The following is a 57,142-nucleotide window of genomic DNA, read 5'->3' as shown; positions in this document are numbered from 1 at the left end:
CTGCGACCGACGAAGCTGATGCTGCCGTCCGGGTTCCACTCCACGGTGTCGCCGCTCAGGTAGTAATCGCCGACGAAGGCCTTGGTCGGTACGCCTTCGTAACCGGCGAACCAGCACATCGGCGACTGTGTGCGGTCGATGGCGAGAATGCCGGGCTGGCCGACGCCGAGCTCGTTGTTCTGTTCGTCGAGCACCACGATGCGATGGCCCGGCGAGGCGAAACCGGCGGCGCCAACGTGGATCGGGTGTTCAAGGCCGTGGTGGTTGCACAGCACCATGCCCAGCTCGGTCTGGCCGTAGTGGTCGTGAATGACCACGCCGAGATTGTCGGCGAACCAGCGAATCACTTCCGGGTTCAGCGGCTCGCCGGCGCTGCTGACGATGCGCAGCTTGCCCTTGATCGACTTGGCGAACTCGTCGCCGCCGGCAATCAGCAGACGATACGCGGTGGGCGAACCGGTGAGGTTGGTGATGCCGTACTTGTTGATCACCCGGCAAGTGCTTTCGAGGGTGAACGGGCCATCGTAGAACGTGATCGGATGGCCCATCGACAACGGGCCGGTGACGCCGAAATAGATGCCGTAGGCCCAGCCCGGATCGGCGACGTTCCAGAACGCATCTTCCGGGCGCAAATCCACGGCATCGCGGGTGTAGCTCTGGAACGCGACGATCGCCTTGAGCGGCACCGACAGCGCTTTCGACGGGCCAGTGGTGCCCGAGGTGAACATCAGCAGGAACGGGTCTTCGCCGGTCAGCATGACCGGTTCGCAGATATTGGAATGGTTGGCCAGCTCGGCCCAGAAACTGAAATCGCCACGGACGATGCCCTGGCCTTTCGGACCGCCGACGGTGACCAGCGTCGGGCAGTCGGCGACTTCGGCGAGTTTCGGCCGGTTGACCGCATCGGTGACCACGACTTTGGCACCGGAACTGTTCAGGCGATGCTCAAGGGCTTTAGGGCCGAACGCAGTGAACAGCGGTTGATACACTGCGCCGATGCGCCAGGTGGCGAACACGGTGATCAGCAATTCGATATTGCGCGGCAGCAGGCCGGCGACCTTGTCGCCCTTCTGCACGCCTTGGGCGAGAAGGAAATTGGCGAAACGCGCGGCTTTGTCCTGCAGATCGTTGAAGGTGTACGTCGCACTGGCGCCGTCGCGGCCTTCCCAGAACAGCGCGATGCGCCCCGGCAGTGCGTGCCGGTCACAACATTCGACGCAGGCGTTGAGCGCCTCGAGCGTGCCGCTCAGTGCGGCGTCCACGGTGTGCTGATAATCAAACTGTGCGGTGGCAGACAAGTAATCGCGCATTGCCAGAATCCCTCTGTTCTTATTAGGTTGGGGAACCGTAAACAACAGAGGAATACTCGCGCCGCACGCCGGCGGCGGCAATGGTCAAAGCCCTCAAAGTGGATGACTGGTTTGGCCAAGAATCCGGTTGCAACTGATCGTTCCCACGCTCTGCGTGGGAATGCAGCCCAGGACGCTCCGCGTCCCCTCCAGAGCTGGAACGCGGAGCGTCCCTTGAGGCATTCCCACGCAGAGCGTGGGAACGAGAATCAACGGTGGGAGGTGTGGGTCAGACCGCTTCGTTGAGAATCAAGCTGCGATAGTGCCCAGGATTGGTCCCCGACCACTTGCGAAACGCCTTGTAGAATGAACTGGCATCGGCAAACCCCAACCGCGTGGCGATCTCGGCAAAACTGATCGAAGGCTCCGCCAGCCAGGTGATTGCCAGCTCCTTGCGCACGCTGTCCTTGAGGCCCTGATAGGTCTGCCCTTCTTCCGCCAATCGCCGGCGCAGGGTCGAGGCCGACATGCACAGTTGCTGGGCAAGCGCATCGGTTTCCGGCCAGTGTTCGGCTGCCAGCTGCCGCAGATCCTGCTTGATCCGGCTCGCAAGGCTTTCCGGGTCGCGGTACTTGACCAGAATATTGGCCGGGGCATGGGCCAGAAAACGCTTCAACTCCTCAGGACTGCGCTTGATCGGCAGATCCAGTACCTCGGCGGCGAAGATCATCCGCGTGCGTGGCCGGTCGAAGCGCAGGTTTTCCGAGAACATCACCCGATAGTCATCACAGAAATCCGGCGCCGGGCAGCGCAGTTCGATAGCCAGGATCGGAATCCGCCGCCCCGCCAGCCAGCACGCCACGCCGTGGACGATCATCCAGTAAGTGAAATAGGTGAAGGCGCGGCGCGGTTGCGGGTCGTCTTCCAGCAGCACGATTTCCGCCAGGCTTTGCTGGCGCACCAGTTGCGCCGGCATGCGTTCGAGCATCAGCGACAGAAAATTCAAACCCGCGCCAAGCCCTGCGGCCAGATTCGGCTGGGCCATGGCGCTGCGGCAAAGAAATTCAAGGCTGCCGGATTTCAGCTTGCGCGGGTCCATGCCAAAAAACTCATCATCGCCGCGCCGCGCCAACAGGCGCCATAACCGCGCGTACTGGCTGGCCGGCACACGCGCGTCGGTGGGCAGCAGCGCCGGATCGATCCCGACCTTGTTCAAGACTTCTTCCGTGGCCACGCCCGGGGCACAACTTTGCAGCAGTGCTTCGCGCACCAGTTGAATGGCGATGGTGTCTTTTTCCGACATGGAACGCGCGCAATCCTGGTTGTAGTTTGAGTGGCGGGCATCTTAACGCAGCTGGCCGGACGTCGTGGATGTTCAGACTCGTTCAGCTGAGGTTCAGGTAAATGTCAATGAATGCCATGTGAGAATGACTTTCATTATGTTACAACTTGTAACCTCATTTCGTTACACAGTGATCGTCGAATGCTCGTTCCCTTTTTGATCATGTTGCGCGAAGGCATCGAAGCCGCGCTGATCGTTGGCATCATCGCCAGCTACCTGCAACAAACCGGCCGTGGCCAGTGGATGCCGGCGGTGTGGATCGGGGTGTTTCTCGCTGCTGCACTGGCGTTGCTGGTCGGTGGCGGCCTGGAACTGGTCAGTGCCGAATTCCCGCAAAAACAGCAGGAACTGTTCGAAGGCGTGGTCGGGCTGGTGGCCGTGGGCATTCTCAGTTCGATGGTGTTCTGGATGCGCAAGGTGGCGCGTTCGATCAAGCATTCGCTGCAAGCCTCTCTCGATCACGCACTGACTGCTTCGAAACATCAGGTCATCGCCCTGATCGCCATGGTGTTCTTTGCCGTGGCCCGGGAAGGTCTGGAAACCGTGTTTTTCCTGCTGGCCGTGTTTCAGCAAAGCGAAGGCCCGGCCGCGCCGATCGGCGCCCTGCTCGGCCTGATCCTCGCAATCATTGTCGGCTTCCTGATCTACAGCGGCAGCATGCGCCTGAACCTCTCGGCATTCTTCCGCTGGACCGGGCTGTTCATCCTCGTGGTCGCCGCCGGGATTCTCGCCAACTCGGTGCAGGCGCTGCATGAAGCCGGGGTCTGGAATCACCTGCAAACCGTGCTTTTCGACTTCAGCGCGACGCTGCCGATGGACGGCCCGCTGGGCTCGGTGCTGGCCGGCATGTTCGGTTATCAGGATGCGCCGACCGTCAGCACCCTCGGCGCATACCTGATTTACCTGGTGGTGGCGCTGGTGATGTTTTTCATGCCGGCGCCCAAGCCTGCCGCTCAATCGTCTTCCGTTTCCAGCCAATAAGGGCCTTCATGTCAAAGCCTGATATTCCTCAGAACTCGCCTCCCCGCGCCTTGCGCTGGGCGGTGGCCGGTTCGGTGGTCGTGATGATCGCCGCCGGTGGCCTGTTCTACTACGCCTCGAAAATGGCCGCCGCCAAACGTCAGCACAACCGTGATGAAGTGGTGGTCAATATTCATCCCCACAGTTGCGAACCGAACGCCCTGACGGTGCCGGCCGGCCGCGCCAGTTTCCGCATCGTCAACCGCTCCGACCGGGCGGTGGAATGGGAGATTCTCGATGGCGTGCTGGTGATCGAAGAGCGCGAGAACATCGCGCCGGGCCTGAGCCAGGTGATCAACGCCAACCTGCAACCCGGCGACTACGCCATCACTTGCGGTCTGTTGAGCAACCCGCGCGGTACCCTGCACGTGACACCAACCGCCGCCTCGGATGCCGCCGCCAAGGCCAAGCCGTCGATGGTTGCCTTCGTCGGGCCGTTGTCGGAGTTCCGCGTGTACCTGGCCAGCCAGGGCAGCGCGTTGATCAAAGCGGTGACGGCGCTGAATCAAGCCATCGACAGCGGCGATCTGGCCCAGGCTCAGGCGCTGTATTTGCCGGCCCGCGCCGCCTATCAGCGTCTGGCCCCCGCCGCTCAACGCCTGGCCGAACTGGACAACAGCATCAACGCCCGCGCCGATTACTTCGAGAAACGCGAGCAGGATCCAGCCTTCGTCGGTTTCCATCGCCTTGAATACGCGCTGTTCCAGCAACGCAAACTCGACGGCCTGACGCCCATTGCCCAAGGCCTGCTCGACAACGTCACCACGTTGAAACAACAGCTGCTGGCCCAGTCGCTGCCGCCGGAGCAACTGGTGGAAATCGTCGTGCGCAACCTCAACACCCTCGCCGACGTGCGCGCCGCCAGCGGCGAAGAGGAACGCTACAGCCACAGCGATCTCAACGGCTTCACGGCCAATCAGGAAACCGCGCACAAAGTCGTCGAACTGTTGCGCCCGCTGCTGAGCAAATCCGCCGCGGACCTGCTGCCGAAAATCGACAGCGCGATGGCTGATTTCGATACCACGCTGAACGGTTTCAAGGTCAAGGACGGCTACGCCAGTTACGACACCGTCAACGGTGAGCAACGCAAGCAGATCGCCGACAAGGCCAAGGCCCTGGCCGACGCCCTCGACGCCATTGATCCCGCCCTCGGCCTCTCCGGCCTGTAAGCAGAAGACGAATACCGATGAACGACTCCGAACATTTCAACCTGCAACGTCGCCGCGTATTGATGGGGATGGGCGCCGCCGGTGTCGCACTGGCCGGCACGGCGTTGAGCTGCCCGGCAATGGCCGCCGCGCCTGCGCAAGTCACCGAGGCGCCGAGCAGCGACAAGACCCAGGATCACCACGACTTTCATGGCGTACACCAGAGCGGCATCGTCACCCCGCGCCCGGCGTCTGGCATGCTGGTGTCGTTCGATGTGCTGGCCAGCGACCGTGAAGACCTGGAGCGGCTGTTCCGTACCCTCAACGAGCGCATCGCGTTCCTGATGAAGGGCGGCCCGGTGGCGCAGATCGATCCGAAGTTGCCACCGCCGGATTCCGGCATCCTCGGCCCGGTGGTGACACCGGACAACCTGACCATCACCGTGTCTGTCGGCGAATCATTGTTCGATGAGCGCTTTGGTCTTGCGTCCGCCAAACCCAAGCGTCTGGTGCGCATGGTCGGCTTCCCCAACGATGCGCTGGAAGCCGATTGCTGCCACGGCGACCTGAGCCTGCAGTTCTGTTCCAACACCGCCGACACCAATATCCACGCCCTGCGCGACATCGTGAAGAACCTGCCGGATCTGCTGCTGGTGCGCTGGAAACAGGAAGGCAGCGTGCCGGCGCAAGCCCCGGCCAAGCCCGGTGTGCCGGCGCAATCAGCACGTAACTTCCTGGGTTTCCGCGACGGTTCGGCCAACCCGGATTCCAACGACGGCAAAGCCATGGATCGCATCGTCTGGGTGCAACCGGGCAGCGACGAACCGGCCTGGGCGGCCCACGGCAGTTATCAGGCGGTGCGGATCATCCGCAACTTCGTCGAACGCTGGGACCGCACGCCGTTGCAGGAACAGGAAAGCATCATCGGCCGAGTCAAAACCACAGGCGCGCCAATGGGCGCCAGCCATGAGGCCGAAGTCCCGGATTACAGCAAGGACCCGCAAGGCAAGCTGACCAAACTCGACGCGCACATTCGCCTGGCCAACCCGCGCACCGCCGCGAGCCAGGCCAACCTGATCCTGCGCCGACCGTTCAATTACTCCAACGGCGTAAACAAGAACGGCCAGCTCGACATGGGCCTGCTGTTCATCTGTTATCAGGCCGACCTGGAAAAAGGCTTCATCACCGTGCAGACCCGCCTCAACGGCGAGCCGCTGGAGGAATACCTCAAGCCAGTCGGCGGCGGTTACTTCTTCACCCTGCCGGGTGTCACGGGCGACAAGGACTTCATCGGTCGCTCGCTGCTCGACGCTACTCAACCAAAAACAACTGCATAGCATTCAACAGGAGCCGCCCCATGAAAAAGACGCCACTCGCGTTATTGCTGACCCTTGGTTTGCTCAACATCCCGCTGTCGGCGTTCGCCGCGACCGCGCCACTGGACCTGGTGGGGCCGGTGTCGGACTACAAAATCTATGTCACCGAACAACTGGATGAACTGGCCAGCCACACCCAGCAGTTCACCGACGCCGTGAAGAAAGGCGACCTGACCACCGCGCAAAAGCTCTACGCGCCGACCCGCGTTTTTTACGAGTCGATCGAGCCGATTGCCGAGCTGTTCAGTGACCTCGATGCCTCCATCGACTCTCGCGTCGACGACCACGAGCAAGGCGTGAAAGCCGAAGATTTCACCGGTTTCCACCGCATCGAATACTCGCTGTTCTCGGAAAAGAGCACCAATGATCTGGACGCTCTGGCCGATGGCCTGAACAAGGACGTGAAGGACCTGCAAACCCGCGTCGCCGGTCTGACCTTCCCGCCGGAAAAAGTCGTCGGTGGCGCCGCTGCGCTGCTCGAAGAAGTCGCTGCGACCAAGATTTCCGGTGAAGAAGACCGTTACAGCCACACCGACTTGTACGACTTCCAGGGCAACATCGACGGCGCGAAAAAAATCGTCGACCTGTTCCGTCCGCAGATCGAGAAGCAGGACAAGGCCTTCGTCGCCAAAGTCGACAAGAACTTCGCCACCGTGGACAAGATCCTGGCCAAGTACAGGACCAAGGACGGTGGTTTCGAGACCTATGACAAAGTGAAGGACAACGACCGCAAGGCGCTGGTGGGCCCGGTCAATACCCTGGCCGAAGACCTGTCGACCTTGCGTGGCAAGCTCGGTCTGAACTGAGACTTGTAGCGCCTGTTCCACCCCTTTCGCGAGCAAGCTCGCTCCCACACCAGGTCTTTGTTGAACACAGAAATTGTGCTCAGCGAAGATCCAATGTGGGAGCGAGCTTGCTCGCGAAGGCATTTCTAGCGGCGCTGAAAATTCTGTGCCTTACAGAATGCGATAGAGCAACCGCTCCACCCGCACCCGGCTCACGCGCTTGAGGAACTTGGCGACCCCGGCCGGGTAATCCGGCAAGGCTTCCAAGTCCTGAAAACGTGCGATCCGCGTGGTGTGTTCGAAGATGTTTTCCAGCTCCAGCCGGCGCGGTTCCAACCACTCGCCTTTCGGGTCATCGATCAGCAAGGCGTTTTCCAGATCGAGACGGAACGCCCGCGGGTTGAGGTTATTGCCGGTCAGCAATGTGTAGCGCTGGTCGATCCACATGCCCTTGAGGTGATAGCTGTTGTCGCCTTCACGCCACAGGTGCAGGTTCAACTGGCCGCTGTCGATGTTGCGCTGATGCCGCTTGGCGAAACGGCGCAGGCTGATCTCGTACAAATACGGCAGCGCGGCAATCACCTTGAACGGCTCGCTCGGCGGGATGTAGAAGTCGTTGGCGGTCTTGTCGCCGACCACAATGTCGATCTTCACGCCGCGCGCCAGCGCCCGGTTGATCTCGCGGATCACCCCCAGCGGCAGGTTGAAGTACGGCGTGCAGATGGTCAGTTGCTTCTGCGCGCTGGCGATCAGCTCCAGAATCACCCGGTTCAGCGGGTTGTTCTTGCCCACACCCAGCAACGGGCTGACCGACAGGCCGGTATGCGCCGTGCTGCCGGCACTGGTGTCGTACGCCGCATATTTGAGACGGCTGCGCAGATCGCCGATGTCGTTGCGCAGGCTGCGAGTGGTCGGCAGGTTCGGCAGGTCGAGGCGGTGCACCGCTTTCGATTCGATCAGGCCGTGCTTGACCAGATGGTGCATCGAGTCCGCCAGTTCGCGGCTTTGCAGCACGTGATAACGGTCGAACCGGTACTTGTCGAATTTGTGCAGGTAAACGTTGTTCAGACTCGCACCGCTGTAAACCACGCAATCGTCGATCACGAAGCCTTTGAGGTGCAGCACGCCGAACAGCTCGCGGGTCTGCACCGGCACGCCATAGATCGGCACCTCGCTCTGGTGGGTGCGGGTCATTTCCTGATACCACGCCGAGTTGCCCGGCTGTTTGCCGGCGCCGATCAAGCCGCGTTGGGCCCGCAGCCAGTCGACGACCACCGCGATCTCGAGCTCTGGGCGCTTGAGTTTGGCGGCGTGCAAGGCATCAAGGATTTCCTGGCCGGCTTCGTCGTTTTGCAGATAGAGCGCGACGAGGTAGATGCGCTGGGTCGCCTGGGCGATTTTCTCCAGCAGGCAACGGCGGAAATCGGCGGCGCCGGGCAGGATCGTCACGGCCTCGGCGGTCAGCGGAAAGCTGCGCAGTTTGGGCAGCAGAGAGCGTTTGAAAAGCAACGGCATAGGGCTCGCAATGGGTCGAATCCGAAGAACCCGAGAGCTTACACCATCAACTCCTTCGGGTCTTGTGAGTGTCTGTAATGACTTGACTGATCGTTGATCGTTCCCACGCTCTGCGTGGGAATGCCTCAAGGGACGCTCCGCGTTCCAGCTCTGGAAGGGACGCGGAGCGTCCCGGGCTGCATTCCCACGCGGAGCGTGGGAACGATCAAAGCAAGAACAATAGAAATAACTGCTTGACCAAGGAGAACAATCGTTCTACTGTCCACCACATGAACGAAATCACAAGCAATAACACGACCCGAGACATCATTCTGGATGTCACCGAAAAGTTGATCTACAAAAGTGGCATCGCCGCCACCGGCATGGATCTACTGGTGAAAACCGCCGGTGTTTCCAGAAAGAGTATCTACCGCTACTTCGCCAACAAGGAGGAGTTGACCGTCGCCGCCCTGCAGCGCCGCGATGTGCGCTGGATGCACTGGTACAGAAGCGCCGTCGATCAGGCTGAAACCCCGGCCGACCGCCTGCTCAACCTGTTTACCGTGCTCAAGGCCTGGTTCGCCTCGGAAGGCTTTCGGGGCTGTGCCTTCATCAACACCAGCGGCGAGACGGGCGATCCCGAGGATCCGGTCCGCCTGGTCGCCAAGGACCACAAACAAAAGCTGCTCGACTACCTGTGCGAGCTGTGTACCGAACATGGTGCCGAGGAACCGCAACTGTTGGCCAAGCAGTTGCTGATCCTGATTGATGGCGCCATTACCGTAGCGCTTGTGATGGGTGATCACAGTGCCGCCGATAATGCGCAATGCATGGCGCGAAAGTTATTGGAGCTGTAACGCCTTAATAAGCCTGACAAGTTGTTTAACTGTTAATAGATCCGGAGACAAACATGTCTACTGCAGCCGAAGTTCGTCCGCCATTGCCACCCTTCAACCGTGAATCGGCCATTGAAAAAGTTCGTCTGGCCGAGGATGGCTGGAACTCCCGCGACCCGCATCGCGTGTCGCTGGCCTATACCCTGGACACCAAATGGCGCAACCGCGCCGAATTCGCCAACAACCGCGAAGAAGCCAAGGCATTTCTGACCCGCAAATGGGCCAAGGAACTGGATTACCGCCTGATCAAGGAACTCTGGGCTTACTCCGACACCCGCATCGCCGTGCGCTACGCCTACGAGTGGCGCGACGACTCGGGCAACTGGTTCCGCTCCTATGGCAACGAAAACTGGGAATTCGACGAGCACGGCCTGATGTTCCAGCGTTACGCCTGCATCAACGACATGCCGATCAAGGAAAGCGAACGCAAGTTCCACTGGCCACTGGGCCGGCGTCCGGATGATCATCCGGGGTTGTCTGAACTGGGTCTGTAATCACGGAGCCCGCCACTCAAGATGGAAGCAAGGATGCTTCCATTTCGTGCTTTCCCCAAAACAACAAAAGCCCGTTGTTTTTATCGCAAAAGGTACTTGTGGACTGTCAGTAATGACAGTAGTGACAACTGTAAATTCATCAAATCATTGTCATGCAACGAACGTGGCCGGTTGGACGACCGCCCTCTCTTCTACCCATGACAATGAGCAACTGATATGACGCAAAATAATCTGATCCCAAACGGTGATTTCGGCACCGGTGACTTTAGTCACTGGATTCCACGAAATTACGACACGCCTATGTCTGTCGTACACCAAAACGGTAACTATGTCGCACGCTTGGTCGGCGGTAGAAACCAGGGGCAGAATCTGGCAACCGAGCCCTTCCCCATTCAGCCCGGTGCATTCGCTTTGACATTCAATGTTCAGGCGCCCGAGGCTGTCCCGCTGCAAAACACCAAGGATCGACGGTTTCACATCACCGATAGCGGCAAAGCTTCCAATCCACTGGTTCACGCATTTATCGTCTACACACTTTGGGCGACCAACCGCAGCACTGGTGAAGCAGAAATCTGGTCAGGGTCGGAGTATGTCGATCCAAAAACAAGAACGATTACGCTCAATGGCATGATTCGACCAGGCTTCGAATGGTTGGACATTGTCTTCGCCATTCCCAGCAATCCCTTTGGCAACAAAGGGCCGTTCTTCATCGGCAATGTCTGGCTCTCGGTGGTGTAACAACTCCCTTCAGGCGCCGCTGGATGATTGAGGATCCCATTCGCGATGAACCAGTGTTACAGCTATGATGACCGCCCGTCCCTGCCCTGCCGAATAAGCCGATTCCATGCCTTTCGAACTCAGCGTTGACCTCACCACTCTGGCCATTCTGGCCCTTGTCGCTTTCATTGCCGGATTCATCGATGCCATCGCTGGCGGCGGCGGTCTGTTGACCACGCCCGCGTTGCTTACCGCCGGTTTGCCGCCGCATCTGGTGCTGGGTACCAACAAGCTGAGTTCGACCTTCGGTTCGGCCACCGCCAGTTTCACCTTCTACCGCCGCAAGCTGTTCCACCCCAAACAATGGATGCACGCGATTGTCGGCACGCTGGTCGGTGCGCTGACCGGCGCCATCGTCGCCCATTACCTGCCCGCCGAATGGTTGAACAAGATGCTGCCGGTGATCGTCTTCGCCTGCGGCCTGTACCTGTTGTTTGGCGGTACGCCGAAAGCGCCGCTGGACAGCGACGCACCGATCAAGAAGAAATGGCAATCGACGCAAGGCTTCAGCCTCGGTTTCTACGACGGCGTGGCCGGCCCCGGCACGGGCGCGTTCTGGACCGTCAGCAGTCTGCTGCTGTACCCGATCGATCTGGTCAAGGCCAGCGGCGTGGCGCGCAGCATGAACTTCGTCAGCAACATTGCGGCGCTGTCGGTGTTCATGTTTTCCGGGCAGGTGGACTGGATCATCGGCCTGAGCATGGGCCTGTCGGTGATGGTCGGCGCATTCTTCGGGGCGCGCACCGCGATCAGCGGCGGCGCCAAGTTCATTCGTCCGGTGTTCATCACCGTGGTGCTGGGGTTGACCGTGCGTCTAGCCTGGCAGCACTGGTTCAGCGTGGCCTAAGCGCCGCGCCACATAGACGTCGATCAGGTAACGTGCAATCGATTTGGACGCCGGCAACGGCGGCAGATCGTGCACGTTGAACCACTGGGCGTCCTCGATCTCGTCTTCCTGGCAGACAATCTCGCCACCGGCGTATTCGGCATGGAAGCCGAGCATCATCGAATGCGGAAACGGCCAGCACTGGCTGCCCATGTACTGGATGTTCTTCACTTCGATGCTGACTTCTTCGCGCACCTCGCGGATCAGGCAATCCTCAGCCGATTCCCCAGGCTCGGCAAACCCCGCCAGCGTGCTGTAGACCCCGGTGACGAAACGCGGTGAACGCGCCAGCAGCACTTCATCGCCACGGGTCACCAGCACGATCATGCTTGGCGATATCCGCGGATAACTGCGCAGGTCGCAGGGCTGGCAGTACATCGCCCGCTCCCGTGGCACCTGGATCATGGCCTGACCGCAATTGCCGCAGAAACGGTGTTCACGCGCCCATGTCCCGATTTGCGCGGCGTAGCCCAGCACCTTGTAGATCGTATGATCGCCGTCGAGCATGAACGCCCGCAGGCCTTTCCAGTTGCAACCCGGCACCTCGCTGGTGCTGCGCAGTTCCAGCAGATACACCGGTTCGCCATCGAGATGACCGATACCGTGCTCGGCAAGGATCGACAATTCCTGACGCTTGAGCCATTCCCGAGGGAACAGCGCGCCGTTGTCATCGAACAGGAAACCCTCGGGGCTGCGCGCCACGGCCCAGCCGCCGGGTTGATCGGTGTCCAGTACTGCAGTGGTCCAGCGAGATGTCATGGTTTCTCAATCCAGAAATTCGGGTTTCTGTTTGCTCATATGGGCGGCCATGGCCACGCGCAAATCGTTGGATTGCAGCATGGCAGCGTTCCAGGTGGCAACGTACTCGAGACCGTCGTCGATGCGATGGTCGCGCATGTAGCTGATCATTTCCTTGGTGCCGGTGACCGCGATCGGCGACTTGCCGGCGATGTCCCGGGCAATGTCCATCACGCCTTCGATCAGACCGTCCTTGTCGCTGTAGACGCTATTGACCAGACCGATGCTGCGCGCTTCTTCGGCGCCAAAGGTGCGACCGGTGTAAGCCAGCTCACGCAGCATGCCGTCACCAATGATCCGTGGCAACCGTTGCAGGGTGCCGACGTCCGCGGCCATGCCGATGTCGATTTCCTTGATCGAGAATTGCGCGTCCTCGGCGGCGTAGCGCATGTCGCAGGCGGCGATCAGGTCGATGGCGCCGCCCAGGCAGTAACCCTGGATCGCCGCGAGTACCGGTTTGCGGCAACTGTCGACCGCATTGAAGGATGCCTGCAGGGTCAGGATCTTCTTGCGCAACAGGCGTGCATTGCGCCCGACATCCTTGCCCAGCTCATTGGCCACGCCGGCCAGCATCATCAGGTCGATGCCCGAGGAAAAGTGTTTGCCGGCGCCACTGAGCACCACCACCCGCACTTCGTCGGTGTCGTCGATCCACTGGAACACTTCGACAATTTCGCTCCAGAACGCGGCGTTCATCGAGTTGATCTTTTCCGGACGATTGATCTGCACATGGGCGATGTTGTCGGCCAGTTCGACGCTGAAGGCGGTGTATTGAGTCATGGCAGAAATCCTTTACCGGGCTGGAAATGAGGCCCGAACTATAACAAGGCATCAGCACGGCGGTTCGGCCAAATGCGGGACTCTAGCCGTTCTTCACTGCGACGAAGGCCGCCGTCTCATAGGGCACTGTTACCACGTCCCTGCCCCGCAGCAGCGGCTCGCCGGCAATCAGCTCTGCTATCTGCTCGTCAATCCTCGCGCGCTGCTGGTCGCTCAGTGCAGCAATGAAACTGGTGGAACGCACCCGGTTGAAAATCACATCTTCCGGCGAGCCGGTATGGCCATGCTGAAAGTGCTGGGCTTGCAAGGGCCCGAACGCCGTATGGGGAAAGGCCTTGCGCCATTCGCCGGTGTAAAAGCGCGGCGTGTCGCCCTCCAGCGCATTGACGATGGCGTCCAGCTTGGGCACCCAGTCGACCCGGATGTCGCGCAGGTTCCAGATCAAACCCAGTTTGCCGCCCGGTTTGAGGACCCGGGCGATTTCATCCAGCGCCTCGGTACTGGCAAACCAGTGAAAGGCCTGCGCGCAGACCACCGCATCCACCGAGGCATCGGGCAGCGGCAAATCCGTTGCCGTACCGCTGACAGCCAGCACCTGCGGCCACGCCAGTGACAGTTTTTCCAGCATCTGCGCCACCGGTTCGACGGCGATTACCTGGGCACCGGTCGCCACCAGCCGTCCGGTGAATTTGCCGGTGCCGGCGCCGAGGTCGATAACGGTCTTGTGGCCATCAAGGCCCAGTGTGCCCATCAGCCATTCACTGACGGCCGGCGGATAGTCGGGCCGGCCTTTGACGTAGGTGTCGGCGGCGGTTTTGTAGCCGCTGGCGGCCGAGTGGTGAACCTGATCTTTCATGGCCAAACTCCCATGGTAGAACTGCAGATCGACAACGAATGCTGACGAGCATAACGCCGGAAAAAGGGCTTTCCTTTAACAAAGCCTGACAAAGCAATGAATAAATTTTCACCTTGCGGTGTTCAAAGTAAAACATGCCTCTCTGTGGAGCCTTGCCCATGACTATCCGTTCCGTTATGTTCGCCGCCCCGTTGCTGGTGGCCGCCGTTTTCGCGAGCCCCCTCGCCTTCGCCAATGGCGATGAAGAGGCGCCGGTGCAGAAACCCAACTGCCCCAAAGGCCAGGTGTTCGATACCAAAACCCAGAAGTGCGTGATGCAGACCAGCCGTCTGGTGCCCGACGCCGACCGGACCGATTACGCCTACCGTCTGGCCAAGGCCGGACGTTATGAAGAAGCCCTGGCCCTGCTCGACACGCTGGAACAACCGAATACCGCCAAGGCCCTCAACTATCGAGGTTATGCCACGCGAAAACTGGGGCGCACCGACGAAGGCATCGGTTATTACCTGCAATCGGTCAAGCTTGATCCGCAGTACGCGCAAGTCCGCGAATACCTGGGCGAAGCCTATGTGATCAAGGGCCGCGTCGATCTGGCGCAGGAGCAGTTGCAGCACATCCGGAAGATTTGCGGCACGACCTGCGAGGAATACCGGGACCTGGCCGAAGCCATCAACGACTCATCGAAAACCTGACACGACACGCGGAGGCGAACATTTTCAGCGATCAGGCCTACAGAGCCGAACTCGGGCAACACTTGGCACGCCTGTGGCGTTACGGCTTGCTGCTGTCGCGCAACCGGCACGTGGCCGAGGATCTAGTGCAAGCCACCTGCGTGCGGGCGCTCGAGCGTTCGGGCCAGTACGTAGCCGGCACGCGCATGGACCGCTGGCTGCTGAGCATTCTGCATTCGATCTGGCTTAACGAAGTGCGCGCCCGCCGGGTGCGCCAGGGTCAGGGCGTGGTGGACGCCGACAGCCAACTGGCATTCGACGGCGAATACGCCGCGCAGACCCACGTCATGGCAGCGCAGATAATCCGCCGGGTCGATGCGCTGCCGGAAACCCAGCGCGAAACGGTATATCTGGCCTACGTTGAAGGCCTGTCCTACCGCGAAGTCGCCGAGATCCTGCAAGTACCGATGGGCACGGTCATGAGTCGCCTGGCCACCGCGCGCCTGAAACTGGCCGAATACCCGCCGTTGCAAGCGGTACCGAACAGCCCCGCAGGAGACCGGCAATGAATACGCCTTCCGACGAGCAACTGGTGGCGTATCTGGACGATGAACTGGACCGGGAACAGCGCAGCCACCTCGACAGCCTCATTGCCGACGATCCGTTGCTGAGTTTGCGGGTGCAATGGCTGAGCCGCAGCAGCCTGCCATTCAAGGCTGCCTACGACGAACTGGCGCAACAGGCGCCGCTTGATCGCTTGCAGGCCCGACTCGACGCCGCGCCGTCACCGCAAAAAACCGGTTTCAGCCGCCGCTGGTTCATCGGCGCAGCGGCAGCGGGCGTGGCGCTCGCAGGTGTCGCGGCGGACCGTTTGTTTCTGGCTTGGCAAATGCAGCAATCGCACAACTGGCGCGAGCTGGTGGGTGATTACATGGCGCTGTATGTGCCGCAGACCCTCGAACATCTGCCCACTGATGAAGCCTCGCAACTGGCACAGTTGCGAACCGTCGATGCGCGGCTGGGCGTAAGCCTGTCTCCGGCGAAACTGAAACTGCCCGGCGCGCAGTTCAAACGCGCACAGCTCCTTGAATACGACGGCGTGCCCATCGCCCAGATGACCTGGCTCGACGCCACCCACGGCCCGCTGGCGCTGTGCGTCACGCGCACCAACAGCGGCAGCCAGCCGCTGGCCCATGAACGTCGGCACGCAATGAACGTGGTGTACTGGACCGAACGCGAACACGCCTGGATGCTGATCGGCCATCACCCGGCTTCCGAACTGGAAGACATGGCGAAAATGTTTAAGACCCGGCTCAACGGTTAAAGAATTTTTTCACTATGCTGCCCGGGTGAGTTTCCAAGAAGGATGGATTTATGCCGATTTCGCCACGCACAGCCCTGCTGGTCATCGACGTGCAGAACGACTTCATTCCCGGTGGCCAGTTGGCCGTGCCCGAAGGTGATTTGATCGTGCCGCTGATCAACCGGCTCGCCGGGCAGTTCAAGCAAGTGGTCATTTCCCAGGACTGGCACCCGGCCGGACATGCTTCGTTTGCCTCCAGTCATCCCGGCCGCCAGCCCTACGACCTGATTCAACTGCCGTATGGCGAGCAGACGCTGTGGCCGGATCACTGCATTCAGTGCTCACGCGGTGCCGAGTTTCATTCGGGACTCGACCTGCCCCACGCGCAGTTGATCATCCGCAAGGGTTGCAACCCGGACATCGACAGCTATTCGGCGTTTCTGGAAGCGGATCGCGTAACGACCACGGGTCTGGCCGGTTATCTGAAGGAGCGCGGCATCGACACGGTGTACATGGTCGGCCTGGCGCTGGATTTCTGCGTGATGTTCTCTGCGCTGGATGCACGGGCGGCGGGGTTTAACACCTTTGTAGTGCTGGATGCGTGCCGGGCCATTGATTTGAATGGCTCGCGGGCGACGGCGATCGAGCGGATGCAGGTAGCCGGGGTCGGATTGATCCAGTCGACTGAACTGCTTTGACCGACTTGCTGATCGTTCCCACGCTCCGCGTGGGAATGCATACGGTGACGCTCTGCGTCACAAAGGACGCGGAGCGTCCTAGGCGGCATTCCCACGCAGAGCGTGGGAACGATCAGCGCTCTGGGTGGGAACTCAGCGATCATCAGGTCGGGGTTGGCAGCCAGAGCCTGAACCGTGCCCCGCCCAACGGCGAGCCTTCCACCGTCAGTGTCCCGCCCTGCGCCTCGAGCGCCCGACGGCTGATCGCCAGCCCCAGGCCAAAGCCGCCGGTCGCCCGATCGCGGCTGCGATCCAGGCGATAGAACGGCTCGAAAATCCGCTCCCGCTCGTCTTCCGGAATGCCGATCCCGTCGTCATCCACCCAGATCTCGCACCCCTTCGGGCACACCTGCACGCCAATCTGAATGCGTTTTTCGCAGTAGCGCATGGCGTTGCGCAGCAGGTTCTGAATCGCCCGGGCCGTCAGGCGCGGGTCGAGAGAGAAGCGTTCCAGCTGATTGTGCAGCAGCACATCAATGACGATTTCCGGGGATTCCAGTTCTTCGTCGACGCTGCCCAGAATGCTGTCGATGAATTCGTCCAGCGACACTTCGACCTGCTCCGGCAGCTTCGCCGGATTCTGCAGGCGGCTGTAGGACAGCAGCTCCAGCACCAATTCATCCAGTTCACGAATGTGCGCGACCAACCCTTGCAGGCGTTCGCGGCTGGCTTGCGGCAAGTCATCGGACAGCGCCAGCGCCAGGCCGAAGTCCAGGCGGGTGAGCGGCGTGCGCAGTTCGTGGGACACCGCGTTGAGCAGATCCCGCTGCTGGTTGAGCAGGTTTTCGATGTCGCCGGCCATGGTGTCGAACACGTGGGCCAGACTGCCGATGTTCGAATTCGGGCCAATCTGCGTACGTTCGCTCAAATGGCCCTTGCCGAAGCGTTCGGCCGTGCCCTTGAGACGTTCCAGATCGCGCCAGTGCGGGCGAAACCAGAGCAACAGGCACGCCAGCAGACTCGCGCCGATCAGTACGTTGATGCTCCAGTACAACAGGTTCACGTCCATCGGATCCGGCGGCACCACCATCTGCACCGCCATTTCGTCGTTCAGCGGCGTGACCGCCAGCGTCCGCCAGCCCCAGTCACCGATACGCACCACGTTTTCGCCGCGACGCAGGCGCTCTTGTTCAATCGGGGTGAAGTCGGCGTTATCGATACGGGCGAGGACGATGTGCAGCGGCTGGAAATCCTTGTCCATCGACGCCGCAACCGCGGGCCACTGATCCTGCGGCGCAGCGCGAAACTGCTTGGTGATCAGCGACTGCAGGCCCCGGGAATAGTCGAGGTTGTAAGTCACGAAGCGGTCCCTGAACGCCATCACTACCAGATCCGGCACCAGATAGATCGCCGCGCTGTAGGAAACGATCGTTACCAGGTAGAGGCGAAACAGGATTCTGAACATCGAATCAGCATTCCCACTCGGAACGGCTGAACAGATAACCCTTGCCCCACACGGTCTTGATCTTGCGCGCCTCGCCGGCATGGTCGTCGAACTTGCGTCGCAGCTTGGAAATCGCCACGTCCACCGAACGATCGGTGCCGTTGAACTCGATGCCGCGCAGGCGTTGCAGGATCTGGTCACGACTCAGCACTTCGCCGGCATGACGGGCCAGCACCACCAGCAGGTTGTATTCGCCGCTGGACAGTTCGACCGGTTGCTCGCGCCAGGTCACGGTGCGCTCCGACAGGTCGATGCACAGATTGCCCATCAGAATCCGGTCGTTGGCGGTCATCGGTTCGCCGAGGCTGCTTCGACGCAACAAAGTACGGACCCGCGCCAGCAAGACGCGCGGCTCGCAGGGTTTGGTCACGTAATCGTCGGCGCCCATTTCCAGGCCCAGCACCTGATCGTGGCTGTCGTCACGAGCGGTGAGCATCAGGATCGGCAGCGTTGCCGAGTCGGCGCGCAACAAGCGACAGACCTGCAAGCCATCCAGGCCCGGCAGCATCAGGTCGAGGATCACCAGGTCCGGAGGATTGAGCCGCGCCCGTTCGCGCACATGGTCGCCACGGCCGATCACGCTGACGGAATAGCCGTTGCGCTCGAGATAGCTGGAGATCAGTTCGGCGAGGGCGTTGTCGTCTTCGACCAGGAGGATGTTGGGCATTGATGATCCAGATATTGCAGTGGTGTTTGTCAGGACCTCTTCGCGAAAAAGCTCGCTCCCACATTGAATTTGTGTCGTTCACAAAACCTGTGGGAGCGAGCTTGCTCGCGAAAGCGGCTTAACAGTCACGAAATAATTCAAGGCGTAAAGGATATACGCCCTCACTCGTCCCTGAGCAAAACCCTTACACAATTTCACACAGCACCTACAAAGCTTCACCGCTACCCTCGGCGACTGTCCGTAGGATGCGCAGATCAATATTGGGGGTTGTACATGTCGAAGAATCTGCTGGCCGGGCTCGGCCTGATCGCATTGGCGCTGACGCTGAGTGCCTGTGATAAATCCTCGAACGCCGAGGAACAGGCACCGCCGGCCACCGTGCGGATCGAAACCCTTGAGGCGCGCCCCCTGTCGATCAGCAGCGAACTCAGCGGGCGGATTGCCGCACCACGCATCGCCGAAGTTCGTGCCCGGGTGGCTGGCGTCGTGCTGCAACGCACCTTCCGCGAAGGCAGCGACGTTAAAAAGGGTGACGTGTTGTTCCGCATTGATCCGGCACCGTTCAAGGCTGACCTCGATAGCGCCGAAGCGGCCCTGCGCAAGGCCGAGGCCAACGCGTTCCAGGCAAAACTGCAGGAACAGCGCTACGCCCGGTTGATCGACGATAAAGCCATCAGCGCTCAGGATTACGACAACGCCCGCGCCAACGCCCGGCAAACCGCCGCCGACGTCGCCGCCAACAAGGCTGCCGTCGAGCGTGCGAAGCTGAATCTGGGCTATGCCACCGTCACCGCGCCGATTTCCGGGCGCGTCGGTCGTGCCTTGGTGACCGAAGGCGCGCTGGTCGGCCAGAACGAAACCACGCCCATGGCGCTGATCCAGCAACTGAACCCGATCCACGCCGACCTCACCCAGTCGACCCGCGAACTGAATGAGCTACGCCGGGCCTTCCGTTCCGGCCAGTTGCAGCAGGTCGGCCAGGATCAGGTCAAGGCCACGTTGATTCAGGACGACGGCAGCCTCTATCCGCTGCCGGGCAAGTTGCTGTTCAGCGACATCACCGTCGATCCGGGCACCGGGCAGATTATTCTGCGCAGCGAGTTTCCCAACCCCGACCTGGACCTGTTGCCCGGCAGCTATGTTCGCGTGCGTCTGGAACAAGGCGTGATTGAACACGGACTGACCGTGCCGCAACGTGCGGTGCAACGCGACAGCGCCGGTGTGGCGCAGGTGCTGACCGTTGACGATCAGATGCGCGTCGCTCTGCAACCGGTGCAACTGGGCGCCGTACAGAACGACCGCTGGATCGTCACCGGTGGCCTGAAGGCCGGCGACCGCGTGGTCATCGAAGGCCTGCAACACGCCCGCCCGGGCGAAGTGGTGCAGATCGACGACACCCCTCTTCCACTTGCCCAGACCTCTGGTCAGTAAGCAGGACGCTCTTCTATGCCGCAGTTCTTTATCGACCGCCCGGTGTTCGCCTGGGTCGTCGCGTTGTTCATCCTGTTGGCCGGTGCGCTGGCCATCCCGCAATTGCCGGTGGCGCAATACCCCGACGTCGCGCCGCCGCAGATCGAAATCTATGCCGTGTACCCGGGCGCCTCGGCGCAGACGGTCGACGAAAGCGTGGTCAGCCTGATCGAGGAAGAGCTTAACGGCGCCGATCACCTGCTGTATTTCGAATCGCAGAGCAGCCTCGGCAGCGCCACCATCAAGGCCACGTTCCAGCCGGGCACCAACCCGGAACTGGCGCAGGTCGATGTGCAGAACCGCCTGAAAGTGGTCGAGTCGCGCCTGCCGCAAGCGGTCAATCAGCAAGGTTTGCAGGTGGAGAAAGTCTCCGCCGGTTTTCTGCTGCTGATCACCCTGACTTCCAGCGACGGTAAGCTCGATGACGTAGCGCTCAGCGATTATCTGGCGCGCAACGTGATGAACGAGATCAAGCGCATCGACGGCGTCGGCAAGGCCCAGCTGTATGGCGCCGAGCGGGCGATGCGGATCTGGGTCGATCCGCAGAAGCTGATCGGTTTCAACCTGACGCCGGCGGACGTCAACGCCGCCATCGTCGCGCAAAACGCCCAGGTTTCGGCGGGCAGCATCGGCGATCTGCCGAACCCGGGCACCCAGGAAATCACCGCGACGATTCTGGTCAAGGGCCAACTGTCGACGCCGGAAGAGTTCGCCGACATCGTGCTCAAGGCCAATCCGGATGGTTCCACCGTACGCATCAAGGATGTGGCGCGGGTCGAGATCGGCAGCCAGGAATACCAGTTCGGCACCCGCCTGAACGGCAAGCCGTCCACCGCCGTCGGCGTGCAACTGTCGCCGGGCGCCAACGCCCTCAGCACCGCCACTTTGATCCGGGCGAAGATGGATGAACTGTCGCGCTACTTCCCGACTGGCGTGGAATACAAGATCCCCTACGACACTTCGCCATTCGTGAAGGTCTCGATCACCAAAGTGGTCTACACCCTCGGCGAGGCGATGTTGCTGGTGTTTGCGGTGATGTTCCTGTTCCTGCAGAACATCCGCTACACCCTGATCCCGACGCTGGTGGTGCCGGTGGCGCTGATGGGCACCTTCGCGACCATGCTCGCGCTGGGCTTCTCGATCAACGTGCTGACCATGTTCGGCATGGTGCTGGCCATCGGCATTCTGGTGGACGACGCCATCGTCGTGGTGGAGAACGTCGAACGGATCATGGCCACCGAAGGCCTGTCGCCCAAAGAGGCGACGCGCAAGGCGATGCGGCAGATTACCGGCGCGATCATCGGTATCACGCTGGTGCTGGTGGCGGTGTTCATTCCGATGGCGTTCATGCAGGGTTCGGTGGGCGTGATTTACCGGCAGTTCTCGCTGTCGATGGCCACTTCGATTCTGTTCTCGGCGTTCCTTGCCCTGACCTTGACCCCGGCACTGTGCGCAACGCTGCTCAAGCCGATCGCCAAGGGTGAACATCACGAGAAGACCGGGTTCTTCGGCTGGTTCAATTGCCGCTTCGAGCAACTGACCGATCGCTATCAGGGCTGGGTCGGCTACGCGCTGAAACGCACCGGGCGTTACCTGCTGATTTACGTTGTGCTGCTGGTGGGGCTGGGCCTGTGCTTTGCGCGTCTGCCCTCCTCGTTCCTGCCGGTCGAGGATCAGGGTTACACCATCACCGACATTCAGCTGCCGCCGGGCGCGACCAAGAATCGTACCGTGCAGGTCGCCGAGCAGCTCGAAGCGCACAACAATGGCGAACCGGGCATCAGTGACAGCGTGGTGATCCTGGGTTTCAGCTTCTCCGGTAGCGGGCAGAACGCCGCACTGGCGTTCACCACGCTCAAGGACTGGGCACAGCGTGGCAGCGATGATTCGGCCAGTTCGATTGCCGACCGCGCCAACATCGCCCTGAGTCAGATCAAGGATGCGATGGCGTTTTCGGTGCTGCCGCCGCCGGTGGACGGCCTCGGCACTTCCAGCGGCTTCGAATTTCGCCTGCAGGATCGCGGCGGCCTCGGCCACGCAACCTTGATGGAGGCACGCACCCAACTGCTGGAAGCCGCCGAGAAAAGCCCGATCCTGATGAACGTGCGTGAAAGCGCCCTGGCCGAAGCGCCGCAAGTGCAACTGGAAGTGGACCGCAAACAGGCCAACGCGCTGGGCATTTCGTTCGCCGACGTCGGCAACGTGCTGTCCACTGCCATCGGTTCTTCGTACGTCAATGACTTCCCCAATCAGGGGCGGATGCAACGCGTTGTCGTACAGGCTGAAGGCGATCGCCGCAGTCAGGTCGATGATCTGCTGAAAATGCACGTGCGCAACGACGCCGGGAAAATGGTGCCGCTGTCGGCATTTGTCCGAGCAACATGGACCCAAGGCCCGGCGCAGCTGACCCGCTACAACGGCTACCCGGCAATCTCGATTTCCGGTGAGCCGAAACCCGGCCACAGTACCGGCGAGGCCATGGCGGAGATCGAACGACTGGTAGCGCAAGGGCCGAAAGGTATGGGTCAGGAATGGACCGGTCTGTCGCTGCAGGAACGTTTGTCCGGCAGTCAGGCGCCGATTCTGCTCGGGTTGTCGCTGCTGATCGTGTTCCTGTGCCTGGCGGCGTTGTACGAGAGCTGGTCGATTCCGACTTCCGTGCTGCTGGTGGTGCCGCTCGGTGTGCTCGGCGCAGTGCTGGCGGTGACCTTGCGCGGGATGCCCAACGATGTGTTCTTCAAGGTCGGGCTGATCACCATCATCGGTCTGTCGGCGAAGAACGCGATCCTGATCATCGAGTTCGCCAAAAGCCTGTATGACGAAGGTCATGACCTGATTGACGCCACGCTGCAAGCGGCACGTCTGCGGTTGCGGCCGATTGTCATGACCTCGCTGGCGTTCATTCTCGGCGTGGTGCCGTTGGCGATTGCCACGGGCGCGAGTTCGGCGAGTCAGCAGGCGATTGGTACCGGGGTGATTGGCGGGATGATTACCGCAACATTGGCGGTGATCTTTGTACCGGTGTTCTTCGTTGTCGTGATCAAGCTTGTGCGCCGGTTCACCAAGCCTGAGTAATCGAGCGCTCCCGGCGCGGTGGCCACAGGTCGCCGCGCTGGGCTAAGGTGTCTGAACCACCCTGGCCCATCGAGTCCCCATGCGCTTCCTCGCCCGCACCCACCCTCGCCTCTCCGCTGCCGCCTTGCTCGGCCTTGCCGCAGGCCTGCTGGCCCCGGCCGACTCCGTTATCAGCAAAATCCTCATCGGCTGGAACGCCGGAGTCTGGACGTACCTGATCCTGATGCTTTGGCTGACCATCCGCGCCAAAGCGCCGGACGTCAGACGCATCGCCGAAGTCGAGGATGAAAATGCCGGGTTGGTGCTGTTCGTCGTCTGCATTGCCGCTTTGACCAGCCTGGCGGCCATTACCGTCGAGCTTGCAGGCAGCAAGGATCTGGAAACCACCCGCAAACTTCTGCATTACGGTTTTACCGCATTGACGGTCATCGGCTCATGGCTGCTGATCGGGGTGATTTTCTGCGTTCACTATGCCCGGCTGTTTTACACCTGGGACGGCAAGGAGCCGGCGCTGCGCTTTGCCGAGGGCCTGACGACGCCCAACTATTGGGACTTTCTGTACTTCTCGTTCACCATCGGCGTGGCGGTGCAGACGGCGGATGTCGGTGTGGCTACGCGGGAGATCCGCAAGATCGTGCTGGCGCAGTCATTGATCGGGTTTGTGTTCAATACGGCGATTCTGGGGTTCTCGATCAACATCGCCGCCGGCTTGTTTGGCTGACGTCAGCGGCTCCCTGCGAAACGCCATTTGTCGGCGACTTACGAATTTCTCCCGATCATTCACTTGACGATCGATTCTCTTCTGGTGTTTCCTGAAACCGGTTTCAGATCCAGATACAGTGATCTGACCTGACAAATCCAATAACAAGGTTTCAGACCGTGAACGACTTCTCCGCCGCCCAGCGCAGCCGCGTGACCATGCTTGACGTCGCCGAACACGCTGGCGTGTCCAAGGCCAGCGTCTCGCGCTTCATCGGCGATGACCGCGCCCTGCTCTCCGATGCCATCGCCCAACGCATCGAGCAGGCGATTGCCGAACTCGGCTACCGTCCCAATCAAATGGCCCGTGGTTTGAAGCGCGGCCGCACCCGCCTGATCGGCATGCTGGTGGCCGATATCCGCAACCCTTATTCGATTGCCGTGATGCACGGGGTGGAAACTGCCTGCCGCCGACACGGTTACAGCCTAGTGGTGTGCAACACCGATCGCGATGACGAGCAGGAACGCCAGCACCTGGCATTGCTGCGCTCGTACAACATCGAAGGGTTGATCGTGAACACCCTGGGCCATCACCGGGATGAACTGGATGAGCTGAAGCGGGAAATGCCGCTGGTGCTAGTGGATCGCAAGGTCGACGGGCTCGACAGCGACATGGTCGGGTTGAACAACCCGCAAGCCATCGAAATGGCGCTGGAGCATCTTCAACAACGAGGCTACCGCGATGTGCTGCTGGTGACCGAACCCTATGACGGCACCAGTTCGCGGATCGAGCGGGTCAGCGGTTTTCAGCAGCAGATTGGCCAACGCAAAGACATGAATGGCGCGGTGCTGGAAACCGGCCCAAGCCTTGCGAGCGATCTTCAAACCTTTTTGAACACACCTGATTCGGGTCCGAAAGCCCTTTTCTGCGCCAATGGCGTGGCGGCGCTGGCTTGCACCCTGGCCTTGCGTGAGATTGGCTGCCGGCTGTTCGAGGATGTCGGGTTGATCGCGCTGGATGACCTGGATTGGTATCCGTTGGTGGGCAGCGGGATTACCGCACTCGCCCAGCCTACAGAGGACATTGGTGCGCGGGCGTTTGAGTGTTTGCTCAAGCGGTTGCGTGGGGATATCGAGGCGGCGCGGACACTGGATTTTGCGCCGGTGCTCATTGAGCGCGGTTCCACCCAAAGGAAGTCGGTTGACTGATCAGGCCCTGTCGCTGGCAAGCCAGTTCCCACAGGTGTTCGGGTGTACTTGAGAACTGTGAAAGACGCGATATCTGTGGGAGCGGCGGTGCGACGACTCGACTAGCCCGCGAAGGGGCCCGAAAGAGCACTGCACCATTTGATGATTTTTTTTGAACAAAAATGAAACCGGTTTCAGAGGTAGATAACAATGAATAAACCTGCCGTTTCCATCAGTTTGTCCAGCTACGGCGCCGACCTTGTTCGCCAGCGTGGTCAGGCTTCATTCATCGAAGTGCTAGCCAGCGCCGGCGCCAATCGCATCGAATGGCGCGAAGAGCTGCTGACCAACGAAGTCCCCGGGCAACTCGCCGCCGCCACGCAAGCTCATGGCCTGCAAAGCATCTACTCCTCGCCCACCGAACTGTGGCTCGCCGGTCAGTCGCGGCCCAATCCCGAACTCATCACCGCGTTGCACAACGCCGAAGCGTTCGGTTCGAAGTGGCTGAAGGTTTCCCTTGGCTTTTTCACCGACAACAACGATCTGCAGACCCTCGCGCAAATCCTCTCGCAAAGCCCGGTGAAACTGCTGGTGGAGAACGATCAGACCCTGCACGGTGGTCGCATCGAGCCGTTCCAGCGTTTCTTCGCCGCCGTCGAACAACACAGCCTGCCCATCAAAATGACTTTCGATATCGGCAACTGGCAGTGGCAAGACCAGTCCGCCAACAGCGCTGCACGACTGCTGGGCCGCCACGTCGGTTATGTGCATTGCAAAGCCGTGGCCCGCCGTGCCGACGGCAAACTGGTTGCGGTTCCGCCGGCCGCCACCGACCTGCATCTGTGGGAACAACTGCTGCGGCACATGGCCCAAGGGGTCATGCGCGCCGCCGAATACCCGTTGCAGGGCGAGGACCTGGTGCAACTCACCACCGAACACATCGCTGCCCTTGCCCGCCTCGGCCAATCCCGCCTGGAGCCTGCTCATGTCTGAGATCGATATTCTGTCGTTCGGCGAAACCATGGCCATGTTTGTCGCCGAACAGAGCGGTGATCTGGCATTCGTCGATCAGTTCCACAGGCGGATTGCCGGGGCCGACAGCAACGTGGCCATCGGGTTGTCCCGGCTGGGTTTCAACGTTGCCTGGCTGAGCCGGGTCGGTGCCGATTCGCTGGGACGATTTGTCGTCGAGACCCTGGTTCGCGAAGGACTGGATTGCAGCCATGTGGAAGTCGACAACGCGCACCCGACCGGTTTCCAGCTCAAGTCGCGCAACGATGACGGCAGCGATCCGACGGTCGAGTACTTCCGTCGGGGCTCGGCGGCCAGTCATCTGTCGCCGCTGTCGATCACTCCGACGCTGCTCGCCGCCCGGCATCTGCACGCTACCGGCATTCCGCCGGCGCTTTCGGCATCGGCCCGGGAAATGTCCCGTGAATTGATGACCCACATGCGCAACGCCGGGCGCAGTGTGTCGTTCGATCCGAACCTGCGCCCGAGCCTGTGGGCCAGCGAGCGGGAGATGATCACCGAGATCAACCGCCTCGCCGCCCTCGCCCACTGGGTGTTGCCGGGGTTGAGTGAAGGTCGCTTGCTGACCGGGTTTGAAGACCCGGCGGATATTGCTGCGTTTTACCTCGATCAGGGTGCCGAAGCCGTGGCCATCAAACTCGGGCCGCAGGGCGCCTACTACCGCACGCATCTGGATCAGGGGTTTGTCGCCGGTGTGCCGGTGGCGCAGGTCGTGGACACGGTCGGTGCCGGCGATGGATTTGCGGTGGGGATGATCAGCGCCCTGCTGGAGCATCAGAGCTTTCCCGAAGCGGTCAGACGTGCCAACTGGATTGGCAGCCGTGCGGTGCAGAGCCGTGGCGACATGGAGGGTTTGCCGACCCGATCCGAACTCCCTGCTGATCGTTCCCACGCTCCTGCGTGGGAATGCAGTCCGTGACGCTCTGCGTCACATGGGACGCGGAGCGTCCCCGTAGGCATTCCCACGCAGAGCGTGGGAACGAGCATGCAATAAACCATTGAACCTGCTGCGACAAAAACAACAAGCTCAGGAGCAAGACCATGAAAACCGCAACCCTCGCCACCCGCCGCTGGTGGTACATCATGCCGATCGTGTTCATCACCTACAGCCTGGCGTACCTGGATCGGGCCAACTACGGTTTCGCCGCCGCCTCCGGAATGGCCGCAGACCTGATGATCACCCCGGGCCTGTCCTCACTGCTCGGCGCGCTGTTCTTCCTCGGGTACTTTTTCTTCCAGGTGCCCGGCGCGATCTACGCGCAAAAGCACAGCGTGAAGAAGCTGATTTTCGTCAGCCTGATTCTCTGGGGCGGGCTCGCCACGCTGACCGGTGTGGTCTCCAACGCGTATTGGCTGATCGTCATCCGCTTCATGCTCGGCGTGGTCGAAGCGGCAGTGATGCCGGCGATGCTGGTCTATCTCTGCCACTGGTTCACCCGTGCCGAACGTTCGCGGGCCAACACCTTCCTGATCCTCGGCAACCCGGTGACGATGCTCTGGATGTCGGTGGTTTCGGGCTATCTGGTGCAGCACTTCAGCTGGCGCTGGATGTTCATCATCGAAGGCTTGCCGGCGGTGCTCTGGGCGTTCATCTGGTGGAAACTCGCCGACGATCGCCCGGCCCAGGCCAAGTGGCTCAACGACCAGGAAAAGCACGATCTGGAAAGCGCTCTCGCCGCCGAACAAGTCGGAATCAAAGCGGTGAAGAACTACGCCGAAGCCTTCCGCTCGCCGAAGGTGATCATTCTGGCGCTGCAGTTTTTCTGCTGGAGCATCGGCGTCTACGGCTTCGTGCTGTGGCTGCCATCGATCCTCAAGGCCGGCGCGCAGATGGACATGATCGAGGCCGGCTGGCTGTCGGCGTTGCCTTATCTGGCGGCAGTGATCGGCATGCTGCTGGTGTCGTGGGGCTCGGACAAACTGCAAAAGCGTAAACGCTTCGTCTGGCCGCCATTACTGATTGCCTCGGTGGCGTTCTACGGCTCCTACGCTTTGGGCGCCGAGCATTTCTGGTGGTCGTACACGCTGCTGGTGATTGCCGGCGCCTGCATGTACGCGCCTTACGGGCCGTTCTTCGCCATCGTCCCGGAGATCCTTCCGGCCAACGTGGCCGGTGGCGCCATGGCGCTGATCAACAGCATGGGCGCCCTCGGTTCGTTCGGCGGCTCGTATCTGGTCGGTTACCTGAACAGCTCCACTGGTTCGCCCGGCGCTTCGTATCTGCTGATGAGCGGCGCGCTGATGCTCTCGGTAGTGCTGACGATTTTTCTCAAGCCCGGCGCCAGCGACCGGGTGACGGCCAAGCGCGGCGCACCGCGTCCGCTGCCGGCCCATTCCTGAATTGATAGAGAGATGACTGCGATGAAAAAGCAGGTTGTGTTGTACAAGAAACTGTCGCCGGCGCTGATGGCGCGTCTGCAAGAGCAGGTTGATGTAACGCTGATTGACAGCCTCGACGCCACTGGCCTGATGAAACTGCGCGATGCCCTGCCGGGCGCCCACGGCTTGCTCGGCGCCAGCCTGAAACTGGACGCGGCGCTGCTCGATCTGGCGCCGAAGCTCGAAGCGGTTTCCAGCGTGTCGGTGGGCGTCGACAACTACGACATCGACTACCTGACCCGGCGCAAAATCCTGCTGACCAACACCCCGGACGTGCTCACCGAAACCACCGCCGACACCGGATTCGCCCTGATATTGGCCACGGCCCGGCGCGTGGTTGAACTGGCGAACATGGTGCGCGGCGGGCACTGGCATCGCAGCATCGGCCCGGCGCATTTCGGCACCGACGTGCATGGCAAGACGTTGGGCATCATCGGCATGGGGCGGATCGGCGAAGCGCTGGCGCAGCGTGGGCATTTCGGGTTCGGGATGCCGGTGATCTATCACAGTCAGTCGCGCAAACCGGCGGTCGAAGAACGTTTCGATGCGCAGTACCGCAGTCTGGAGGAGTTGCTGCGACAAGCGGATTTCATTTGTCTGACGTTGCCGTTGACCGCGCAGACTGAAGGTTTGATCGGCGCCGAACAGTTTGCGCTGATGCGCCCCGAAAGCATTTTCATCAATATCTCGCGGGGCAAGGTGGTGGACGAAGCCGCGATGATCGACACCTTGCGGCATAACCGGATTCGCGCGGCGGGGCTCGATGTGTTCGAACGCGAGCCGTTGAATCATGACTCGCCGTTGTTGCAGTTGAACAACGTGGTAGCGACGCCGCACATGGGCTCGGCAACCCATGAGACGCGCGAGGCAATGGCGCGGTGTGCGGTGGAGAACCTGTTGGCGGCGTTGGCGGGTGAAAGGCCCGCCAATCTGGTCAATCCCCCACGTTGATCGTTCCCACGCTCTGCGTGGGAATGCAGCCCGGGACGCTCCGCGTCCTTCCAGAGCTGGAACGCGGAGCGTCCCTTGAGGCATCCCCACGCGGAGCATGGGAACGATCGGTGTAGTTGCTTGCGCGTGGGAACGATCGAGGTCAGGCACTTCGCAGTTGCAAAAGCTGCGCAGCGCACAAGGCGATCCGCGAACACGCATCCGCCAGCTTCACCCGATCCACCACCAACCCGATGCGAATATGCCCCGCCGCACTCGGCCCGAACGCCTCCCCCGCCAGCACCGAAACGCCATACCCTTCCAGCAGCCGCTCGGCAAAACCCTGCGCGCCGAGCCCGGTCTGGCGCACGTCGACCATCACGAACATCCCGCCATCCGGTTTGATCGGGTACAACCCCGGACAGTCGTGCAAGCGTTCGCACACCAGATCCCGGCGCAACCGGTATTCCTCGCGCATCTGCGTCACTTCCGGCAGATCCTTCTCCAGCGCGATCTGCGCTGCTTTCTGCACAAAATCCGGCAGACCGAACAACATGCTCAATGACAGATTCACCAGATGCTCGGCCAACGGTTTCGGGCCGATCATCCAGCCGATCCGCCAACCGGTCATGGCATGGGATTTCGACAGGCTGTTAATGGTGGCGGTGCGCTCGGCCATGCCCGGCAGGCTCGCCGGGCTGACGTGCTGGCCGTCGTATAACAATTCGCTGTAGACCTCATCGCTGATCAGCCACAGGTCATGACGGATGCACAACGCTGCCAGCTCCTGCCAGATCAGCAACGACAGACTGGCGCCGGAAGGATTGTTGGGGCTGTTGAGCAACATGGCCCGAGTCTTCGGGGTGATCCGCGCTGCGACATCTGCCGGGTCGACACGAAAACCGTTTTCCGGACGAACCGGCACCGGCACCACGATTGCGCCGCAAGCACCGAATACCCCTTCATAAGTCACGTACATCGGCTCGGCGACGATGACTTCATCGCCCGGATCCAGCAGACATTGCGCCACCGAATACACGGCGCATTGCGCGCCGGGCAGCACAATCACATGATCAGCGTCCACATCCTGGCCACTTTTTCGCCGATGGCGTTCGGCAATCCGTTTGCGCAGCGCCAGCCGGCCGCGCACTTCGGAATAATGGGTATCGCCCGCCAGCAGGCTGTCGATGGCGCCGTGGATGATCGGCAAGGGTGTATCGAAATCCGGATCACCCACCGACAGCAGCAACACATCGACCCCTTCGGCGCGCAGCTCTAGCGCTCGGTCGTGAATCCGCCAGGCCGCTGCTCCCTCCCCGGCGATTCGTTGGGTCAAGGCTGAATAGCGCATGTACGTCTCCTGATTGCGCGGTCTCCAGCCTACACCCTAGGTCAAATCACAAACCGCGCCACCATCGCATTCAAATCCACCGCCAGACGTGACAGTTCGTGGGTCGCGGCGCTGGTCTGGTTAGCGCCGGCGGCTGATTGCGTAGCCAGATCGCGGATATTCACCAGGTTGCGGTCAACCTCGCGGGACACCTGTGCCTGCTCTTCCGAAGCGCTGGCGATCACCAGATTGCGCTCGTTGATCTGGTGAATCGATTGCGTGATCTGTTCCAGCGCAACGCCGGCGGCACGGGCCATTTCCAGCGTCGTCTGGGTGCGCTGGTTGCTTTGCTGCATCGACTCGACCGCTTCGCCCGTGCCGTTCTGGATGCCGGCGACCATTTTTTCGATTTCCTGAGTCGATTGCGCGGTGCGATGAGCCAGGGCACGAACCTCGTCCGCGACCACGGCGAAACCGCGCCCGGCTTCACCGGCACGGGCCGCTTCAATGGCGGCGTTGAGTGCCAGCAGGTTGGTCTGTTCAGCGATAGCGCGGATCACGTCCAGCACCTTGCCGATGTCGCGGCCCTGAGCCGCCAGGCCTTCGATCATCTGTGCGGTGTTCTGCACGTCGTGGGTCATGGTCTGGATCGCGTCGACGGTCTTCACCACCTGATCACGACCTTCGCGGGCGGCGTGAGTCGACTGGTTCGACGCTTCGGAGGTCGACACCGCGTTGCGCGCCACCTCTTCCACCGCAGCGGTCATTTCGTTGACGGCAGTGGCAGCCTGTTCGATTTCGTCGTTCTGCTGTTGCAGGCCACGGGACGCTTCTTCGGTCACGGCGCTGAGCTCTTCGGCAGCGGCGCCGAGTTGCGTGGCGGAGCCGGCAATCTGTTCGATGGTCTTGCGCAAGTTGGTCTGCATCGCGGCCAGGGCTTCAAGCAGGCGCGCCGGCTCGTCCTTGCCGTCGACTTCGATGGGTTTGGTCAGGTTGCCGTCGGCGATGGTTTGGGCGGCAGCGACGGCGCGGTTCAGCGGGGTGACGATGCTGCGGGTCAGCAGCCAGGCCAGCACTACGGTCAGCAACGCGGCAATCACGGCCACCACAATGATCCCGGTGATCGCGCCGCTGTACTGGTCACCGGCCTGGGACGACGCGGTTTTCGCGTCGGCCGAGTTGATTGCAATCAGTTGGTTGAGCTGTTCGCCCATTTTGTCGGTGCCGTCCTTGATCTTCGTGTTGATCAGGGTACGCATCTCATCGACCTTGTCCTGGCGCGACAAGTCGATCATCTGGTTTTGGGCTTGCAGGTAATTGTCGAGGGTCGTCGCGAATGTCTGATACAGCGCGCGTTCTTCCGAACCGGCCGGCAGTGCCGCATAACTCGCCTGGGCGGTACGTACCTTGTCCACCAGCACGCCGATGCGGGTCTGGGCTTCCTGCAAGCCGGCAGGGTCGCGGTTGACCAGAATGCGGAACGAGAGAATGCGCAGTCGCAGGACGTTTTCCGTCACTACGGCGAGTTGAGTGACGCTGGGCAACTGTGTCGACTCCATCTCCAGGGACGCCTGACGGATGATCGACATGCGATTGACGGCGAACACGCCGAGCACGATCACAAGCAGAGCAATAAAGGCAAAACCGAGGAAGGCACGGGGCGCGATATTCAGATTACGCAAGGACATAGGAGGACTCTCGGATGATTGAAACTACGAGCGTCCATGCCGTGATCACTGGCCCATGGGGGCGGGCTTCAGTCCGGCGTCACTGTTTTTGGAAGTGTTGTGCGCCTGATTTCTTTATCGGCCAGGCTTGAGGAAGTTTGCGGGTAAAGATGAAATATTTTTCAAAGTGTTGCAGGTGTTTCAGCGGTGAAACACCCGTCGTTTTAGATGATGAGTGACACGTCAGTCCGGGGTTGCCATGCTCCAGACGCGCGCAATGTCTGTCGCGCGTTCGCGCAACAGGCGCGGCGCTTCGGCGCAGGCTTGTTCGAGTGTCATCGGGCCGCTGGTGACGGCGAAAGCTGCGTCGATGCCGTGCTCGTAGAGTGCCTGATAGCCCTCACCCAACGTGCCTGCGATGACAATGACCGGCACGCCGTGTTGCTTGGCGACCCGTGCAACGCCAAACGGGGTTTTGCCGCGCAGGGTCTGGGCATCGAAGCGCCCTTCTCCGGTGATCACCAGATCGGCGCCTTTCACGGCTTGCGCCAGACCGACCAGTTCCGCGACCACTTCAACCCCGGCCTGAAACCGTGCGCCGAGGAATGCCTTGGCGGCAAAACCCAGCCCACCCGCCGCACCGCTACCCGGCTCGTCCCGAACATCCTTGCCCAGCGCTTGCGCGCAGAGTCCGGCGAAATGACCGAGGGCCTGATCGAGTTGCTGCACTTGCGCCGGTGACGCGCCTTTCTGCGGACCGAAAATCGCCGAGGCGCCATGGGGGCCACACAGCGGATTGTTGACGTCGGCGGCGATGTCGAAGCGCACCTGTGCCAGACGCGGGTCAAGTTCGCTGAGATCCAGTCGTGCGAGTTGCGCCAGCGCCAGACCACCCGGCACCAGCGATTGCCCTTGAGCATCCAGCAGTTTCACGCCCAGCGCCTGCATCGCACCGGCGCCGCCGTCATTGGTGGCACTGCCGCCGATGGCCAGAATCACCCGTTGTGCGCCCGCATCCAGCGCGGCTCGGATCAGCTCGCCGGTGCCGAACGTGCTGCTGATGCACGCATCGCGTTGACCCGGCGGCACCAGTTGCAGGCCGCTGGCTTCGGCCATTTCGATGATTGCGGTGTGGTTGTGCGGCAGCCAGCCCCATGCGGCTTCGACCGCCGCGCCCAATGGGCCGCGTACACGGGCGCGGCGCAACTCGCCCTCGCAGGCGTCGAGAATCGACTCCACCGTCCCTTCGCCACCGTCGGCCATCGGGCATTTGACCAGCGTCGCCTGCGGCCAGACCTGCGCCAGGCCCAGCGCGATGGCTTCTGCAACGCCTTGGGCACTCAGGCTGTCCTTGAACGAATCGGGGGCGATGACGATTTTCATGCGAATTCTCCAGTTCCAGTGCCCCTCATGCTGCCAGTCGCTTGGAACGTTGACGCCTGTCCGCTGCACAAGTTGGATTGGCGTTTATTGTTCATTTTCACAAAGGCAGGGATTTCGGTGCTGAATGGTCCGGCCCTATCGCTGGCAAGCCAGCTCCCACAAGTATCCGAGCGTGCACAAAATATGTGAACGACGCAAAACCCTGTGGGAGCTGGCTTGCCAGCGATAGGACCCTCAAGAACACCTCATGCACTCGATTCAGTCTGCGGCAGCAATTGAACCCCGAGATACAGCGCCAACATGCCATCGAGCTTCAATGGATCGACCCCGCTCAACTCGGCAATCCGCTCCATCCGGTAACGCAGGCTGTTGCGGTGAATCCCCAGCGCATCGGCGCAGGCCTGACTCTGGCCGTCGTGATCGCACCAGCTGCGCAGGGTCGCGAGCAACTGGCCGTTGCTGTCCTTGGCGATGACTTTGCGTAACGGTTTGAGCAATTCATCCAGCGCGTCATCGTTGCGATGGCGCCAGAGCATCACCGGCAAGCGGTAGCGATTGAGGGTCAGCAGTCTTGAGTGCGGCAATACTTCTCGGCCATAGGCGAGCAAATCGCCGACCCGCCGATAGCAACGGCGCAACCCGGCCAACCCATCGGCCTGCCCGCCGACGGCGATGCGCAGGATGTTCCAGCCCAGGCCATCGAGTTTTTCCAGCAGGCGATCATGCTCGACGTTCTGACTCGCCGGCCGGCACCACAGCAGCGACGACTTGGCCGAACTTACGCACCAACTGTCGGGATAGCGCGACATCAGCCAGGCACTCAGTGCCTCGACGGTTTGTCCCGGCCCGTGTTCAAGTCCCAGCTCAAACAGATACGGCACCCGCGTCAGTTGCGGTTTGAGCCCGAGTTGCTGGGCCTCGTCAACCAACCTTGGCGAATCCCCTGCCTCACTCAACAGCAACGCCAGCAAGTCATCGCAACGTTGCCGTCGCCATTGCTGTTCGGATTGCTGGTTGCGCTGGCCGACCAGCATTTCGGCGGTCATGCGCACGAGCTCGGCGTAAGTGCGCAGTTGCTCCGGCTCGCCGGTAATGCCGAGCACACCGATCAACCGCTGATCGAGCAGCAACGGCAGATTGATCCCCGGCTGCACGCCTTTCAGATGCACGGCGGTCTGCGCGTCGATCTCCACCACCCGCCCGTTGGCCAGCACCAGTTGCGCGCCTTCGTGGCGGGTGTTGATCCGCTCCGGCTCGCCGCTGCCGAGGATCAGGCCCTGACTGTCCATGACGTTGACGTTGTACGGCAAAATGGCCATGGCCCGGTCGACGATGTCCTGGGCGAGGTCGTGGTCGAGTTCGAACATAAGGGGAAAATCCTTGAAAACAGGCGCGGACGGTTGTTCACCCGCACAGGGTCTGCCGGCAAACCCTGTGCTCAGGCACAAAGACAATCCGGCCAAAGGTGGCCGAGACTCTCAGGGCGATCAACGTTACCCTTTGCATCGCAAAAAATCATAATAAAGAGAGAGCCGCCATGTCGCAGAGCGCCGCTGCCGCCCAGACCATCGCTGACGATAAAAATGCCGTCTACAAACGCATCACCCTGCGTTTGATCCCCTTCATCTTCATCTGCTACCTGTTCAACTACCTCGACCGGGTCAACGTTGGATTCGCCAAACTGCAGATGCTCGACGCGCTGAAATTCAGCGAAACCGTGTACGGCCTCGGGGCCGGTATCTTCTTCATCGGTTACGTGCTGTGCGGCGTACCGAGCAACCTGGCGCTGACCAAATTCGGTCCACGGCGCTGGATCGCGCTGATGATGATCACCTGGGGCACGCTGTCGACCTGCCTGCTGTTCGTCACCACACCGACCCAGTTCTACACCTTGCGCCTGTTCACTGGCGCGGCCGAAGCCGGGTTCTTCCCGGGTGTTGTGCTGTATCTCTCGCAGTGGTTCCCGACCTTCCGCCGTGGCCGGATCATGGCGCTGTTCATGTCGGCAATCCCGGTGTCCGGCCTGCTCGGCAGCCCGTTTTCCGGCTGGATCCTCAATCACTTCGCCGCAGGTCAGGGCGGTCTGGCCGGTTGGCAGTGGATGTTCCTGCTGCAAGGCATTCCGACCGTGGTGCTGGGCGCACTCGCCTACTTCCTGCTCAGCGACAACTTCGCCGCTGCCAAATGGCTGACCCCGCACGAGCGTGCGGTGCTGGAAGCCGATCAGGCGGAAGACCTGGCGAACAAACCGAAAACCACCTCCGATTCGCTGATCGCGGTGTTCAAGAACCCGGCGATCTGGGCCTTCGGCCTGATCTACTTCTGCATCCAGAGCGGCGTTTACGCGATCAACTTCTGGCTGCCGTCGATCATCAAGAACCTCGGCTTCAGCGACAACCTGGTGATTGGCTGGTTGAGTGCGATTCCTTATCTGCTGGCCGCCGTGTTCATGCTGGTGGTCGGGCGTTCGGCGGACTTGCGCAAAGAACGTCGCTGGCACTTGGTGGTGCCGATGCTGATGGGTGCGATCGGCCTGCTGATCGCGGTGAACTTCGCGGCCAACCCGCCGATTGCGATCCTTGGTCTGACCATTGCGACCATGGGCGCGCTGACCGGTCTGCCGATGTTCTGGCCGGTGCCGACTGCCATGTTGAGCGCGGGTGCTGCGGCGGGTGGATTGGCGTTGATCAACTCGATGGGGCAGATGGCTGGATTCCTCAGTCCTTATCTGGTGGGTTGGGTCAAGGACAGCACCGGGTCGACCGATGCGGCGCTGTATCTGCTGGCGGGTGTGATTGTTGGCGGGAGTTTGCTGGCGTTGCGGATGACGCGGACGTTGCGGGCTTAAGCCTTAGTCGAAATACAGAAACGGCCCATTACGGGCCGTTTTCATTTAGATCGTTCCCACGCTCCGCGTGGGAACGCCTCAAGGGACGCTCCGCGTTCCAGCTCTGGAAGGGACGCGGAGCGTCCCGGGCTGCATTCCCACGCGGACGGTTCGACGCCTCGACGTGGGAACGATCAGGCTAAGGATCTGGCTACAGCGGCGCTTCAGCCTTCAGTTCCAGATTATCCAGCGCCCGATTCACCGCCAGTTCCCCCAGCATGATCAGTTGCGCGATCCCCAGCAGCACATGCCGATGCGAGCCGTCCACCAGGCCGGCGAAGTCGGTTGCCATGATTTTGGCCGAGGTCAGGGTTTCGCAGGCATCGGCCAACAGTTCTTCGCTCGGGATACCGGGGGCGATGAGGTAGCGGGTGTTGGGTTTGAGCAGCGGTTTTCTGGGGAGCAGCGGATTGAGATAGTGATCGAGGGCGCGTTCGGCGGCTTCGTGGAATTTCTTGGAATCGAGGGTTTCGTAGGGCGAGGTGGTGTCGGCTTCGGGTGGGTTGGGTGTTGGTTTGATCACGTTTGAATCTCCAAATCAGAAAAATGGAGCCATCAAACTTCGCTACCAAACGAAGAGGTGGTGGCCATGCACGGGTTGGTAGACCGGTGACTTGGAGAACCGGCGCGCTCGAAAGCGCCCCGCGCATGGCCACCATAAAAGCACGGACGGATAAGCGTCCGAATACGGTGAGTTGCGCAACAAGTCAGAACCGGGCTACCAAACCCCATCGCTGTTTTTCAGCGACGAGATAACGATAAAACCCGGCCTATAAGCGCACAAGCCGGCGGATTCTGGCGCAGTTGTAGGCAACGGCGCAAGGTTGTGTAGCCTGAGGTGCGTGTCTGAACGTGTCCTTTAAACGCCACGATTAAACGCTCACAAGATCCCCGTTTTTGCATCCAGTTCCAGCACCAATCCCCCCGGCATCTGCACAAAAATCTGCCAGATCCCGTCCTCCGGCACCTGCGCCACCTGATACGGCAACCCACTCCCCTGCACCCGCCTCAAAACCACCGCCGCGTCTTCATCCGTACGAAACGCAATATGACTCAAACCAGCGTCCTCAAACGAAGGCTGCTCAATCACATGCACCAACGCCTCCCCATCCTGATACAACCACCGCCCGGGAAACGGAAACGGCGGTCGCCGCCCCGGCGTCAATCCCAGCAATACATTGAAGGCGTCCTGAATCGGTTGCCCGTCCGGCGCATTGAACGCCAGGTGATCGAAGTGCCAGGTCATAACAATCCACCTCCGTCGACATCGATGATGCTGCCGCTGATAAAGCCGTTTTCCATGACCAGCATAAACGCGGCTGCCAGATCCTGCGGCGTGCCGATCCGGCCTACCGGCAGCGCCGCCGAGTTGCGGGCGAACATAGCATTGCGCTGGCTTTCGTCCATGCCGGCGTAGGCTTCGGTGTCAGTCACGCCGGGGCTGATCACGTTGACCCGACGCGGTGCCAACTCCTTTGCCAGTTGTTTGGCGAGCGATTCAAGCGCGGCGTTCAAAGTGGTCTTGATGAACTGCCCAGCGACAAATTTGCGCGACAACAAACCCGACGTCAGGGTGATGCTGCCCCGCTCGCTCAGGTACGGCAGCGCCGCTTGAATCGCGCGCAAGGTGCCCCAGAATTTCACGTCGAAGGCCTGCTGCGCTTGAATCAGATCGCTGTCGGCCAGAGGCTTGGCGCTGACGCTCGGCCCGGCGGTGATCACCAGATGATCGAGGGCGCCAATGCGTTCGAACAGTTGGCGCAGCGAGGCGTCATCGGTGACATCGGCAGTTTCGTGACGGACACCATCATGGATTTCGGACGTTTCAACACGGCGCCCGACCGAATAAACACGGGCGCCTCGTTCAGCGGCGTTCGACGCGACGGCGGCGCCAATGCCGCTGCTACCGCCGATGACCACAACAGTCTGGTTGTCGAATGGTTTCATGAGAGTTCTCCGGTGGGCTTGAGGAGATTGCATCTTCCCCGGTTGCCAATCGCAGAAAAATCCCGGTAAATCGGAAGGATCTTTAAAGGATTTTTACCAATGAGCTCGATTCTCGATCTTGAGATCTTCGTCCGCACCGCCGACTCCGGCAGCATTTCCGCCGCCGCCCGGGCGCTGGAGCTGACCCCGGCCGCCGCCAGCATCGCCTTGAAACGCCTGGAAACCCGCCTCGGCATCCGCCTGTTCGCCCGCTCGACCCGCAGCATGCGCCTGACCGAAGAAGGCCGGCGCTATCTGGAAAGTGTGCGCCTGGCACTGGCCACATTGGCCGAGGGCGAACAGGCGCTGAAGCAACAGACGGAAGGCCTTAGCGGCGTGTTGCAACTGGCGGCGCCGTCGGACTTCGGGCGCAATGTGTTGCTGCCGTGGCTGGACGATTTCAAGCGCGAGCACCCGCACATTCAACTGCAATTGCTGCTCAACGACCGGCATGCGGATCTGTTTCGCGAGACGGTGGATGTGGCGCTGCGCTTTGGCGTGCCGAGTGATTCGACGCTGGTGGCGTTACCGATTCTGCCTGAGCACCGGCGCGTGGCCTGCGCCAGTCCTGCGTATCTCGAGCGTCACGGCACGCCGCAAAATCCTGCCGAATTGAGCGAGCACAGCGCCCTGCTCTACCTGCGCAACGGCCGTCCCTACAACACCTGGCGCTTCCATCGCGAGGACGAAACGGTCGAGGTCGAAGTACGCGGCGACTACCTCAGCGACGACGGCGAAGTGGCCCGCCGCTGGGCGCTCGCCGGGCACGGCATCGCCTACAAAGCCTGGCTCGACGTGGCCGAAGACGTGCGCGCTGGGCGGCTGGTGACGCTGTTCGATGACTGGCACGGCGAGAACGTGCCGTTCAATCTGCTGTGCCCGCATCGGGTGCAGGTGTCGGAACAGGTGAAGGTGTTGCAGGCGTTTTTGCGGGTGCGTTGCCGAGCGCTCAGCCGATGACATCCGAAACCAAGCGCCCGATCAGGAGCAGTGGATCAAATTAGATAGGTATCAAGCACCACGATGTAAGAGTACTAAGCCCCGTGCTTCCGAAAATAGATAAATCCGTTCTCAAGTAATTATAGAAACGCCCATTTTGGCTGCATGCATTGACAATCTCTGGAATGAGCGGAATATAAACACGACGAACATCGGCAACAAAAGTATAGTTATAAGTCGTAAATCCTCCTAACAAGTTCATCCAGACAATCGCGTCATCTGCGCGTAACTTCTCAGTGCTTATTTGCAGCTTGAATTTATTAGTTACCGCAACAAGATAAGACAAAGTACTGCCTTCCTGATCGGTGACATAGATAGTTGCCACGCCACTTTTCAACCCCACCACTTTGCCCTGTGCCGTCACGGGAGCCGTCAGTGGATCAGACGATGCATAGTCATACGGCGGAACACCACCGGTTGGAACCCGAACGCCGGTATTGCCAATCGAATCCTCCCCTGTTTTCGGCCACCCATCGACCTTCACCGAAAACCCGCTCAGTTTCATCTGTGTCCGATCAATGTTGAAACCCAACCGCTCAATCTCCCAGGGTTCGGACTCAAACTGATTCCCGTTTTTTTCCTTCACAGTAAAACGGTGTGACCCTTCCGCTATTGATATGAACTTGCTTTCCCACTTGTAATTCGTTCCGACTTTGACTTCTTCCCTCACCGTACCGCCATCAAGAACTTGCAACACAACACCCGTCAGCGCAGCCCCTGACAACATGACCTTATTGTCAGAAACAGTCCCGCGATGTTCCAGTTCCACGTTGAACGAGTTCTTCATCGAAATAATCACGGGCTTCTGAATGACCCGTGCCCGTGCAATTTTTGAAATTGCATTAACTTCATTTCCACGAATACGTTCGTAAAGAACCTTGACCGTACTGTCGGCAATCACCTTGGCATTGTCGATCATCAACCGATGGGTAAACGGAAGCCTTGTCACCTCAGCGTCTACCACGTGTTCAACCACGCTTCCGCTACTGGGTGTCGCGAAGTACTTCACCCTCAAGGTATCTCCGCTTTCCCAGCGTGGTGCAAAAACATGAACCTGAATGGTCAGATCCCGAGTGCCGAGCTTGTTCCAATCAATAGTGTCCGGCTCATCGTCGGGGTCGTCCGGGTCCTCGGCAATGTCGGGGGCGGCCATTCTGGCGCCCTTCAGGTCAATCACCAGGCGGATCGGCTTCGACCAGGGCGAGGTCGGGTCCGCTCCGTTGGTGAGTTCGTCCTCGACCGTAAAGTCAAACGCGGCTTGCGGATTGTCGCCAGCGGCTTCGAAAAAAGCTTTATCGAGCCACACCCCGATGATGGTCGGCTCAGTGGTCGGTGTGGAGGGGGCCTCATCCGGATGGACCACATGAGTAAGAACATGGCCGTTGCAGCGCAGCGAGATTTTGTCGAATGCGCGGCAATAAGGGTACATGCAATACGCCTGCACCCCCTGCGCCGCGCGGTCGGCATCGATGCCGTCGTCAATCACGTCTTGCGGCAGGATGAGTCGAAGCTCGGAATGCCCTTCATCCCCTTTGATCTTGTCTTCGATGCCTGGACGAATCTCGTTGTATTTGATGGTAATGGGCGGTTCATAAGTCTCCTCGCTACTGTCAAGGCGCCGGGCCGTGTAGTTCAGGGTATTCGGCAGATCGGGAAGCAGCAGATTGTGGGCAATGTACAGCGTGGTCGCAGACGTAGCGGACTCGGTCTGTTCACTGGTGATTTTGTCCACACCGTTCAGATTCAGGAACACCGTCATGTTGGGCTCCTGGCCCAGCAAGGCTGGAACAATCACCGTTGCCCCCAGAGGTTTCTCCTCATAAAAACGAATGGCAAGACCATAATCCGCACCCGCCACATTTTCCTTGCCGTCGGGCAACCGAGGCGCGTAGAGATTGATTTCGTCACCCGCAGTCAACCCTTGATCAATCGGTTCAGTGGCCATGAGAACGCTCCTGATTTCACAAAATGTGTCGGCATTTTTTGCTCGCACCGTCAGAGCAGATCAGGCGCTATTCACAGGAAAATTTCCTACTGTCAGATCTGACAGTGGCGATGAACGGTCGGCAGTGCGCCAGAAACTTCGGGGCCGCTGCTGGACAAATTCACTTTGCCGCGTCGGATGCTTCTGGTATTTGATGGGAGCTTTCCCACCGACAAAAGGATTTCGGCATGAGCTATCGCACACTGGGTCACTCGGGGTTGCAGGTGTCCACCCTCACCCTCGGCACGATGATGTTTGGCGAACAGACCAGCGCGGAAGACTCGCTGCGCATCATCGACAAGGCGTGGGATCAAGGCATCAACTTCATCGACACCGCCGACGTCTACACCAATGGCCGCTCGGAAGAGATCGTCGGCGAAGCCATCGCCCGTCACCGGCATGAATGGGTGCTGGCGACCAAAGTCGGTTTCGGCCCCGTGGATGGCGTGCCGAACCGCAGCGGCTTGAGCCGCAAGCACATCTTCAATGGCCTGGAGGCCAGCCTGACCCGGCTCGGCACCGACTACCTCGACATCTATTACCTGCACCGCGAAGACCACAACACCCCGCTGGAAGTGACGATCTCGGCGATTGGCGATCTGATTCGCCAGGGCAAGATACGTTATTGGGGCCTGTCGAATTATCGCGGCTGGCGGATTGCCGAGGTGATTCGCGTGGCGGACAAACTCGGTGTTGATCGCCCGGTGATCAGCCAACCGCTGTACAACATCGTCAACCGTCAGGCCGAAACCGAGCAGATCACCGCAGCCCAGACTTACGGCCTCGGCGTGGTGCCTTACAGCCCGCTGGCCCGTGGCGTGCTCAGCGGCAAATACGCACCGGACGTAACGCCGGACGCCAACAGCCGTGCCGGGCGCCAAGACAAGCGAATTCTGGAAACCGAGTGGCGCGTGGAGTCGTTGCGCATTGCCCAGCAGATTCAGCAATACACAAAAGAGCGTGGGGTCGGGATTGTCGAGTTTGCGATTGCCTGGGTGCTGAACAACGGTGCGGTGACGTCGGCGATTGTCGGGCCGCGTACTGAGGAACAGTGGGATGCGTACACCAAGGCGCAGGCGGTGAAGATTACGGCGGAGGATGAGGCGTTTATCGATTCGCTGGTGACGCCGGGGCATGCTTCTACCCCGGGGTTCAACGATGTGAGCCATTTTGTGTCTGGGCGTAAACCCCATAAGGCTTAGGATTTTCCCTAAACCTTGAACAGCCGATACAATCGGCTGTTTTTTATTGAATCAAGCGCGATCAAACGGAATCTGATTGATCGTTCGGAATTTGCAAGGGATCAGCACATGTCCAATCGCTCCGCCGAGCTCCTCAGAAAGCCACTGCGCGGGCTGCTGTTCAAATTAACGGGCGATAAAGATCTGCGCGCCCTCACTTGCGCTATGGAGCCCGCAACTTTCGGCGATCGCCGCCCCTCACTTGCGTACCGGGCCGATATTGACGGACTTCGCGCCATCGCTGTTCTACTGGTGTTGATCTTCCACGGCGAACTGGCGCTTTTCCCGTCCGGTTTCATCGGCGTCGATATCTTCTTCGTGATTTCGGGTTATTTAACCACCGCTATCATCATGAAGTCGCTGCACAACGGCACGTTCACTTTCTCGGGGTTCTACACGCGCCGGATCTGGCGACTACAACCGGCCGTTATTGCGTTATTGATCGTCACATTGACGCTCACGACGCTACTGTATTTGCCCGATGATTACGTCGATTTTTTAAAAAGCGAAAAGTACACCTCGTTAATCATCTCCAACCAGTACTTTTCCAAAGTGACCACGGGTTACGCCACACCGGATGCAGCAAGCCTGCCGCTGTTGCACACCTGGTCTCTGGCCATCGAATGGCAGTGGTATCTGATACTCCCCCCGGGCATCTGGCTGCTCAACCGCTATCTGCCGAAAGTTATTTTCAAAGCGGCGGTGCTCGGCCTGACCGTGGCGGCAATGGTGCTCGCGCTGTACCTGTCTTACGCCACGCCTGAGAAAAACTACTATTTCTTCGCTGCGCGGATTTTCGAATTGATGATCGGCTCTTGTGCGGTCATCTTCAGTACGGACAAGTTCCGGCTCAATCGCCTGAGCGCCTCTGTGGTCTGTGCACTTTCGCTGGTCACGATCATCTATTGCGCTACCCGGGACGATATCTTGCCGGGATTCCCGCAATACCATGCCATTGCCGTATGTCTCGCTACTGCAGCTTTGCTGTACCAGGGGATTGGTGATGCAAGCATTTTCGCCAAGCTACTCGCGGCCAGACCCATAGTGTTTATCGGCACACTCTCGTACTCCTTGTATCTATGGCACTGGCCGATCCTGGCGGTGATGAATTACATGGGAATCGCGCTAACCCCGTCGATGACGATCATTTACTTCGTTTGCACTTTCATCACGGCCTGGCTCTCTTATGTGCTGATTGAAAACAAGTTCCGCAAGGCACGATTTGGCTTTGGCAAAACGCTCGTGGTACTGATGATTTTGCCCGCTATCGGCCTGTCGCTGCTGCACTCTGCCAGTGTCAGGCACGAGGGCTGGCCGGGCCGCTTCAATCAGGGCTACAGCAACATGCTCAACGATTTGAAAGCCTCTGTGCCAGTTGCTCGGGAAGGATGTCTTGGTGTCAGCGATGGTGCCGATCCTGGCTGCATATTCGGCGCCGATCAAACGGCGCCACAAGTATTTCTGATGGGCGATTCGTTTTCGAATCACTACTGGGGTTTTGTTGAAACGCTGGCCAGGGATGCCAATCTTGCTGTACTCGCACAGGCTTACCCGGCGTGCCTGGCATTGCCCGGGATCTACCAGTACGACGAGAAAAAATACAAGAACGCGTTGTTTGAAAAATGCCACGACGCCGCTCAACGCTATTACGAGATGATTGCGAACAAGCATTTCAAGTATGTGATTGTGGGCCAGTTCTGGGAGGCTTATTTGAACGGTGACATCGTCACCAAACGCGATGATCCTCACAGCCTGGAACTGTCCCGACAACGCTTTGGCGTAGCAATCCGGGAAGCCCTGGATATTATCGTCGCATCAGGCGCTATCCCGGTGTTTCTGGAGAACACGCTGCCCATGCCACCTGGTATCAACGCGTGCCTGCTGCGCCAGGTCAAGTTGCGTGGGCTGATGGGCAGCGTCGAGCAAGGCAGCCTCTGCGCTGCTATGCCATGGTCCGGTAGCAAAGAACCAGCGCTGGAAACACTTTTTAATGAACTGAAGACTGAATACCCCGGGTTAATCGTCATTGACCCGAAAACCGTGCAATGCACAGGTGATGCGTGCATGAACACGGTCGACGGTTTTCCGGTCTATCGTGACATTGGGCACATCACCGATTACGCCTCTTACAAGTTTGGCGAGATGTATCTCATGAACTTTGGTAATCCCTTGCAAGTTGGGCAGTGATGATTTCTGCCTCCGGACGGGCTCCGCGGCAAGGTTGAAAGCTTCGCGAGCAGGCGAATGTCTATGGGCTGTTTCATGTGTGGCAAATATTGAGCATCTGCCCAATATTCAGCACAAAAACCACGTATCCTGCGCACCCCGTTTGACCATTACCCCGCGAGGACAGTTTGTCTAAAGGTATCGCTCTCTCGGTAACAGCCTCGACGCTGTTTGCCGTCATGTATTACTACACCTCGCTGCTCACCCCGTTGAGCGGCGTGGAAATCTTCGGTTGGCGGATGCTGCTGACCGTGCCCTGCATGACCCTGTTCATGTTGTTGTCCGGCGAATGGCGGCGGGTGCTGGACCTGCTGCGCCGGATCCCTGCGCTGCCGAAGCTGACCGGCGGGTTGATCCTGTCGTCTGCGTTGCTGGGCGTGCAGTTGTGGCTGTTCATGTGGGCGCCGCTCAATGGTTACAGCCTCGATGTGTCACTGGGCTACTTCCTCCTGCCGCTGGCCATGGTGCTGACCGGGCGCATCGCTTATGGCGAGAGCCTGTCGTACCTGCAAAAAGTCGCGGTGTTCTTTGCCAGCCTCGGCGTGTTGAACGAGCTGTATCAGGTGGGCGGATTTTCCTGGGCGACGCTGGTGGTGGTCGTCGGTTATCCGTTGTACTTCGTGCTGCGCAAATACCTCAAGACCGACAACCTCGGCGGCCTGTGGGTCGACATGACTTTGATGCTGCCGGTGGCGTACTGGTTTGTGCGCGGCGGCGAACAGGGTTTCGGCGTGTTCGATCAGTACCCGGCGCTGACGTGGCTGATTCCGCTGCTCGGCCTGATCAGTGCATCGGCGCTGGTGGTGTACATCATTGCCAGTCGCCTTTTGCCGTTCAGCCTGTTCGGCTTGTTGAGTTACGTTGAACCGGTGTTGCTGCTGGGTGTGGCGCTGCTGCTGGGCGAGAGCATCAAACCCGGCGAATGGTTGACTTACATTCCGATCTGGCTGGCTGTGGTGGTGCTGGTATTTGAAGGGTTCAAGCATCTGATGCGCCAGCGGCGCCCGTAAGACGAGCAATAAAAAGCCCGGCCTGCAATTGCAGGCCGGGCTTTTTTACATCTGATGCGGGTTACTCGGTAGCGAGTACACCGCGACGCACCTGGTCACGCTCGATCGATTCGAACAGTGCCTTGAAGTTGCCTTCGCCGAAACCATCATCGCCCTTGCGCTGGATGAATTCGAAGAACACCGGGCCCATCAGGGTTTCCGAGAAGATCTGCAGCAGCAGACGCTTGTCGTCCTTGTCTGATGCGCCATCGAGCAGGATGCCGCGCGATTGCAACTGATCCACCGGTTCGCCGTGGTTCGGCAGGCGGCCTTCGAGCATTTCGTAGTAGGTGTCCGGCGGCGCGGTCATGAAGCGCATGCCGATTTTCTTCAACTGATCCCAGGTCTTGACCAGGTCGTCGGTGAGGAACGCCACGTGCTGGATGCCTTCGCCGTTGAACTGCATCAGGAACTCTTCGATCTGCCCGGCGCCCTTCGACGATTCTTCGTTGAGCGGGATGCGGATCATGCCGTCCGGCGCGGTCATCGCTTTCGAAGTCAGGCCGGTGTATTCGCCCTTGATATCGAAGTAACGGATTTCGCGGAAGTTGAACAGTTTCTCGTAAAAGTTCGCCCAGTAGGCCATGCGGCCGCGATACACGTTGTGGGTCAGGTGATCGATGATCTTCAGACCGGCACCGACCGGATTGCGATCAACGCCTTCGAGGAACACGAAGTCGATGTCATAGATGGAGCTGCCTTCGCCGAAACGGTCGATCAGGTACAGCGGCGCGCCGCCAATGCCTTTGATCGCCGGCAGGTTCAGTTCCATCGGGCCGGTTTCGATGTGGATCGGCTGAGCGCCGAGTTCCAGTGCGCGTTTGTAGGCTTTCTGCGAATCCTTGACCCGGAACGCCATGCCGCACACCGACGGGCCGTGCTCGGCCGCGAAGTACGAGGCGACGCTGTGCGGTTCGTTGTTGAGGATCAGATTGATCGCGCCCTGGCGATACAGGTGCACGTTCTTGGAACGGTGGGTCGCGACCTTGGTGAAGCCCATGATCTCGAAGATCGGCTCCAGAGTGTCAGGCGTCGGCGCTGCGAACTCGATGAACTCGAAGCCCATCAGGCCCATAGGGTTTTCATATAAATCTGCCATGGTTGGCGCCTCATCATTCTTATCAATTAACCAGAGTTATTTGTCAGTAATGCTGAGGCCGGTGGGTGGCGCACAGGAGATGCCACGCACACTGCGGGCGAGGAAGTCACCGTAGATCAGTTGAAACCCGAATATCTTCATTGTCGACCCAAGGCTCTTGCGGGCGAGGCTTCTGCTGCCAGAAGACGATTATTATTGTATGCGTAACCCGATTCTACACAGCGTAAATAGGGTTGTCTGCCCTCTCTATAAAATCCGCTTTTTTCGGGTCGGTGCAAGGGGTTTGTTGCACAGCCAGATACCCGCCAGAATCAGCACACCGCCCAGGCACATGGCCAGCGTCAGCTGTTCACCCAGCACGATTGCACCGGCCAGCACGGCGGTCAGCGGATTGAGAGCAATGAACACGCCGGAGCGTGTGGCGCCGATTTTACGGATGCCATCGTAGTAACCGATGTAGGCCAGCGCAGAACCGAGTACGCCCAGATAGGCCAGGCTCAGCCATTGGCGCGGGCCAAGCGCGGCCAAGGCCGCAACGTCCACTTCGCCCCGGCTCAGGGCCAGCGCCCACAACATCAGGGTGCCCAGTAAAATCGAAAAGGTCACGGTCTGCACCGGGCCGATGCTCTGATTGAGGCTGCGTGAGAACAGCGAATAGACGCCCCAGCTCAAAACGCAGCCGAGGATCAGCAGATCGCCAATCCACGCGTCCGGCGTTTCGCTCAACAGCTGCGGGTTGCGACTGACGATCACCACAGCCGCCCCGCTGATGCAGATCGCAATTCCGGTCACTTTCAACCGGCTCAGCCGCTCCCTGAACAGCAACCAGGACGCGAGACCAATGACCGCCGGGTTCAGCGCCACGATCAATGAGGCACGAGAAGCGTTGATGTATTGCAGCCCGTAAAAGAAGCACAGGTTGTAAAAGAAGATCCCGAAGAACCCCAGCAGCGCCAGTTGCAGCCATTGCCGGGGCGTGGGCCGCGCCAGCGCAATCCGCGCCAGTCGCAGAAACCCGAGCAATGCCACGCTGGCCAGCAAAAACCGCAGGCTGGCAGCAAACACCGGACTCAGGCTACCGGCCAGAAAACGCCCGGCCACCCACGTTCCGCCCCAGATCATGGTGACCAGGGCCAGGTTCAAATAGACGGGCACGTCCGAAGCGGCCGGACGAACAGGTTCATGACAACTCATAACGTTCCCAATGATGAGACTGGCGGATGACGTATCATTCGATCGATTCCTCATCATCGTAAAATGAGTCTTTACTCATGACCCTGACCCAACTCGAAATCTTCTCGATGGTGGCCGAACTGCGCGGCTTCACTCTCGCTGCCCATCGTCTGGGAGTTTCCCAGTCGGCGGTGTCCCACGCCTTGAAATCGCTGGAACAGGAACTGGGCGTCGAACTGCTGCGCCGGCATCAGTCGCAAGTTGAACTGAGCGACATCGGCGAGCAATTGCTGCTGCGCGCGCGGGCGATGCTCGGGCTGGCCAATACGTTGCGTCAGGAGGCCGCGGATGCGCGCGGCATGAAACGCGGCACCTTGCGCATTGGTTCTTTCGGGCCGACGTCCTCGATCAAGTTGCTACCGAAGATTCTTCAGCGCTATCGCGAGGCGCATCCGGGGATCGAAGTGCACATTGATGAAGGCCCGGATCGGCAAGTCATCCAGTGGCTGGAGGAGCGGCGGATCGACATCGGTTTTGTAGTGCTGCCAGAAGAACGCTTCGACACGTTTGCCCTGATTGAAGATCAGATGGTCGCCCTGCTCCCGCTCGGTCACCCGTTGGCGGCGCGTGAATCAGTAAGCCTCAAAGACCTTTGCAACGACCCGTTCGTGCTGACCGAGGCCGGTTCATCGGAGCTGGTTTCGCGCCTGTTCAACACCGCGCGGTTGAGCCCGAACATCCGCTATCGCTGCTCGCAACTGCTCAGCACTCTCGACACGGTCGGACGAGGCGATGCCATGACCGTGGTGGCCGAAGGTTCGTTGCCTTTCGATTCCGACCCACGCTATGTCAAGCGACCGCTGTCCCCCGCAGTCAACCGGCAAGTGGGCCTGGCGGTGCTGGATCAGCGCCAGGCGTCACCCGCCACGCTGGCATTCATTCAACTGGCAACACGGCTGGATTACCGTTGAGCAGCACAGGTGCCATTGACCATCTATCATGGGCTCAGATCACGGGAGTTGCGCGCACGCTTCGCCTGCCATCAAGTGCCCCACTCCATTGCGACAGGATGCGCCCATGCCACTGACCGTCAGGCCCCGCCGCAAGCGCAGCACCCGGATTATCGTGACGTTGCTGTGTGGCCTGCTGCCGATCGTACTCGGCAGCGTGATTCTTTATATGCAGGCCGGGCGCGCCCTTCAGCAGAGTTCGCAACACACCGCCGATGAAGCCCTGCGGCAGTTTGAACTGATGCTCGACAATACCGCCCTCGCCGCCCGGGAGTTGCTGCCGCTGGCCGGCCAGTCCTGCGAGACTGTAAAACTGGCCTTGCGCGAACAAGTCACCCGACGCCCGTTTGTGCGCTCGACCAATCTGGTATGGGACGACAATCTCTATTGCAGTTCGCTGTTTGGCGACTTCAAGGAAGTCGTCAATCCGGGCGACTACACCCAGGGCAAGTTGTGGCTCATGAACGGCAACCCGGTCACGCCCGATACTGCGTTGCTGGTATATCGTCTGAGCGAAGGGCGCGCAGGCGCACTGACCACGCTGGACGGCTATCACCTGAGCAACATCCTGCGTCTGATCGGCCGGCACACATTGTTGTTACTGCAAGTCGGCAACAACTGGCTCTCGGCCGACGGCAAAGTGCATCAAGGCGCACTGCCCGCGTTGCCGGTGGCGCAAAGTACCTTGCACTCGCCGCACTATGCATTCTCGGTCACCGCCGCGTTTCCGGAAGGCGAAACCTGGCGCTACATGAAAGATGAATACCCGCCGCTGTTCAGCCTGCTGATGTTCTTCGGTGCGGTATCGGCAGCGATCGGCTACATCTTGCAGAAGCGCTCCACATCGCCCAGCCATGAAATGCTGCGAGCTCTGGAGGCGGGAGAGTTTATTCCCTACTTTCAGCCGGTGGTGCATGGCGACAGTAAACAGTGGTCGGGCACGGAAGTGCTGATGCGCTGGAACCATCCCAAGGAGGGGCTGGTACGTCCGGACCTGTTCATCCCGTTTGCCGAACACTCCGGGCTTATCGTGCCAATGACCCGCGCCTTGATGCAGCAGACCGCTGTCCTGTTGGGGCCGCTTTCGTCGACCTTTACCGCGCCGTTCCACATTGGCATAAACATCACCGCCAGCCACTGCCAGGATCTGGAGCTGGTTGAGGATTGCCGTGAATTTTTGTCAGCTTTCCAGCCGGGCAGCATCAGCCTGGTCCTGGAGCTGACGGAACGCGAGCTGATCGAGCCGTCCGAGATCACCCACCAGCTGTTCGAGCAACTGCGTGCGATGGGTGTAAAGATCGCGATTGATGACTTTGGCACCGGTCATTCAAGCCTTGGCTACTTGAGAACGTTCAATGTCGACTTCCTCAAGATCGACCAGACATTTGTCGCGATGATCGATAAAGATGCCCTCTCCCGGCACATTCTGGACAGCATCATCGAGCTTTCCACCAAACTGGATCTGGGCATCGTGGCCGAAGGTGTAGAGACACAAGCCCAGTGTGATTATCTGGCCGCCCACCATGTCAACTTTCTGCAGGGCTACCTGTTCGGCAAACCGATGCCGGCTGCAGACTTCATCGATGCATTAACTCATCATTAACTTGGCAGCATAAATCCTGACTCGCCGACAGCTCGCACCAAATTGATACAAAACAGCGTTGTTGTTACATGAAGAAAAAGTCAGGATTTACTCTTGCCGCATTAACTACTACAATTTTTCTTACCTGTTGCGAGATTGACAGGTGAGCCATTATCACCGAGTCGCTTCAAGGCTCTTGGCTTATAGCTTTGTTTGCGGTTGGTTTCAGCCAAACACACTATTGGAGTAAAGATATTGTCCAGACTCGCTGAATTTCGTGCAGCTGAAAAAGCCCTTCAGGAACAGCTCAAGCAGCTTGAATCGCTGAAGAACGATGCCGGGCTCAAGAAAGAAATCGAATTCGAAGAAAAGCTCCAGGGGCTGATGAAAACCTACGGCAAAGGCCTGAAAGACATCATCGCCATTCTCGATCCGAACCCGGCGAAATCCGGTCTGCAATCGACCGCCGCACCTAAAACCCGCCGCGCTCGCGTGGTCAAGGTCTATCAGAACCCGCACACCGGCGAGCTGATCGAGACCAAGGGCGGCAACCACCGCGGCCTGAAGGCCTGGAAGGAACAATACGGTGCAGCCACCGTTGATTCCTGGTTGCGCAGTTAATCCCTCGCAAACATGAAAGCCCTGCATATGCAGGGCTTTTTTTTGGACAATATTTAACAAATACAACGACTTTTCTGGCAGAAAAGTTAAGTCTCAAACCCGTTCCGCACTGAAACTATGCTTCCGAATGTTGCCTCATTTCCCGGCAATAACTTTATGCTTAATCAGTTCGGGTATCTAACATCACGCTGACCACGAACAGGCGATTAGAATTTCAAGCTGTTTCGTGCCGCCACTATGTCATCGCCGCTGGCCTTATAAACCTCTGCCTGCCCGGCATACGAAAGTACGTAAGCCTTATTCGCCTCCACCGCTGCAACCAATGTTTGCGACAGCACGTGACGGCCGTTTTCAGTCACGGTACAAGTGGTCTCAAGTGCCGCAAGCGAGCCCAGCGTAGTCGCGTGAACCTTGTTGCAGACACTCTGATAACCGCTCTGGAAAAAGTCTTTCTGCACCGACTTGCGCATCTCCAGCAACACGCCCTGCAAGTTGACCTGATGACCACTTTCCACACGGGTCATCGTCAACTCCATCACCATCACCTGATTGCCATCGGCGTCAGTCTTCACCCCGCGCTGACGGGAGACGTCCGGGGATGTTTCAGGCAACGCCTCGACTTCCCAGCCGGCGGGCCAGGTGATGCTCGGCGCCTCGGCAAAGGCCGGTAGCGCCAGCAGGGAAAAACCCAGGAAAACGAACAGCGATTTGAACGGTCGGATCATTACCAGAGGCACTCGCGGATTGAGCCGTAAAGTCTGAGCCCCGCCCGCTCGCAGGGCAAGCCCACGCTTTCGGTTTGGCGATGCTGCCAGGCATGCGTATCATTGCGCCCATTCACTCGCCCCAATTTGTTACGGAGGGCCCATGAGCCTGCAAGAACTGAACACCTTCCCTGGCGTCACCGCCACCCCAGATAGCGCAACCCGCAACTTCGTGTTCAACCACACCATGCTGCGCGTCAAAGACATCACCAAATCGCTGGATTTCTACACCCGCGTACTGGGTTTCTCACTGGTAGAAAAGCGTGACTTCCCGGAAGCGGAATTCAGCCTGTACTTCCTCGCGCTGGTCGACAAATCGCAGATCCCGGCCGACGCCGCTGCGCGCACTGAGTGGATGAAGTCGATTCCCGGCATTCTTGAGCTGACCCACAACCACGGCACCGAGAACGACGCCGACTTCGCCTACCACAATGGCAACACCGACCCGCGCGGTTTCGGCCACATCTGCATTTCGGTACCGGATATCGTTGCCGCTTGCGTACGCTTTGAAGAGCTGGGCTGCGATTTCCAGAAGCGCCTGACCGATGGCCGCATGAAGAGCCTGGCGTTCATCAAGGATCCGGATGGTTATTGGGTCGAAATCATCCAGCCAGCGCCGCTGTAAAGCTGAGTCTGGGTAGAAAGCACCCCGCAAAGAAAAAACCCCATCATCACTGATGGGGTTTTTCTTTTTCAGGCCCGGGATTTATGCCGGAGCCGAAGTGCGGATCAGGTGATCGAAAGCGCTAAGCGAAGCCTTGGCGCCCTCGCCCACCGCAATCACGATCTGCTTGTACGGCACGGTGGTTACGTCACCGGCGGCAAAGATGCCGGGGATCGAGGTTTCACCGCGGTTGTCGACGATGATCTCGCCGCGCGGCGACAACTCGATGGTGCCCTTGAGCCAATCAGTGTTGGGCAGCAGACCAATCTGCACGAAAATCCCTTCCAGTTCGACGGTATGCAGCTCTTCGGTATTGCGATCCTTGTAGCGCAGGCCGTTGACCTTCTGGCCATCGCCGGTGACCTCGGTGGTCAGCGCACTGGTGATCACAGTGACGTTAGGCAGGCTGTGCAGCTTGCGTTGCAATACGGCGTCGGCGCGCAACTGAACGTCGAACTCCAGCAAAGTTACGTGTGACACGATACCGGCCAGATCGATCGCTGCCTCTACACCGGAGTTACCGCCGCCAATCACCGCCACACGCTTGCCTTTGAACAGCGGGCCGTCGCAATGCGGGCAATACGCTACACCCTTGTTGCGGTATTCCTGCTCGCCCGGCACGTTCATTTCGCGCCACCGCGCGCCGGTCGCCAGAATCACGCTCTTGGCCTTAAGGGTCGCGCCACTGGCGAAGCGGACTTCATGCAGCTCGCCATTCTTGCCCGGGATCAGCTTGTCGGCGCGTTGCAGGTTCATGATGTCGACGTCGTACTGCTTGACGTGTTCTTCCAGCGCGGTCGCCAGTTTCGGGCCTTCGGTTTCCTGAACGGAAATGAAGTTTTCGATGGCCATGGTGTCCAGTACCTGACCGCCGAAGCGCTCGGCTGCAACACCGGTGCGAATACCTTTACGTGCGGCATAAATCGCCGCCGAAGCACCCGCCGGGCCACCGCCGACCACCAGCACATCAAAGGCTTGCTTGGCGCTGATTTTCTCGGCCTGACGCTCGATGGCGCCGGTGTCGAGTTTGGCGAGGATTTCTTCCAGGCCCATACGGCCCTGGCCGAAGTTTTCGCCGTTCAGGTAAATGCTTGGTACAGCCATGATCTTGCGATCGTTGACTTCGTCCTGGAACAGCGCGCCGTCGATGGCGACGTGGCGGATGTTCGGGTTCAGCACGGCCATCAGGTTCAGCGCCTGAACGACATCCGGGCAGTTCTGGCAGGACAGCGAGAAGTAAGTCTCGAAGTTGAACTCACCCTTGAGCGAGCGGATCTGTTCGATCACTTCGACACTGGCCTTCGAAGGGTGTCCGCCGACTTGCAGCAGGGCCAGCACCAGCGAAGTGAATTCATGGCCCATCGGGATGCCGGCGAAACGCAGGCTGATGTCGGCACCGGGGCGATTGATCGAGAAGGACGGTTTGCGTGCATCGTCACCGCTGTCGATCAAGGTAATCTGATGCGAAAGACTGGCAACGTCTTTCAGCAGGTCAAGCATTTCACGGGATTTCGCACCGTCGTCGAGTGAGGCAACGATCTCGATCGGCTGGGTGACCCGTTCCAGGTACGATTTCAACTGGGCTTTAAGATTGGCGTCCAACATACGGGCGATCTCCTGACTTTATTTGAGGCGAAAAAAAGCCCGAGCGAATCTCGCCCGGGCTTTTCTATTGGGCGGTGCAGCTTACTTGAGTAGGTGCGGAGTTCCGCCCTGTATTGCGTGTGTCACAGACTTAGATCTTGCCGACCAGGTCCAGGGACGGAGCCAGAGTGGCCTCGCCTTCTTTCCACTTGGCCGGGCAAACTTCGCCTGGGTGAGCAGCAACGTACTGAGCAGCCTTGATTTTGCGCAGCAGCTCGGAAGCGTCGCGGCCAACGCCGCCATCGTTCAGTTCAACGATTTTGATTTGGCCTTCAGGGTTGATCACGAAGGTGCCACGATCCGCCAGACCAGCTTCTTCGATCAGCACGTCGAAGTTGCGGGAAATGACATGGGTCGGGTCGCCGATCATGGTGTATTCGATTTTGCCGATAGCTGGCGAAGTGTTGTGCCAGGCAGCGTGGGCAAAGTGGGTGTCGGTCGAAACGCTGTAGATCTCTACGCCCAGTTTCTGGAAGGCGGCGTAGTTGTCAGCCAGGTCTTCGAGTTCGGTTGGGCAAACGAAAGTGAAGTCGGCCGGGTAGAAGAACACTACGGACCATTTGCCTTTCAGGTCAGCGTCCGAGACTTGTACGAAGTCGCCGTTTTTGAACGCGGTAGCTTTGAACGGTTTTACTTGGCTGTTGATGATAGGCATTGATGACTCTCCGTCAGGGTTGTGAATTCGATGGGTGAATCCTACCCAGTCACTCGACGGATGGCTCATTGGCAAACCTGATGCTGCTGATTTGTTTTCGCTATTAGCTGAGGATATTAATAGAAGAAAACGATATCTACGGCGACAGCGGCTTATCCGTAATCCGGGCCATCCCGTGAAAAGGGCTCGCTTCAACATAGCGCATGGCGGACTTCATATCCTTCCAGCCGACGTAACTCATCAGTGACTTGAGATCCCAGCCGCTTTGATGGGCCCACGTTGCAAAACCTCGTCGCAGAGAGTGACTCGTGTAGCGCTCGGCGGAAATTCCGGCGCGCTCCAGAGCCTGACGCAGCAACGGAATCACACTGTTGGCGTGCAAGCCCTCCTCACTCAGATTGCCCCACCGGTCCACGGCGCGAAACACCGGGCCGCGTACGAGCGCAGCCTCGCTTATCCATTCGATATATGCCTGCACAGGGCACAACTTCAACAGCGCCGGGGCCTGATAGGTTTGCCCGATGTTTTCCCGATCACCCTTGCTGCGCGGCAGGTACAAAGTGATGCCGCTGCCAGCGTGCGCCTGCACATGCTCGATCTGCACCCGACACAGCTCATCGCTGCGAAAGCCGCGCCAGAAGCCCAGCAGGATCAATGCCCGATCGCGGCAGGCCCGTAACAGCACTGGTCGATCCTGTTTTTCCCGCGCCTCCCTCATTTCCTGCTCAAGCCAGGCGACAGTCTGTTCCAGATCTCGCAATTGCAACGGCTCGGCCTGCTTCTCCTGGGCGGGATGCAGGGCACGAATGCCCTTGAATACTTTGCGCACCACCGGGGACTTGGTCGGATCAGCGAAGCCCTGACTGTTGTGCCACTGCGCCAGCGCCGACAGACGCAACTTGAGCGTATTGACCGACAGCACGCCAGCATGTGCCACCAGATACCGGGCGATGCTGTCCGCTGTCGCTGGCAGAAACCCGCCCCACACGGACTCGAAATGCTCGATGGCCGCGCGATAACTGCGGCGGGTGTTGTCACGGGTAGCGGCTTGCAGGTAGCGATCGATATCGCTCATGGGCTGATTTTCTCGTTGCGTACTGAAGGTTTGATCGGAAATCGATTTTATGGGTTTCACATGGGGTAATACCAGTATATCCCGTCCGTTTATCGGTGCTTATTTCACTTTAATTTCAACGTGGTACACTGCGTACTTTAGTGGCATGTACCACAGTACGAAATGGTAGGAGCAGATATGGCCCGTGGCGGCGTCAATAAAGCAGTAGTCCAGATCGCGCGCGCAGCGATTCTCGCCCGTGGCGAACACCCCAGCATCGACGCAGTACGCATCGAACTGGGCAATACGGGTTCAAAAACCACAATTCATCGCTACCTGAAGGAACTGGATGACGGCAGCGAACCGGCCGATCCGTCGGCAGAACCTGTCGATGACGAACTCCTCGCCCTCGTCACACGCCTCGCCCAGCGCCTGAAAGAACAGGCGCAGGAGCCGATTGATCAGGCACGCGAGCAGTACGAGCACCAGCGTCAGGCACTGGAAAACGAGCTGAATCAGCTTCGTCAGGATCATGCGCAGCTGGAGAAGAAGCACGACATTCAGGCTGCCGCGCTGGCCAAGGAATCC

General features: G+C 59.8%; 52 protein-coding genes and 1 pseudogene (2 of these 53 running past the window's edge). 30 read left to right on the top strand and 23 right to left on the bottom strand.

All coding sequences use genetic code 11. From position 1 onward, the window contains the following. Both CAF79_RS01225 and CAF79_RS01220 read right to left on the bottom strand, forming a co-directional pair. Positions 1-1,310, bottom strand: the 5' portion of a protein-coding gene (locus CAF79_RS01225) for an AMP-binding protein (RefSeq protein WP_085696067.1). Its footprint begins 355 nt before the window's first position; 1,310 of the gene's 1,665 nt are visible here — the first part of the coding sequence; its start codon is at positions 1,308-1,310; its stop codon lies beyond the left edge, outside the window. 268 nt (positions 1,311-1,578) lie between these two features. Beyond that, positions 1,579-2,592: an AraC family transcriptional regulator gene (locus tag CAF79_RS01220; protein ID WP_085696066.1), complete on the bottom strand. Its 1,014-nt coding sequence runs from the start codon at positions 2,590-2,592 to the stop codon at positions 1,579-1,581. A gap of 180 nt (positions 2,593-2,772) precedes the next feature. Here CAF79_RS01220 and efeU point away from each other — a divergent pair, with 180 nt between their 5' ends. Genes efeU through efeO (CAF79_RS01200) form a run of 4 tightly spaced genes read left to right on the top strand, consistent with a single transcriptional unit; the run spans position 2,773 to position 6,981 of the window. Further along, positions 2,773-3,612, top strand: coding sequence for an iron uptake transporter permease EfeU (gene efeU / locus CAF79_RS01215; protein ID WP_085696065.1), 840 nt, complete (start codon positions 2,773-2,775; stop codon positions 3,610-3,612). Positions 3,613-3,620: 8 nt separating this feature from the next. Beyond that, complete coding sequence (efeO, locus tag CAF79_RS01210) at positions 3,621-4,820, top strand: iron uptake system protein EfeO (protein ID WP_085696064.1); 1,200 nt, start codon at positions 3,621-3,623, stop codon at positions 4,818-4,820. Between the two features lie 17 nt (positions 4,821-4,837). Further along, complete coding sequence (efeB, locus tag CAF79_RS01205; protein ID WP_085696063.1) at positions 4,838-6,136, top strand: iron uptake transporter deferrochelatase/peroxidase subunit; 1,299 nt, start codon at positions 4,838-4,840, stop codon at positions 6,134-6,136. Between the two features lie 20 nt (positions 6,137-6,156). After that, positions 6,157-6,981: an iron uptake system protein EfeO gene (gene efeO / locus CAF79_RS01200; protein ID WP_085696062.1), complete on the top strand. Its 825-nt coding sequence runs from the start codon at positions 6,157-6,159 to the stop codon at positions 6,979-6,981. A gap of 150 nt (positions 6,982-7,131) precedes the next feature. On the opposite strand, the gene pssA is transcribed toward efeO (CAF79_RS01200), so the two are convergent. After that, entirely contained in the window at positions 7,132-8,475 is a 1,344-nt protein-coding gene (gene pssA, locus CAF79_RS01195) for a CDP-diacylglycerol--serine O-phosphatidyltransferase (RefSeq protein ID WP_085696061.1), read from the bottom strand. Positions 8,476-8,744: 269 nt separating this feature from the next. Between pssA and CAF79_RS01190 the strand changes: the two genes are divergently transcribed. The 4 genes from CAF79_RS01190 to CAF79_RS01175 all read left to right on the top strand — a co-directional run bounded on the left by CAF79_RS01190 (position 8,745) and on the right by CAF79_RS01175 (position 11,468). Then, positions 8,745-9,311, top strand: coding sequence for a TetR/AcrR family transcriptional regulator (locus CAF79_RS01190; RefSeq protein ID WP_085696060.1), 567 nt, complete (start codon positions 8,745-8,747; stop codon positions 9,309-9,311). A 53-nt stretch (positions 9,312-9,364) separates the two neighbouring features. Continuing rightward, a complete protein-coding gene (locus tag CAF79_RS01185; RefSeq protein WP_085696059.1) occupies positions 9,365-9,844 on the top strand; it encodes a nuclear transport factor 2 family protein in 480 nt (159 codons plus the stop codon). Positions 9,845-10,060: 216 nt separating this feature from the next. Then, positions 10,061-10,582, top strand: coding sequence for a hypothetical protein (locus CAF79_RS01180; RefSeq protein ID WP_085696058.1), 522 nt, complete (start codon positions 10,061-10,063; stop codon positions 10,580-10,582). Between the two features lie 106 nt (positions 10,583-10,688). Further along, positions 10,689-11,468 (top strand): TSUP family transporter, encoded by a 780-nt coding sequence (locus CAF79_RS01175; protein WP_085696057.1) that lies wholly within the window; start codon positions 10,689-10,691, stop codon positions 11,466-11,468. On the opposite strand, the gene nudC is transcribed toward CAF79_RS01175, so the two are convergent. The 3 genes from nudC to CAF79_RS01160 form a co-directional block, all read right to left on the bottom strand. Continuing rightward, entirely contained in the window at positions 11,436-12,266 is an 831-nt protein-coding gene (gene nudC, locus CAF79_RS01170; RefSeq protein ID WP_085696056.1) for an NAD(+) diphosphatase, read from the bottom strand. The genes CAF79_RS01175 and nudC overlap by 33 nt on opposite strands. A gap of 6 nt (positions 12,267-12,272) precedes the next feature. Next, positions 12,273-13,085, bottom strand: a complete 813-nt coding sequence (locus tag CAF79_RS01165) for a crotonase/enoyl-CoA hydratase family protein (protein WP_085696055.1) — start codon at positions 13,083-13,085, stop codon at positions 12,273-12,275. A gap of 82 nt (positions 13,086-13,167) precedes the next feature. Continuing rightward, positions 13,168-13,941: a class I SAM-dependent methyltransferase gene (locus CAF79_RS01160; protein WP_085696054.1), complete on the bottom strand. Its 774-nt coding sequence runs from the start codon at positions 13,939-13,941 to the stop codon at positions 13,168-13,170. 158 nt (positions 13,942-14,099) lie between these two features. On the opposite strand from CAF79_RS01160, the gene CAF79_RS01155 reads away from it, so the two are divergent. The 4 genes from CAF79_RS01155 (at position 14,100) to pncA (ending at position 16,613) form a co-directional block, all read left to right on the top strand. Then, positions 14,100-14,633: a tetratricopeptide repeat protein gene (locus CAF79_RS01155; protein ID WP_085696053.1), complete on the top strand. Its 534-nt coding sequence runs from the start codon at positions 14,100-14,102 to the stop codon at positions 14,631-14,633. Positions 14,634-14,695: 62 nt separating this feature from the next. Next, entirely contained in the window at positions 14,696-15,181 is a 486-nt protein-coding gene (locus CAF79_RS01150) for a sigma-70 family RNA polymerase sigma factor (RefSeq protein ID WP_085696052.1), read from the top strand. Then, positions 15,178-15,936 (top strand): anti-sigma factor, encoded by a 759-nt coding sequence (locus CAF79_RS01145; RefSeq protein WP_085696051.1) that lies wholly within the window; start codon positions 15,178-15,180, stop codon positions 15,934-15,936. The genes CAF79_RS01150 and CAF79_RS01145 overlap by 4 nt, the downstream gene beginning before the upstream one ends. A gap of 50 nt (positions 15,937-15,986) precedes the next feature. Then, positions 15,987-16,613 (top strand): bifunctional nicotinamidase/pyrazinamidase, encoded by a 627-nt coding sequence (gene pncA / locus CAF79_RS01140; RefSeq protein ID WP_085696050.1) that lies wholly within the window; start codon positions 15,987-15,989, stop codon positions 16,611-16,613. 142 nt (positions 16,614-16,755) lie between these two features. On the opposite strand, the gene CAF79_RS01135 is transcribed toward pncA, so the two are convergent. After that, positions 16,756-18,057 carry an ATP-binding protein gene (locus CAF79_RS01135; RefSeq protein ID WP_085696049.1) on the bottom strand — a complete coding sequence of 434 codons (1,302 nt, stop codon included), beginning with the start codon at positions 18,055-18,057 and terminating at the stop codon, positions 16,756-16,758. A gap of 4 nt (positions 18,058-18,061) precedes the next feature. After that, the gene (locus tag CAF79_RS01130; RefSeq protein WP_085696048.1) at positions 18,062-18,763 is read right to left on the bottom strand and encodes a response regulator transcription factor; all 702 of its coding nucleotides are present in this window, start codon (positions 18,761-18,763) and stop codon (positions 18,062-18,064) included. Positions 18,764-19,036: 273 nt separating this feature from the next. Between CAF79_RS01130 and CAF79_RS01125 the strand changes: the two genes are divergently transcribed. From CAF79_RS01125 to CAF79_RS01090, 8 genes are all read left to right on the top strand, one after another. Next, positions 19,037-20,194 carry an efflux RND transporter periplasmic adaptor subunit gene (locus tag CAF79_RS01125; RefSeq protein ID WP_085696047.1) on the top strand — a complete coding sequence of 386 codons (1,158 nt, stop codon included), beginning with the start codon at positions 19,037-19,039 and terminating at the stop codon, positions 20,192-20,194. Between the two features lie 15 nt (positions 20,195-20,209). Continuing rightward, a complete protein-coding gene (locus CAF79_RS01120; protein WP_085696046.1) occupies positions 20,210-23,308 on the top strand; it encodes an efflux RND transporter permease subunit in 3,099 nt (1,032 codons plus the stop codon). Between the two features lie 79 nt (positions 23,309-23,387). Continuing rightward, positions 23,388-24,029, top strand: coding sequence for a DUF1345 domain-containing protein (locus CAF79_RS01115; protein ID WP_085696045.1), 642 nt, complete (start codon positions 23,388-23,390; stop codon positions 24,027-24,029). Positions 24,030-24,187: 158 nt separating this feature from the next. Next, positions 24,188-25,216 (top strand): LacI family DNA-binding transcriptional regulator, encoded by a 1,029-nt coding sequence (locus tag CAF79_RS01110; RefSeq protein WP_085696044.1) that lies wholly within the window; start codon positions 24,188-24,190, stop codon positions 25,214-25,216. A gap of 189 nt (positions 25,217-25,405) precedes the next feature. Further along, the gene (locus tag CAF79_RS01105; RefSeq protein WP_085696043.1) at positions 25,406-26,188 is read left to right on the top strand and encodes a sugar phosphate isomerase/epimerase; all 783 of its coding nucleotides are present in this window, start codon (positions 25,406-25,408) and stop codon (positions 26,186-26,188) included. Beyond that, positions 26,181-27,146, top strand: coding sequence for a sugar kinase (locus tag CAF79_RS01100; RefSeq protein WP_085696042.1), 966 nt, complete (start codon positions 26,181-26,183; stop codon positions 27,144-27,146). The genes CAF79_RS01105 and CAF79_RS01100 overlap by 8 nt, the downstream gene beginning before the upstream one ends. 122 nt (positions 27,147-27,268) lie before the next feature. Continuing rightward, entirely contained in the window at positions 27,269-28,567 is a 1,299-nt protein-coding gene (locus CAF79_RS01095; RefSeq protein ID WP_085696041.1) for an MFS transporter, read from the top strand. A gap of 21 nt (positions 28,568-28,588) precedes the next feature. Then, complete coding sequence (locus CAF79_RS01090) at positions 28,589-29,557, top strand: D-glycerate dehydrogenase (RefSeq protein ID WP_085696441.1); 969 nt, start codon at positions 28,589-28,591, stop codon at positions 29,555-29,557. Between the two features lie 142 nt (positions 29,558-29,699). On the opposite strand, the gene CAF79_RS01085 is transcribed toward CAF79_RS01090, so the two are convergent. The 5 genes and pseudogenes from CAF79_RS01085 to CAF79_RS01070 all read right to left on the bottom strand — a co-directional run bounded on the left by CAF79_RS01085 (position 29,700) and on the right by CAF79_RS01070 (position 35,283). After that, positions 29,700-30,887 carry a pyridoxal phosphate-dependent aminotransferase gene (locus tag CAF79_RS01085; RefSeq protein ID WP_085696040.1) on the bottom strand — a complete coding sequence of 396 codons (1,188 nt, stop codon included), beginning with the start codon at positions 30,885-30,887 and terminating at the stop codon, positions 29,700-29,702. A 41-nt stretch (positions 30,888-30,928) separates the two neighbouring features. After that, on the bottom strand, positions 30,929-31,792 hold the full coding sequence (locus CAF79_RS29625; protein WP_371917911.1) for a methyl-accepting chemotaxis protein: 864 nt from the start codon (positions 31,790-31,792) through the stop codon (positions 30,929-30,931). Beyond that, positions 31,787-32,554: pseudogene (locus tag CAF79_RS29620) on the bottom strand (MCP four helix bundle domain-containing protein); the annotation flags it as partial. The pseudogene CAF79_RS29620 and the gene CAF79_RS29625, both read right to left, overlap by 6 nt. A 222-nt stretch (positions 32,555-32,776) precedes the next feature. After that, complete coding sequence (locus tag CAF79_RS01075) at positions 32,777-33,916, bottom strand: glycerate kinase (RefSeq protein WP_085696038.1); 1,140 nt, start codon at positions 33,914-33,916, stop codon at positions 32,777-32,779. A 245-nt stretch (positions 33,917-34,161) separates the two neighbouring features. Then, positions 34,162-35,283, bottom strand: coding sequence for a sugar diacid recognition domain-containing protein (locus CAF79_RS01070; protein WP_085696037.1), 1,122 nt, complete (start codon positions 35,281-35,283; stop codon positions 34,162-34,164). 170 nt (positions 35,284-35,453) lie between these two features. Between CAF79_RS01070 and CAF79_RS01065 the strand changes: the two genes are divergently transcribed. Beyond that, positions 35,454-36,764 carry an MFS transporter gene (locus CAF79_RS01065; protein ID WP_085696036.1) on the top strand — a complete coding sequence of 437 codons (1,311 nt, stop codon included), beginning with the start codon at positions 35,454-35,456 and terminating at the stop codon, positions 36,762-36,764. A gap of 190 nt (positions 36,765-36,954) precedes the next feature. On the opposite strand, the gene CAF79_RS01060 is transcribed toward CAF79_RS01065, so the two are convergent. The 3 genes from CAF79_RS01060 to CAF79_RS01050 form a co-directional block, all read right to left on the bottom strand. Continuing rightward, the gene (locus CAF79_RS01060; protein ID WP_085696035.1) at positions 36,955-37,326 is read right to left on the bottom strand and encodes a DUF6124 family protein; all 372 of its coding nucleotides are present in this window, start codon (positions 37,324-37,326) and stop codon (positions 36,955-36,957) included. A 357-nt stretch (positions 37,327-37,683) separates the two neighbouring features. After that, positions 37,684-38,049 (bottom strand): hypothetical protein, encoded by a 366-nt coding sequence (locus tag CAF79_RS01055; protein WP_085696034.1) that lies wholly within the window; start codon positions 38,047-38,049, stop codon positions 37,684-37,686. Next, on the bottom strand, positions 38,046-38,750 hold the full coding sequence (locus CAF79_RS01050) for an SDR family oxidoreductase (RefSeq protein WP_085696033.1): 705 nt from the start codon (positions 38,748-38,750) through the stop codon (positions 38,046-38,048). The genes CAF79_RS01055 and CAF79_RS01050 overlap by 4 nt, the downstream gene beginning before the upstream one ends. 99 nt (positions 38,751-38,849) lie before the next feature. On the opposite strand from CAF79_RS01050, the gene CAF79_RS01045 reads away from it, so the two are divergent. Continuing rightward, positions 38,850-39,749 (top strand): LysR family transcriptional regulator, encoded by a 900-nt coding sequence (locus CAF79_RS01045; protein WP_085696032.1) that lies wholly within the window; start codon positions 38,850-38,852, stop codon positions 39,747-39,749. Between the two features lie 40 nt (positions 39,750-39,789). Here the strand turns inward: CAF79_RS01045 and CAF79_RS01040 are convergent, their stop codons facing one another. Further along, positions 39,790-41,733 carry a hypothetical protein gene (locus tag CAF79_RS01040; protein WP_085696031.1) on the bottom strand — a complete coding sequence of 648 codons (1,944 nt, stop codon included), beginning with the start codon at positions 41,731-41,733 and terminating at the stop codon, positions 39,790-39,792. Positions 41,734-41,960: 227 nt separating this feature from the next. Here CAF79_RS01040 and CAF79_RS01035 point away from each other — a divergent pair, with 227 nt between their 5' ends. The 3 genes from CAF79_RS01035 to rarD all read left to right on the top strand — a co-directional run bounded on the left by CAF79_RS01035 (position 41,961) and on the right by rarD (position 46,249). Further along, on the top strand, positions 41,961-42,974 hold the full coding sequence (locus tag CAF79_RS01035; protein ID WP_085696030.1) for an aldo/keto reductase: 1,014 nt from the start codon (positions 41,961-41,963) through the stop codon (positions 42,972-42,974). 108 nt (positions 42,975-43,082) lie between these two features. Beyond that, the gene (locus CAF79_RS01030) at positions 43,083-45,200 is read left to right on the top strand and encodes an acyltransferase family protein (RefSeq protein ID WP_085696029.1); all 2,118 of its coding nucleotides are present in this window, start codon (positions 43,083-43,085) and stop codon (positions 45,198-45,200) included. A 167-nt stretch (positions 45,201-45,367) separates the two neighbouring features. Beyond that, positions 45,368-46,249 (top strand): EamA family transporter RarD, encoded by an 882-nt coding sequence (rarD, locus tag CAF79_RS01025; RefSeq protein ID WP_085696028.1) that lies wholly within the window; start codon positions 45,368-45,370, stop codon positions 46,247-46,249. A gap of 61 nt (positions 46,250-46,310) precedes the next feature. On the opposite strand, the gene hppD is transcribed toward rarD, so the two are convergent. Both hppD and CAF79_RS01015 read right to left on the bottom strand, forming a co-directional pair. Continuing rightward, the gene (hppD, locus tag CAF79_RS01020; RefSeq protein WP_085696027.1) at positions 46,311-47,387 is read right to left on the bottom strand and encodes a 4-hydroxyphenylpyruvate dioxygenase; all 1,077 of its coding nucleotides are present in this window, start codon (positions 47,385-47,387) and stop codon (positions 46,311-46,313) included. Between the two features lie 246 nt (positions 47,388-47,633). After that, on the bottom strand, positions 47,634-48,581 hold the full coding sequence (locus tag CAF79_RS01015; RefSeq protein WP_085696026.1) for a DMT family transporter: 948 nt from the start codon (positions 48,579-48,581) through the stop codon (positions 47,634-47,636). A 77-nt stretch (positions 48,582-48,658) separates the two neighbouring features. On the opposite strand from CAF79_RS01015, the gene CAF79_RS01010 reads away from it, so the two are divergent. From CAF79_RS01010 to CAF79_RS01000, 3 genes are all read left to right on the top strand, one after another. Next, a complete protein-coding gene (locus CAF79_RS01010; protein ID WP_085696025.1) occupies positions 48,659-49,531 on the top strand; it encodes a LysR family transcriptional regulator in 873 nt (290 codons plus the stop codon). 106 nt (positions 49,532-49,637) lie between these two features. Further along, positions 49,638-51,173, top strand: a complete 1,536-nt coding sequence (locus CAF79_RS01005; protein WP_085696024.1) for an EAL domain-containing protein — start codon at positions 49,638-49,640, stop codon at positions 51,171-51,173. Between the two features lie 234 nt (positions 51,174-51,407). Beyond that, positions 51,408-51,773, top strand: coding sequence for a histone-like nucleoid-structuring protein, MvaT/MvaU family (locus tag CAF79_RS01000; protein WP_085696023.1), 366 nt, complete (start codon positions 51,408-51,410; stop codon positions 51,771-51,773). A gap of 206 nt (positions 51,774-51,979) precedes the next feature. Here the strand turns inward: CAF79_RS01000 and CAF79_RS00995 are convergent, their stop codons facing one another. Further along, on the bottom strand, positions 51,980-52,498 hold the full coding sequence (locus CAF79_RS00995; RefSeq protein WP_085696022.1) for a DUF4946 domain-containing protein: 519 nt from the start codon (positions 52,496-52,498) through the stop codon (positions 51,980-51,982). Between the two features lie 142 nt (positions 52,499-52,640). On the opposite strand from CAF79_RS00995, the gene gloA reads away from it, so the two are divergent. Next, positions 52,641-53,162: a lactoylglutathione lyase gene (gene gloA, locus CAF79_RS00990; RefSeq protein ID WP_085696021.1), complete on the top strand. Its 522-nt coding sequence runs from the start codon at positions 52,641-52,643 to the stop codon at positions 53,160-53,162. 81 nt (positions 53,163-53,243) lie between these two features. On the opposite strand, the gene ahpF is transcribed toward gloA, so the two are convergent. The 3 genes from ahpF to CAF79_RS00975 all read right to left on the bottom strand — a co-directional run bounded on the left by ahpF (position 53,244) and on the right by CAF79_RS00975 (position 56,575). After that, positions 53,244-54,806, bottom strand: coding sequence for an alkyl hydroperoxide reductase subunit F (gene ahpF, locus CAF79_RS00985; protein WP_085696020.1), 1,563 nt, complete (start codon positions 54,804-54,806; stop codon positions 53,244-53,246). A gap of 130 nt (positions 54,807-54,936) precedes the next feature. Continuing rightward, positions 54,937-55,500, bottom strand: a complete 564-nt coding sequence (gene ahpC, locus CAF79_RS00980; protein ID WP_003224621.1) for an alkyl hydroperoxide reductase subunit C — start codon at positions 55,498-55,500, stop codon at positions 54,937-54,939. A gap of 136 nt (positions 55,501-55,636) precedes the next feature. Next, the gene (locus CAF79_RS00975; protein WP_085696019.1) at positions 55,637-56,575 is read right to left on the bottom strand and encodes a site-specific integrase; all 939 of its coding nucleotides are present in this window, start codon (positions 56,573-56,575) and stop codon (positions 55,637-55,639) included. Between the two features lie 177 nt (positions 56,576-56,752). On the opposite strand from CAF79_RS00975, the gene CAF79_RS00970 reads away from it, so the two are divergent. Beyond that, positions 56,753-57,142 carry the start of a DNA-binding protein gene (locus tag CAF79_RS00970; RefSeq protein WP_085696018.1) on the top strand. Its footprint extends 615 nt past the window's final position, so the window shows 390 of its 1,005 coding nt (coding positions 1-390); the start codon lies at positions 56,753-56,755; its stop codon lies beyond the right edge, outside the window.

This window comes from Pseudomonas sp. B26(2017) (assembly GCF_002113045.1).
Classification (GTDB): domain Bacteria; phylum Pseudomonadota; class Gammaproteobacteria; order Pseudomonadales; family Pseudomonadaceae; genus Aquipseudomonas.
Note: the sequence above shows the minus strand (reverse complement) of the source record. Positions and strands in the feature narration are given on the sequence as shown.

Coding starts and splice junctions, on each gene's coding strand:
- efeU (WP_085696065.1), top strand. CDS start 2,773: ATGCTCGTTCCCTTTTTGATCATGTTGCGCGAAGGCATCGAAGCCGCG.
- CAF79_RS01015 (WP_085696026.1), bottom strand. CDS start 48,581: ATGAGTTGTCATGAACCTGTTCGTCCGGCCGCTTCGGACGTGCCCGTC.
- efeB (WP_085696063.1), top strand. CDS start 4,838: ATGAACGACTCCGAACATTTCAACCTGCAACGTCGCCGCGTATTGATG.
- efeO (WP_085696064.1), top strand. CDS start 3,621: ATGTCAAAGCCTGATATTCCTCAGAACTCGCCTCCCCGCGCCTTGCGC.
- CAF79_RS01105 (WP_085696043.1), top strand. CDS start 25,406: ATGAATAAACCTGCCGTTTCCATCAGTTTGTCCAGCTACGGCGCCGAC.
- CAF79_RS01160 (WP_085696054.1), bottom strand. CDS start 13,941: ATGAAAGATCAGGTTCACCACTCGGCCGCCAGCGGCTACAAAACCGCC.
- CAF79_RS01165 (WP_085696055.1), bottom strand. CDS start 13,085: ATGACTCAATACACCGCCTTCAGCGTCGAACTGGCCGACAACATCGCC.
- CAF79_RS00995 (WP_085696022.1), bottom strand. CDS start 52,498: ATGATCCGACCGTTCAAATCGCTGTTCGTTTTCCTGGGTTTTTCCCTG.
- gloA (WP_085696021.1), top strand. CDS start 52,641: ATGAGCCTGCAAGAACTGAACACCTTCCCTGGCGTCACCGCCACCCCA.
- ahpC (WP_003224621.1), bottom strand. CDS start 55,500: ATGCCTATCATCAACAGCCAAGTAAAACCGTTCAAAGCTACCGCGTTC.
- pncA (WP_085696050.1), top strand. CDS start 15,987: ATGCCGATTTCGCCACGCACAGCCCTGCTGGTCATCGACGTGCAGAAC.
- CAF79_RS01100 (WP_085696042.1), top strand. CDS start 26,181: ATGTCTGAGATCGATATTCTGTCGTTCGGCGAAACCATGGCCATGTTT.
- CAF79_RS01130 (WP_085696048.1), bottom strand. CDS start 18,763: ATGCCCAACATCCTCCTGGTCGAAGACGACAACGCCCTCGCCGAACTG.
- CAF79_RS01070 (WP_085696037.1), bottom strand. CDS start 35,283: ATGTTCGAACTCGACCACGACCTCGCCCAGGACATCGTCGACCGGGCC.
- CAF79_RS01180 (WP_085696058.1), top strand. CDS start 10,061: ATGACGCAAAATAATCTGATCCCAAACGGTGATTTCGGCACCGGTGAC.
- pssA (WP_085696061.1), bottom strand. CDS start 8,475: ATGCCGTTGCTTTTCAAACGCTCTCTGCTGCCCAAACTGCGCAGCTTT.
- CAF79_RS01220 (WP_085696066.1), bottom strand. CDS start 2,592: ATGTCGGAAAAAGACACCATCGCCATTCAACTGGTGCGCGAAGCACTG.
- CAF79_RS01115 (WP_085696045.1), top strand. CDS start 23,388: ATGCGCTTCCTCGCCCGCACCCACCCTCGCCTCTCCGCTGCCGCCTTG.
- CAF79_RS01120 (WP_085696046.1), top strand. CDS start 20,210: ATGCCGCAGTTCTTTATCGACCGCCCGGTGTTCGCCTGGGTCGTCGCG.
- CAF79_RS01090 (WP_085696441.1), top strand. CDS start 28,589: ATGAAAAAGCAGGTTGTGTTGTACAAGAAACTGTCGCCGGCGCTGATG.
- CAF79_RS01185 (WP_085696059.1), top strand. CDS start 9,365: ATGTCTACTGCAGCCGAAGTTCGTCCGCCATTGCCACCCTTCAACCGT.
- CAF79_RS01035 (WP_085696030.1), top strand. CDS start 41,961: ATGAGCTATCGCACACTGGGTCACTCGGGGTTGCAGGTGTCCACCCTC.
- hppD (WP_085696027.1), bottom strand. CDS start 47,387: ATGGCAGATTTATATGAAAACCCTATGGGCCTGATGGGCTTCGAGTTC.
- CAF79_RS01085 (WP_085696040.1), bottom strand. CDS start 30,887: ATGCGCTATTCAGCCTTGACCCAACGAATCGCCGGGGAGGGAGCAGCG.
- efeO (WP_085696062.1), top strand. CDS start 6,157: ATGAAAAAGACGCCACTCGCGTTATTGCTGACCCTTGGTTTGCTCAAC.
- ahpF (WP_085696020.1), bottom strand. CDS start 54,806: ATGTTGGACGCCAATCTTAAAGCCCAGTTGAAATCGTACCTGGAACGG.
- CAF79_RS01135 (WP_085696049.1), bottom strand. CDS start 18,057: ATGTTCAGAATCCTGTTTCGCCTCTACCTGGTAACGATCGTTTCCTAC.
- CAF79_RS01190 (WP_085696060.1), top strand. CDS start 8,745: ATGAACGAAATCACAAGCAATAACACGACCCGAGACATCATTCTGGAT.
- CAF79_RS01030 (WP_085696029.1), top strand. CDS start 43,083: ATGTCCAATCGCTCCGCCGAGCTCCTCAGAAAGCCACTGCGCGGGCTG.
- CAF79_RS01155 (WP_085696053.1), top strand. CDS start 14,100: ATGACTATCCGTTCCGTTATGTTCGCCGCCCCGTTGCTGGTGGCCGCC.
- CAF79_RS01010 (WP_085696025.1), top strand. CDS start 48,659: ATGACCCTGACCCAACTCGAAATCTTCTCGATGGTGGCCGAACTGCGC.
- CAF79_RS01095 (WP_085696041.1), top strand. CDS start 27,269: ATGAAAACCGCAACCCTCGCCACCCGCCGCTGGTGGTACATCATGCCG.
- CAF79_RS01040 (WP_085696031.1), bottom strand. CDS start 41,733: ATGGCCACTGAACCGATTGATCAAGGGTTGACTGCGGGTGACGAAATC.
- CAF79_RS01050 (WP_085696033.1), bottom strand. CDS start 38,750: ATGAAACCATTCGACAACCAGACTGTTGTGGTCATCGGCGGTAGCAGC.
- CAF79_RS01065 (WP_085696036.1), top strand. CDS start 35,454: ATGTCGCAGAGCGCCGCTGCCGCCCAGACCATCGCTGACGATAAAAAT.
- nudC (WP_085696056.1), bottom strand. CDS start 12,266: ATGACATCTCGCTGGACCACTGCAGTACTGGACACCGATCAACCCGGC.
- CAF79_RS01175 (WP_085696057.1), top strand. CDS start 10,689: ATGCCTTTCGAACTCAGCGTTGACCTCACCACTCTGGCCATTCTGGCC.
- CAF79_RS01005 (WP_085696024.1), top strand. CDS start 49,638: ATGCCACTGACCGTCAGGCCCCGCCGCAAGCGCAGCACCCGGATTATC.
- CAF79_RS01125 (WP_085696047.1), top strand. CDS start 19,037: ATGTCGAAGAATCTGCTGGCCGGGCTCGGCCTGATCGCATTGGCGCTG.
- CAF79_RS29625 (WP_371917911.1), bottom strand. CDS start 31,792: ATGCAGACCAACTTGCGCAAGACCATCGAACAGATTGCCGGCTCCGCC.
- CAF79_RS00975 (WP_085696019.1), bottom strand. CDS start 56,575: ATGAGCGATATCGATCGCTACCTGCAAGCCGCTACCCGTGACAACACC.
- CAF79_RS01145 (WP_085696051.1), top strand. CDS start 15,178: ATGAATACGCCTTCCGACGAGCAACTGGTGGCGTATCTGGACGATGAA.
- CAF79_RS01055 (WP_085696034.1), bottom strand. CDS start 38,049: ATGACCTGGCACTTCGATCACCTGGCGTTCAATGCGCCGGACGGGCAA.
- CAF79_RS01045 (WP_085696032.1), top strand. CDS start 38,850: ATGAGCTCGATTCTCGATCTTGAGATCTTCGTCCGCACCGCCGACTCC.
- CAF79_RS01075 (WP_085696038.1), bottom strand. CDS start 33,916: ATGAAAATCGTCATCGCCCCCGATTCGTTCAAGGACAGCCTGAGTGCC.